Source organism: Flavobacterium endophyticum (genome assembly GCF_003634455.1).
In the GTDB taxonomy this organism is placed as follows: domain Bacteria; phylum Bacteroidota; class Bacteroidia; order Flavobacteriales; family Flavobacteriaceae; genus Flavobacterium; species Flavobacterium endophyticum.
The window spans coordinates 57,672-113,026 of sequence record NZ_RBLC01000003.1 but is presented as its reverse complement, the minus strand read 5'-3'; the positions used below and the strand labels follow the sequence as shown (position 1 = coordinate 113,026).

The 55,355-nt window shown below is 38.1% G+C and carries 66 protein-coding genes (2 of these 66 cut by a window edge); 21 read left to right on the top strand and 45 right to left on the bottom strand.

Features of this window, described 5'->3' with window-relative positions; genetic code table 11:
- From CLV94_RS11995 to CLV94_RS11985, 3 genes are all read right to left on the bottom strand, one after another.
- Positions 1-132, bottom strand: the beginning of a protein-coding gene (locus CLV94_RS11995) for a hypothetical protein (protein ID WP_121376742.1). 162 nt of this gene lie to the left of the window's left edge; the window shows 132 of its 294 coding nt (coding positions 1-132); it begins with the start codon at positions 130-132; its stop codon lies beyond the left edge, outside the window.
- 11 nt (positions 133-143) lie between these two features.
- Positions 144-353 carry a hypothetical protein gene (locus CLV94_RS11990; RefSeq protein WP_121376741.1) on the bottom strand — a complete coding sequence of 70 codons (210 nt, stop codon included), beginning with the start codon at positions 351-353 and terminating at the stop codon, positions 144-146.
- 472 nt (positions 354-825) lie between these two features.
- The gene (locus CLV94_RS11985; RefSeq protein WP_121376740.1) at positions 826-1,167 is read right to left on the bottom strand and encodes a winged helix-turn-helix transcriptional regulator; all 342 of its coding nucleotides are present in this window, start codon (positions 1,165-1,167) and stop codon (positions 826-828) included.
- A 78-nt stretch (positions 1,168-1,245) separates the two neighbouring features.
- Between CLV94_RS11985 and CLV94_RS11980 the strand changes: the two genes are divergently transcribed.
- The 8 genes from CLV94_RS11980 to CLV94_RS11945 all read left to right on the top strand — a co-directional run bounded on the left by CLV94_RS11980 (position 1,246) and on the right by CLV94_RS11945 (position 10,189).
- Positions 1,246-1,986, top strand: coding sequence for an SDR family NAD(P)-dependent oxidoreductase (locus CLV94_RS11980; RefSeq protein WP_121376940.1), 741 nt, complete (start codon positions 1,246-1,248; stop codon positions 1,984-1,986).
- 202 nt (positions 1,987-2,188) lie between these two features.
- Positions 2,189-3,184 (top strand): glycosyltransferase family 2 protein, encoded by a 996-nt coding sequence (locus tag CLV94_RS11975; protein WP_121376739.1) that lies wholly within the window; start codon positions 2,189-2,191, stop codon positions 3,182-3,184.
- Entirely contained in the window at positions 3,181-4,209 is a 1,029-nt protein-coding gene (locus tag CLV94_RS11970; RefSeq protein WP_121376738.1) for a glycosyltransferase, read from the top strand. Before CLV94_RS11975 ends, CLV94_RS11970 begins: the two co-directional genes overlap by 4 nt.
- Before the next feature lie 2 nt (positions 4,210-4,211).
- A complete protein-coding gene (locus CLV94_RS11965; RefSeq protein WP_121376737.1) occupies positions 4,212-5,333 on the top strand; it encodes a glycosyltransferase family 4 protein in 1,122 nt (373 codons plus the stop codon).
- Positions 5,330-6,415 (top strand): glycosyltransferase, encoded by a 1,086-nt coding sequence (locus CLV94_RS11960; RefSeq protein WP_121376736.1) that lies wholly within the window; start codon positions 5,330-5,332, stop codon positions 6,413-6,415. Before CLV94_RS11965 ends, CLV94_RS11960 begins: the two co-directional genes overlap by 4 nt.
- Positions 6,405-7,754, top strand: a complete 1,350-nt coding sequence (locus tag CLV94_RS11955) for an O-antigen ligase family protein (protein WP_121376735.1) — start codon at positions 6,405-6,407, stop codon at positions 7,752-7,754. The genes CLV94_RS11960 and CLV94_RS11955 overlap by 11 nt, the downstream gene beginning before the upstream one ends.
- Positions 7,726-8,742, top strand: a complete 1,017-nt coding sequence (locus CLV94_RS11950) for a glycosyltransferase family 4 protein (protein WP_170148795.1) — start codon at positions 7,726-7,728, stop codon at positions 8,740-8,742. The genes CLV94_RS11955 and CLV94_RS11950 overlap by 29 nt, the downstream gene beginning before the upstream one ends.
- Before the next feature lie 52 nt (positions 8,743-8,794).
- Complete coding sequence (locus CLV94_RS11945; RefSeq protein ID WP_121376733.1) at positions 8,795-10,189, top strand: sugar transferase; 1,395 nt, start codon at positions 8,795-8,797, stop codon at positions 10,187-10,189.
- On the opposite strand, the gene CLV94_RS11940 is transcribed toward CLV94_RS11945, so the two are convergent.
- Positions 10,190-11,323 carry a lipoprotein N-acyltransferase Lnb domain-containing protein gene (locus CLV94_RS11940; RefSeq protein WP_121376732.1) on the bottom strand — a complete coding sequence of 378 codons (1,134 nt, stop codon included), beginning with the start codon at positions 11,321-11,323 and terminating at the stop codon, positions 10,190-10,192.
- Between the two features lie 90 nt (positions 11,324-11,413).
- Positions 11,414-12,484: a putative type IX sorting system protein PorV2 gene (locus CLV94_RS11935; RefSeq protein ID WP_443135215.1), complete on the bottom strand. Its 1,071-nt coding sequence runs from the start codon at positions 12,482-12,484 to the stop codon at positions 11,414-11,416.
- Between the two features lie 200 nt (positions 12,485-12,684).
- Between CLV94_RS11935 and CLV94_RS11930 the strand changes: the two genes are divergently transcribed.
- Together CLV94_RS11930 and CLV94_RS11925 are read left to right on the top strand one after the other, a co-directional pair.
- Positions 12,685-13,401 carry a CDP-alcohol phosphatidyltransferase family protein gene (locus tag CLV94_RS11930; protein ID WP_121376730.1) on the top strand — a complete coding sequence of 239 codons (717 nt, stop codon included), beginning with the start codon at positions 12,685-12,687 and terminating at the stop codon, positions 13,399-13,401.
- A gap of 90 nt (positions 13,402-13,491) precedes the next feature.
- The gene (locus CLV94_RS11925; RefSeq protein ID WP_121376729.1) at positions 13,492-14,349 is read left to right on the top strand and encodes a glycoside hydrolase family 25 protein; all 858 of its coding nucleotides are present in this window, start codon (positions 13,492-13,494) and stop codon (positions 14,347-14,349) included.
- A gap of 77 nt (positions 14,350-14,426) precedes the next feature.
- Here CLV94_RS11925 and lptB read toward each other — a convergent pair whose 3' ends face one another.
- From lptB to CLV94_RS11905, 4 genes are all read right to left on the bottom strand, one after another.
- Positions 14,427-15,167, bottom strand: a complete 741-nt coding sequence (lptB, locus tag CLV94_RS11920) for an LPS export ABC transporter ATP-binding protein (protein WP_121376728.1) — start codon at positions 15,165-15,167, stop codon at positions 14,427-14,429.
- Positions 15,168-15,237: 70 nt separating this feature from the next.
- A complete protein-coding gene (locus tag CLV94_RS11915) occupies positions 15,238-15,585 on the bottom strand; it encodes a carboxymuconolactone decarboxylase family protein (RefSeq protein ID WP_121376727.1) in 348 nt (115 codons plus the stop codon).
- On the bottom strand, positions 15,569-16,396 hold the full coding sequence (gene tatC / locus CLV94_RS11910) for a twin-arginine translocase subunit TatC (RefSeq protein WP_121376726.1): 828 nt from the start codon (positions 16,394-16,396) through the stop codon (positions 15,569-15,571). Before tatC ends, CLV94_RS11915 begins: the two co-directional genes overlap by 17 nt.
- 1 nt (position 16,397) lies before the next feature.
- The gene (locus CLV94_RS11905) at positions 16,398-17,363 is read right to left on the bottom strand and encodes a KpsF/GutQ family sugar-phosphate isomerase (protein ID WP_170148794.1); all 966 of its coding nucleotides are present in this window, start codon (positions 17,361-17,363) and stop codon (positions 16,398-16,400) included.
- 86 nt (positions 17,364-17,449) lie between these two features.
- Here CLV94_RS11905 and recQ point away from each other — a divergent pair, with 86 nt between their 5' ends.
- Positions 17,450-19,645 (top strand): DNA helicase RecQ, encoded by a 2,196-nt coding sequence (gene recQ / locus CLV94_RS11900; protein ID WP_121376725.1) that lies wholly within the window; start codon positions 17,450-17,452, stop codon positions 19,643-19,645.
- Positions 19,646-19,820: 175 nt separating this feature from the next.
- On the opposite strand, the gene CLV94_RS11895 is transcribed toward recQ, so the two are convergent.
- A complete protein-coding gene (locus CLV94_RS11895) occupies positions 19,821-20,060 on the bottom strand; it encodes a hypothetical protein (RefSeq protein WP_121376724.1) in 240 nt (79 codons plus the stop codon).
- Between the two features lie 103 nt (positions 20,061-20,163).
- On the opposite strand from CLV94_RS11895, the gene CLV94_RS11890 reads away from it, so the two are divergent.
- Positions 20,164-21,216: a DUF2891 domain-containing protein gene (locus CLV94_RS11890; RefSeq protein WP_121376723.1), complete on the top strand. Its 1,053-nt coding sequence runs from the start codon at positions 20,164-20,166 to the stop codon at positions 21,214-21,216.
- A gap of 63 nt (positions 21,217-21,279) precedes the next feature.
- Positions 21,280-22,848 (top strand): NAD(P)/FAD-dependent oxidoreductase, encoded by a 1,569-nt coding sequence (locus CLV94_RS11885; RefSeq protein WP_121376722.1) that lies wholly within the window; start codon positions 21,280-21,282, stop codon positions 22,846-22,848.
- Here CLV94_RS11885 and CLV94_RS11880 read toward each other — a convergent pair.
- Both CLV94_RS11880 and CLV94_RS11875 read right to left on the bottom strand, forming a co-directional pair.
- Positions 22,845-23,144, bottom strand: coding sequence for a hypothetical protein (locus tag CLV94_RS11880; protein WP_121376721.1), 300 nt, complete (start codon positions 23,142-23,144; stop codon positions 22,845-22,847). The two genes, CLV94_RS11885 and CLV94_RS11880, sit on opposite strands and share 4 nt — an antisense overlap.
- Positions 23,145-23,264: 120 nt before the next feature.
- Positions 23,265-23,618 (bottom strand): hypothetical protein, encoded by a 354-nt coding sequence (locus tag CLV94_RS11875; protein ID WP_121376720.1) that lies wholly within the window; start codon positions 23,616-23,618, stop codon positions 23,265-23,267.
- A 437-nt stretch (positions 23,619-24,055) separates the two neighbouring features.
- Here CLV94_RS11875 and CLV94_RS11870 point away from each other — a divergent pair, with 437 nt between their 5' ends.
- The gene (locus CLV94_RS11870) at positions 24,056-24,328 is read left to right on the top strand and encodes a hypothetical protein (protein ID WP_121376719.1); all 273 of its coding nucleotides are present in this window, start codon (positions 24,056-24,058) and stop codon (positions 24,326-24,328) included.
- Between the two features lie 16 nt (positions 24,329-24,344).
- On the opposite strand, the gene CLV94_RS11865 is transcribed toward CLV94_RS11870, so the two are convergent.
- The 19 genes from CLV94_RS11865 to CLV94_RS11770 form a co-directional block, all read right to left on the bottom strand.
- Positions 24,345-25,148: an abortive infection family protein gene (locus CLV94_RS11865; protein WP_121376718.1), complete on the bottom strand. Its 804-nt coding sequence runs from the start codon at positions 25,146-25,148 to the stop codon at positions 24,345-24,347.
- Positions 25,149-25,161: 13 nt separating this feature from the next.
- Positions 25,162-25,515, bottom strand: a complete 354-nt coding sequence (locus CLV94_RS11860; protein WP_121376717.1) for a hypothetical protein — start codon at positions 25,513-25,515, stop codon at positions 25,162-25,164.
- Between the two features lie 4 nt (positions 25,516-25,519).
- Complete coding sequence (locus CLV94_RS11855) at positions 25,520-26,041, bottom strand: hypothetical protein (protein WP_121376716.1); 522 nt, start codon at positions 26,039-26,041, stop codon at positions 25,520-25,522.
- Between the two features lie 193 nt (positions 26,042-26,234).
- Positions 26,235-26,942 carry a hypothetical protein gene (locus CLV94_RS11850; RefSeq protein ID WP_121376715.1) on the bottom strand — a complete coding sequence of 236 codons (708 nt, stop codon included), beginning with the start codon at positions 26,940-26,942 and terminating at the stop codon, positions 26,235-26,237.
- Between the two features lie 12 nt (positions 26,943-26,954).
- Positions 26,955-27,800, bottom strand: coding sequence for a hypothetical protein (locus CLV94_RS11845; protein WP_121376714.1), 846 nt, complete (start codon positions 27,798-27,800; stop codon positions 26,955-26,957).
- Positions 27,793-29,322: an AAA family ATPase gene (locus CLV94_RS11840; RefSeq protein ID WP_121376713.1), complete on the bottom strand. Its 1,530-nt coding sequence runs from the start codon at positions 29,320-29,322 to the stop codon at positions 27,793-27,795. The genes CLV94_RS11845 and CLV94_RS11840 overlap by 8 nt, the downstream gene beginning before the upstream one ends.
- A 54-nt stretch (positions 29,323-29,376) precedes the next feature.
- Entirely contained in the window at positions 29,377-30,096 is a 720-nt protein-coding gene (locus CLV94_RS11835) for a class I SAM-dependent methyltransferase (protein WP_121376712.1), read from the bottom strand.
- A 119-nt stretch (positions 30,097-30,215) separates the two neighbouring features.
- Positions 30,216-30,962: a nuclease-related domain-containing protein gene (locus tag CLV94_RS11830; RefSeq protein ID WP_121376711.1), complete on the bottom strand. Its 747-nt coding sequence runs from the start codon at positions 30,960-30,962 to the stop codon at positions 30,216-30,218.
- Between the two features lie 296 nt (positions 30,963-31,258).
- On the bottom strand, positions 31,259-32,269 hold the full coding sequence (locus CLV94_RS11825) for a hypothetical protein (protein WP_170148793.1): 1,011 nt from the start codon (positions 32,267-32,269) through the stop codon (positions 31,259-31,261).
- A 73-nt stretch (positions 32,270-32,342) separates the two neighbouring features.
- Complete coding sequence (locus CLV94_RS11820; protein ID WP_121376709.1) at positions 32,343-33,917, bottom strand: DNA methyltransferase; 1,575 nt, start codon at positions 33,915-33,917, stop codon at positions 32,343-32,345.
- 75 nt (positions 33,918-33,992) lie between these two features.
- Positions 33,993-34,520: a hypothetical protein gene (locus CLV94_RS11815; protein WP_121376708.1), complete on the bottom strand. Its 528-nt coding sequence runs from the start codon at positions 34,518-34,520 to the stop codon at positions 33,993-33,995.
- 12 nt (positions 34,521-34,532) lie between these two features.
- On the bottom strand, positions 34,533-35,087 hold the full coding sequence (locus CLV94_RS11810) for a hypothetical protein (RefSeq protein WP_121376707.1): 555 nt from the start codon (positions 35,085-35,087) through the stop codon (positions 34,533-34,535).
- A gap of 196 nt (positions 35,088-35,283) precedes the next feature.
- Positions 35,284-35,670 carry a VOC family protein gene (locus tag CLV94_RS11805; RefSeq protein WP_121376706.1) on the bottom strand — a complete coding sequence of 129 codons (387 nt, stop codon included), beginning with the start codon at positions 35,668-35,670 and terminating at the stop codon, positions 35,284-35,286.
- A 67-nt stretch (positions 35,671-35,737) separates the two neighbouring features.
- A complete protein-coding gene (locus tag CLV94_RS11800) occupies positions 35,738-36,583 on the bottom strand; it encodes a tetratricopeptide repeat protein (protein WP_121376705.1) in 846 nt (281 codons plus the stop codon).
- A gap of 147 nt (positions 36,584-36,730) precedes the next feature.
- Positions 36,731-37,126 (bottom strand): NAD(+)--rifampin ADP-ribosyltransferase, encoded by a 396-nt coding sequence (gene arr / locus CLV94_RS11795; protein ID WP_317125121.1) that lies wholly within the window; start codon positions 37,124-37,126, stop codon positions 36,731-36,733.
- A 506-nt stretch (positions 37,127-37,632) separates the two neighbouring features.
- On the bottom strand, positions 37,633-38,346 hold the full coding sequence (locus tag CLV94_RS11785; RefSeq protein WP_121376702.1) for a DoxX family protein: 714 nt from the start codon (positions 38,344-38,346) through the stop codon (positions 37,633-37,635).
- A gap of 11 nt (positions 38,347-38,357) precedes the next feature.
- A complete protein-coding gene (locus tag CLV94_RS11780; RefSeq protein ID WP_121376701.1) occupies positions 38,358-38,687 on the bottom strand; it encodes a potassium transporter KefB in 330 nt (109 codons plus the stop codon).
- A 148-nt stretch (positions 38,688-38,835) separates the two neighbouring features.
- Positions 38,836-39,390, bottom strand: coding sequence for a YdeI/OmpD-associated family protein (locus CLV94_RS11775; protein WP_121376700.1), 555 nt, complete (start codon positions 39,388-39,390; stop codon positions 38,836-38,838).
- Between the two features lie 19 nt (positions 39,391-39,409).
- Positions 39,410-39,772, bottom strand: coding sequence for a winged helix-turn-helix transcriptional regulator (locus tag CLV94_RS11770; protein WP_121376699.1), 363 nt, complete (start codon positions 39,770-39,772; stop codon positions 39,410-39,412).
- 97 nt (positions 39,773-39,869) lie between these two features.
- Here CLV94_RS11770 and CLV94_RS11765 point away from each other — a divergent pair, with 97 nt between their 5' ends.
- Together CLV94_RS11765 and CLV94_RS11760 are read left to right on the top strand one after the other, a co-directional pair.
- On the top strand, positions 39,870-40,400 hold the full coding sequence (locus CLV94_RS11765) for an NAD(P)H-dependent oxidoreductase (protein WP_121376698.1): 531 nt from the start codon (positions 39,870-39,872) through the stop codon (positions 40,398-40,400).
- 165 nt (positions 40,401-40,565) lie between these two features.
- On the top strand, positions 40,566-41,585 hold the full coding sequence (locus tag CLV94_RS11760) for a T9SS type A sorting domain-containing protein (RefSeq protein ID WP_170148792.1): 1,020 nt from the start codon (positions 40,566-40,568) through the stop codon (positions 41,583-41,585).
- An 89-nt stretch (positions 41,586-41,674) separates the two neighbouring features.
- On the opposite strand, the gene CLV94_RS11755 is transcribed toward CLV94_RS11760, so the two are convergent.
- From CLV94_RS11755 to CLV94_RS11700, 10 genes are all read right to left on the bottom strand, one after another.
- Positions 41,675-42,238, bottom strand: coding sequence for a DUF4256 domain-containing protein (locus CLV94_RS11755; protein WP_121376696.1), 564 nt, complete (start codon positions 42,236-42,238; stop codon positions 41,675-41,677).
- A gap of 4 nt (positions 42,239-42,242) precedes the next feature.
- Positions 42,243-42,635 (bottom strand): DoxX family protein, encoded by a 393-nt coding sequence (locus tag CLV94_RS11750; RefSeq protein ID WP_121376695.1) that lies wholly within the window; start codon positions 42,633-42,635, stop codon positions 42,243-42,245.
- Positions 42,636-42,641: 6 nt separating this feature from the next.
- A complete protein-coding gene (locus tag CLV94_RS11745) occupies positions 42,642-43,109 on the bottom strand; it encodes an SRPBCC family protein (RefSeq protein WP_121376694.1) in 468 nt (155 codons plus the stop codon).
- 4 nt (positions 43,110-43,113) lie between these two features.
- The gene (locus CLV94_RS11740; RefSeq protein WP_121376693.1) at positions 43,114-43,437 is read right to left on the bottom strand and encodes an ArsR/SmtB family transcription factor; all 324 of its coding nucleotides are present in this window, start codon (positions 43,435-43,437) and stop codon (positions 43,114-43,116) included.
- A gap of 450 nt (positions 43,438-43,887) precedes the next feature.
- On the bottom strand, positions 43,888-44,325 hold the full coding sequence (locus tag CLV94_RS11730; protein ID WP_121376691.1) for a response regulator: 438 nt from the start codon (positions 44,323-44,325) through the stop codon (positions 43,888-43,890).
- 98 nt (positions 44,326-44,423) lie between these two features.
- On the bottom strand, positions 44,424-44,810 hold the full coding sequence (locus CLV94_RS11725) for a hypothetical protein (protein WP_121376690.1): 387 nt from the start codon (positions 44,808-44,810) through the stop codon (positions 44,424-44,426).
- A gap of 326 nt (positions 44,811-45,136) precedes the next feature.
- A complete protein-coding gene (locus CLV94_RS11720) occupies positions 45,137-45,505 on the bottom strand; it encodes a hypothetical protein (protein ID WP_245982552.1) in 369 nt (122 codons plus the stop codon).
- A gap of 31 nt (positions 45,506-45,536) precedes the next feature.
- A complete protein-coding gene (locus CLV94_RS11715) occupies positions 45,537-46,895 on the bottom strand; it encodes a S41 family peptidase (RefSeq protein WP_170148791.1) in 1,359 nt (452 codons plus the stop codon).
- Positions 46,896-46,999: 104 nt separating this feature from the next.
- Positions 47,000-47,350, bottom strand: coding sequence for a hypothetical protein (locus CLV94_RS11710; protein ID WP_121376688.1), 351 nt, complete (start codon positions 47,348-47,350; stop codon positions 47,000-47,002).
- A 348-nt stretch (positions 47,351-47,698) separates the two neighbouring features.
- Positions 47,699-48,427, bottom strand: a complete 729-nt coding sequence (locus CLV94_RS11700) for a hypothetical protein (RefSeq protein ID WP_121376686.1) — start codon at positions 48,425-48,427, stop codon at positions 47,699-47,701.
- A gap of 318 nt (positions 48,428-48,745) precedes the next feature.
- Between CLV94_RS11700 and CLV94_RS11695 the strand changes: the two genes are divergently transcribed.
- Entirely contained in the window at positions 48,746-49,486 is a 741-nt protein-coding gene (locus tag CLV94_RS11695; RefSeq protein WP_121376685.1) for an NAD(P)-dependent oxidoreductase, read from the top strand.
- 202 nt (positions 49,487-49,688) lie between these two features.
- On the opposite strand, the gene CLV94_RS11690 is transcribed toward CLV94_RS11695, so the two are convergent.
- From CLV94_RS11690 to CLV94_RS11675, 4 genes are all read right to left on the bottom strand, one after another.
- Entirely contained in the window at positions 49,689-50,330 is a 642-nt protein-coding gene (locus tag CLV94_RS11690) for a hypothetical protein (protein ID WP_147406623.1), read from the bottom strand.
- A gap of 90 nt (positions 50,331-50,420) precedes the next feature.
- Positions 50,421-51,224, bottom strand: coding sequence for a hypothetical protein (locus CLV94_RS11685; RefSeq protein WP_121376683.1), 804 nt, complete (start codon positions 51,222-51,224; stop codon positions 50,421-50,423).
- Between the two features lie 142 nt (positions 51,225-51,366).
- The gene (locus tag CLV94_RS11680) at positions 51,367-51,918 is read right to left on the bottom strand and encodes a TPM domain-containing protein (RefSeq protein WP_121376682.1); all 552 of its coding nucleotides are present in this window, start codon (positions 51,916-51,918) and stop codon (positions 51,367-51,369) included.
- A 55-nt stretch (positions 51,919-51,973) separates the two neighbouring features.
- Positions 51,974-53,008 carry a DUF2268 domain-containing putative Zn-dependent protease gene (locus tag CLV94_RS11675; RefSeq protein ID WP_170148790.1) on the bottom strand — a complete coding sequence of 345 codons (1,035 nt, stop codon included), beginning with the start codon at positions 53,006-53,008 and terminating at the stop codon, positions 51,974-51,976.
- A gap of 130 nt (positions 53,009-53,138) precedes the next feature.
- On the opposite strand from CLV94_RS11675, the gene idi reads away from it, so the two are divergent.
- The 4 genes from idi to CLV94_RS11655 all read left to right on the top strand — a co-directional run.
- Complete coding sequence (gene idi, locus CLV94_RS11670; protein ID WP_121376680.1) at positions 53,139-53,666, top strand: isopentenyl-diphosphate Delta-isomerase; 528 nt, start codon at positions 53,139-53,141, stop codon at positions 53,664-53,666.
- 66 nt (positions 53,667-53,732) lie between these two features.
- A complete protein-coding gene (locus tag CLV94_RS11665; protein ID WP_121376679.1) occupies positions 53,733-54,143 on the top strand; it encodes a 6-carboxytetrahydropterin synthase in 411 nt (136 codons plus the stop codon).
- Between the two features lie 111 nt (positions 54,144-54,254).
- A complete protein-coding gene (locus CLV94_RS11660) occupies positions 54,255-55,220 on the top strand; it encodes a type I phosphomannose isomerase catalytic subunit (protein WP_121376678.1) in 966 nt (321 codons plus the stop codon).
- A gap of 61 nt (positions 55,221-55,281) precedes the next feature.
- Positions 55,282-55,355: the 5' end (the start) of a hypothetical protein gene (locus tag CLV94_RS11655; RefSeq protein ID WP_121376677.1), read on the top strand. The gene runs 193 nt beyond the window's last position; only the first 74 of its 267 coding nucleotides appear in the window; the start codon lies at positions 55,282-55,284; its stop codon lies beyond the right edge, outside the window.

Genomic DNA, 55,355 nt, shown 5'->3' with positions numbered 1-55,355 from the left:
TATATTCTCAGAATATTCTTCATTAGAGATAAAAGGACAATCATTATAAATAGGTTTCATTTCTAATTCTTTAAGACTTAAAAACCGATAGAATTCATCACTGTAAACATAAGCTCTGCCTTCGTCTATCATTTTTTGAATATCTAAGTTTTTTTTATTTTAATATAGTTTTCATTTATTAAAAACATGCCATCGGTATTTTTAAATGAAATTATGACAGGGCTATCAAGTACTATGGTATCTCTCGTAATAAAAAAGTTTTTATTCTCTTGGGCATTCACATTATTAAAAAGTAGTAAGCCTAGTAATAGTATATATTTATTTAATTGCTCCATCTTAATATCTGTTGGCATTTGTGGTCATTGTAAATCTACATTATATGCTTTCTTTATTATAAATAGCGTGGATTTACTATCCGTGCTCTTAAAAGAAGATTACTGTAATTTAGTTTTGTTGACATGATTAATAGTATAAAAACAAATCTACAGTTTTTATGGTTGTACTTTTGTTTTTTTCTACCCTTGTGGCACACATTGCAAATCTGCGTTATTGGGGGCTGTCAACTCTGTTAGACAGGCTGTTTCAAGTTGAAAGAAGCCGTCAACTCTGTTAGACAGGCTGTTTCGAGTTGAAAGAAGCCGTCAACTCTGTTAGACAGGCTGTTTCGAGTTGAAAGAAGCTATCAACTCTGTTAGACGGGCTGTTTCAAGTTGAAAGAAGCTGTCTAACCAGTTAGACAGGTTAAAGCAAAGCTACTTTAAGCTGTTGAACGTGGTGGATGAGTTGTGTAAGTTGCAAATCTTGCTATCGAATATATTGGCTTACTTAAAAAGTATCCCCTTCAATTATTTTTTTTCTGTGTTCTCTGCCCCAGTCGATCATCGATAAGATAATGGTGCCAAAAGTCCTGCAATATTCCGTCGGCTCATATTCGATAAGGACAGGCGTATCGTCATAAACCGTCCTTTTGACCAGCTTGTTCATTTCCATGTCTTTTAATTCTTTAGACAGCATGCGGGTAGTAATGCCGGGAATGCTGCGCTCAATTTCGCGAAAACGCTTATTGCCGTTGCAAATGGAGTTGATAATAGGCAGGCGCCATTTTCCGCCTATGACATAGAGCGTGTCTTGCAGTGCTCGAAGTTCTTCTTGCTGGTTTCTTTCCATTCTTTATTGGTATACTCTGTGATACTGATTACAAATGTATATCAATATGAAATACCTTTGACAAAAAATACAAACAAAATGAATTTAAAAAACAAAGTAGCCATAGTAACAGGCGGGAACAGTGGAATTGGACTTGCCGCAGCAAAAGAACTTATAGCACAAGGCGCTACCGTAATTATTACAGGCAGAAGAAAAGAGGCGATTAACAAAGCGGCGAGCGAAATCGGAGCCATTCCATTTGTAGCAGACCAGTCTAACCTGCACGATATTGACCTGCTTGGAGAGACGGTTGAAAAACAATTTGGCAAAGCAGATATTCTGTTTATCAATGCAGGAATTACGGGTACACCTGATCTGATAGAGGAAGCAAACGAAGCAAATTTTGACAGTGTAATGAATATCAATTTCCGCGGAGCGTATTTTACGTTGAGCAGGTTTATTCCTTTGCTGAATGATGGCGCGTCGGTTGTTTTCCTGTCTTCCAACACGGCAACCCTGCACAGTCCGAAAAGCTCTATTTATCAAGCCAGCAAGGCGGCTATAAATTCTATAGCCAAAACAGCGGCAGCAGAACTGGCACCGAGAAAAATCAGGGTCAATACCATAAGTCCGGGCCCTACGAGGACGGATGTGCTGAACAAATCGTATGGCGAAGAAAGTGCAGCTTCTATCTGGGACCATCTTGCCGACGTAGTGCCGCTTAAAAAAGTAGGAGTGCCTGAAGATGTTGCCAAAATGGTCGCGTATTTATGTGGCGAAGCAGCTTCGTATATTACAGGTGCCGATTTTGTAATGGACGGCGGAATGACCTTGAATTGATAAGGGATTTTAAAAAAGACACTATTTGGTTTTTTAGTTACTGGCGCGAGCAAAAGCTCGCGCCTTTTTTTATTCTATTTTATTTATCATCGCTTTCCACCGTAGCTATTTACAGGAAAAGGCGGATGACGGTATTATAGAATCATGCGTTGCAAATTTTGGCTTCTAAATTTCTATATTTGTTCCATCTCAACGGAACCGCATGAAATTCTCACTTGTTATCTGTACATATAAAAGGGCGATGCCCTTACTGACTCTTTTGGATTCAGTACAAAGGCAGACCCGCTATCCGAATGAGATCTTGATCGTAGATGGAAGCCCAGATGATTATACCGAGCAAGCACTAGCAAAGAAAACCTATGAGTCGCTTTTTTATCATAAAGTAACTCCTGAGGACAGAGGCTTGACCCGCCAGCGCAATTATGGAATCGACAGGGTTGCCAGCGACACGGAGATAATCTGTTTCCTAGATGATGATACCGTGTTGGAACCCGATTATTTTGAAGCAATCCTTAACGTATATAAAGAGTATCCCGAAGCGCTTGGTGTTGGAGGCTATATTGTTAACGAGACGGCTTGGCTGCCTGTTGGCGAGGGTTATCAGCCTAAAACAAACGAATTTGTTTATGACGGATGGAAACGCAAGGATGGATCCCGTTTCGCAGCCAGAAAGAAACTAGGATTAGACAGCAATGTGCCGCCGGGTTTTGCGCCAGAGTACTCGCATGGACGGAGTATCGGCTTTTTACCTCCTTCGGGCAAGGTCTATGAAACTCAGCAGTTGATGGGCGGTGTTTCTTCCTTTCGCAGAGATGTCTTTGACCGACTGCGGTTTTCGACCTATTTTGAAGGGTATGGATTGTATGAGGATGCCGATTTTACACTAAGGCTCTCAAATACCGGCAAATTGTATGTCAATACCAATGCTACTTTGGCGCATTATCACGATGCTTCCGGAAGACCCAATGCCTATCGGTATGGCAGGATGGTCGTAAGGAACGGCTGGTATGTATGGCGGGCCAAATATCCGAAGCCTTCTTTTGAAGCCCGGCTGAAATGGCATAGCATAACGCTGCTGCTCACCTTGATTCGATTGAGCAATGTCTTTACTTCCAAAGACAAGAAACAAGCCTTTATGGAATCTCTGGGAAGAACTATGGGTTGGTGGAGCTTAATTTTTTATAAACCAAAAGCATGAGCCTCCTTTTAAAAAAAATACGAAAGAAAGTCAAAGAGTTTAAGGGATCTTATTCTGAGGTCCGTTATTATAGGGCGGAAGCACCTGTGCTTTATATTGACTTAAAGCCAAATACAAAGGTCAGGAGCTATCTGAACCTGATTTTTTTACTGAAACAATCGTACTCGCAGCCTATCGTAATCCGATTTTCGCTATTCCACCTTTTTATCCTTTCAAAATGGTTTGGCAAGATAGACAATCTCTATTTCTCAAAACCTTTTAAAAAGACCAAGGTTTTTAGAAAGTTCTCGCATAAAAAGAGTGCTGATTTTAGGATGGATTATGAGTACCAGCGGGTTTATGAAGCGACAGACTATATTCCTAATGTGATTCCGTATATCATGCATCCGCAGAATTACATCAGCGGGCTGGAGACTATCGACAGCAAGCATGTTGGTATCATGATCAGCGGTAATTTTGAACGAAAAATTTATGATAATCCTACATTGATGGAGAAGTTCGGTGTACTGAACCGTTCTGTTATCTGCGATAAACTAATTTCACTACCAGAATGCCGCATGATTACAGGCGACGAGCTGGTAAATAAGTATAAAACAAATGAATATTTAGACAAGCTGGTACTGATGAAATGGCAGTCTGGAGCTATTCCTTCGGCAAAATGGCGCTACTATCTGTCTACGGCAAAATTTATCTTTTGCGCTCCAGGTATGACGATGCCGTTGTGCCATAATGTTATCGAAGCCTTGTCGGTAGGAGTAGTTCCCATCCTGAATTATAAAGATTGGCTTAATCCCAGTTTGACAGACGGAGTTAACTGCTTTACGTACGATAATCTTGATTCTGTAGAAAGTATCGTCAGAAAAGCACTTGCGCTAGACAGCCAAGTCTATGAGGCTTTGAGAAAGTCGTGCATGGAGTATTATACGGCCTATTATTCTAAATTTGATTTCGAAAAGTTCCGAAACGGCCGACTGACTCTAGTAAACGAAGATAAAAGGAACCTGCCCAAATCTAAATCCGTCTAACCATGAAATTCGCGATAATCACGCACGTGCCACACTTGAAAGAAGACCATCGGCTGTATGCCTATGCTCCCTATGTACGTGAAATGAATCTATGGAACCGTTATGCTGATGAAGTGCTTTTGGTAGCTCCGCTAACACATATAAAACCAAATCCGATCCATTTGGCGTACGATCATACAGCCATTACGTTTTTAGAAGTACCTAGTTTTACAGCTATCGGATTAAAAGCAAAAGCGCTAGCGTTTGTAAAGATGCCTAAAATTTTATGGACTATATACAGCGCTATGAAGGAAGCCGATCACATCCATCTGCGCTGTCCAGGCAATATGGGGCTGTTAGGTTGTTTGGTGCAAATCTTTTTTCCGAAGACTCCCAAGACTGCAAAATATGCAGGAAACTGGGATCCGAAATCAAAGCAGCCGCTGAGCTACAGACTGCAAAAATGGATTTTGAGCAATACGTTTTTAACTAAAAACATGCAAGTATTGGTATATGGCGAATGGCCGCAACAGACTAAAAATATCAAGCCTTTCTTTACGGCAACCTATCAGGATAACGACAAAAAGCCTGTTGTTGAAAGAAGCTTGGACGGAAAAATAAGACTTTTATTCGCAGGAACATTGGCCAAAGGCAAACGGCCTTTGTATGCCGTGCAACTGGCAGAAAAGTTATTTCGCAACGGACAGGACGTGCAATTGGATTTTTTTGGAGATGGTGCAGAAAGAAGCTCCTTGCAGCAGTATATTATAGATAACCGATTGGAAGACATCATCTTCTTGCGTGGTAACCAGACAAGAGAACAGCTTCAAGAAGCTTATGAAAAGAGCCATTTTTTGATATTGCCTTCGCAAAGCGAAGGATGGCCGAAAGTTGTTGCGGAAGCCATGTTTTGGGGCTGTGTCCCGGTTTCTAGTGCTGTGTCTTGCGTGCCGAACATGCTTGATAAGGAAGCAAGAGGAGTGCTGTTAGAGATGGACACTGAAAGAGACAGCCAAAAGATAATCAACTTGATACAACAGCCAGAAGTATATCAGAGGAAAGCTGAAAAAGCCGTATTTTGGTCGAGAAAGTATACGTTGGACTATTTTGAAAACGAAATCAAGCAGCTGCTAAAAAGACCATGAAGATTCTTCAACTCATAGATTCGCTTGAAGCGGGCGGTGCAGAGCGCATGGCTGTAAATTATGCCAACAGCTTGGGCTCAAGAATTGAATTTTCGGCACTAGCAGTTACGCGAAAGGAGGGACCTTTAAGGGAGCGGCTGAATGAAAACGTTTCGTATTTGTTTTTAGAGCGCAAGCGTACCTTCGACCTCAAAGCAGTTTCCAAGCTAAAGAAATTTATCAAAGAACAGCAGATACAAATCATTCATGCGCATGGGACTTCTTTTTTCTTGGCGGTATTACTAAAATTGATCTATCCGAAGATCAAGATTGTTTGGCACGATCATCATGGAGGAAGGGCAGCGCAAAGCATCTATAAAAATAAAATGCTTAAAAGCTGTTCTCGATTCTTCGATGCAGTGGTTGTCGTCAATATGGAATTAAAAAGCTGGGCCATGGCGAATCTGATGGTCAAAAATATTCTGTATCTGCCTAATTTTGCCGTCAAAGACGCAAACGAAGAAAAACGTACAATTTTGAAAGGTGAGGATGGAAAGAGAATCGTCTGTCTTTCGAATCTTAGGAATCCGAAAAACCATATAGCACTTTTGGAAGCCTTTTTTAACCTAAGGCTTAAAAACAAAGGATGGAGCCTGCATTTTATCGGGAAAGAGTATAACGATGATTATTCTTTGCAGCTGAAGCAATTCATTAAGAACAATGATGTAGAAGAAGCCATTTTTATTTACGGTAGCGCTCCTGATGTCTACAATATTTTAGAGCAAGGGTCTATAGGCGTACTTGCATCATTGTATGAAGGATTTCCGGTAACTTTGCTAGAATATGGACTTTCCGATTTGGCAGTGGTATCTACAAATGTGGGCTATTGCTCAGAAATAATACAAGACGAAAAGACCGGACTTGTTTTTGACCCTACGAATAGAAAAAAACTAGAGATCCAATTGGACAGGATGGTTCGTGATAAAGAATTCAGGACGGAGATGGCTGCTGCTTTGAAGGAATCAATACAATTAAAATATTCTGAGGAAATAGTAATGAATGCTTTAATATTGCAATATCAAAGAATTGTAGATGCAGAGTAGCGGAAAACAGATAACGTATATAGGGCTGATCGGATTGCATATTGCGATTGGTTTTGCCATATACCTATTTCCGTTTTTGTCTAAAGTTTATGGTCTGCTAGCCGTATTGACGGGTTTTTTGATTGTTTTAAAAACATCCAATAAACATAACGAAGTACTTTATATTTCCGGATACTTGGTTGGAATAGAGGTATTGCTCCGAATGACGGGCGGTAATTTCCTGAGCGAGTTTTCGAAGTATTCCATTACCTTTTTCATGACTTTGGGAATACTTTACAGCAGTTTCTCTAGAAGTTCTATCCCTTATTGGATCTATCTCTTAATTCTGATTCCCGGGGTCGTAGTTTCTACAACAACTCTGGATATAGGAACAGATGTCCGAAAAGCCATCGCTTTTAATATCACAGGGCCTGTGTGTTTGGGGGTCAGTGCAATTTATGCCTACAGGCGAAGAATTTCTTTGGAAGAATTGTCTAATGTGCTTCTTGCCGTAGTCTTGCCTATTCTCTCTACTGTCTGCTATTTGTTTTTTTATACACCCGATGTAAAAGATGTGGTTACAGGAACTTCTTCCAATTTTGAAACTTCGGGAGGCTTTGGGCCCAATCAGGTTTCGACTATTCTAGGGTTGGGATTTTTTATCTTTTTTGCCAGAATGCTCCTAAATTCATCGAACAAAAGATACTTGTTTATCAATCTGTTTTTTGCATTGGTAATTACCTTTAGAGCGATTGTTACTTTCTCACGCGGAGGCGTGATTACCGGAATAGCAATGATTGTAATGCTTTTAGGGACACTCTATTTGCTGGCGAATGTACAGACCAAATTAAAACTGAATATTGTGATTATCCTGACAGTCTTGGCCGGAATGGGAGTCTGGGCGTACAGCTCCTTACAAACCAGCGGTCTGATTGATAAACGATATGCCAACCAAGATGCGGCCGGAAGAGAAAAAACAGACCGGCTCGGAGGAAGAGAGCAGATCGCATCGACCGAACTCCAGATGTTTTTAGATAATCCTATTTTAGGAATCGGAGTCGGGAAAAACAAAGAATATCGCGAAGAAACGACCGGAATAAAGGCAGCCTCGCATAACGAACTGACCCGTATGCTAGCAGAACACGGTTCCTTGGGTATTTTTGCAATCTTGATTCTTTTCTTTACGCCGCTTGTGCTGTATGTCGACAACCGTCAGCACTTCTATCTCCTGTCCCTTTTTATCTTTTGGCTACTGACCATCAACCATGCGGCCATGCGGCTCGCAGCCCCAGCTTTTATCTATTCGCTAACCCTATTAAAAGTATATTCTGTTGAAAAACCTGCTGTACATAGGGAATAAGCTATCAGGTCATGGTTTTTCGGTAACCTCTATCGAAACGTTGGGACCGCTTTTGGAAAGCGAAGGCTATGATCTGGTGTATGCTTCTTCAAAAAAGAACAAGATGGCAAGGCTGCTCGATATGCTGTCGGCAACAGTCCGATTGCGAAACATGGCCAACTTTGTGCTTATCGATACCTACAGCACCTCAAACTTTTGGTATGCCTTCTTGGTCAGCCAGCTGGCGAGGATTTTGGGTGTAAAGTATATAACGATGCTTCGAGGAGGCGACCTGCCGAAAAGACTAGCAAATCACCCAAGATTGTGCGCCCTGATTTTTAATCCTGCGTATAAAAACGTAGCGCCTTCTGGTTATCTTCTGGACCACTTTCAGAAGCAAGGTTTTAGGAACATGGCTTACATTCCGAATACGATAGAAATTGATAACTATCCTTTTAAGAAAAGAGTGATCGAGCAGCCAAAGCTTTTATGGGTCAGGGCTTTTGCGGCAATTTACAATCCTTTTATGGCTGTTGAGGTGTTTAAGGTTATAAAAGAACAGTTTTCGGAAGCAACATTGTGCATGGTCGGTCCGGACAAAGATGGTTCTCTGGAGAAAACAAAAAAGTTGGCTTCGGCATACGGACTCGATATTAAATTTACAGGAAAGCTATCAAAAGCCGACTGGATACGCCTTTCGGAAGACTATGATCTTTTTTTGAATACGACCCATTTTGACAACACGCCTATCAGCGTTATCGAGGCGATGGCTTTGGGGCTTCCTGTTGTCAGCACGAATGTCGGAGGCATTCCCTTTCTGCTCGAAAACAACAAGACAGCACTCTTAATCGAGGATGGAAATACAGAAGCCATGGCTGAGGCAATCAAAGCCATCGTAAAAGACAAAAATACTGCAGACTCTCTAGCCCAGAATGCTCGCCTGAAAGCGGAAAGTTTTGATTGGCAGCAAGTAAAGTTATTTTGGAATGAAATTTTGCGTGAGCAATAGATTTATATTTCTAAAATAATGTTAAATTGCATGCTTTCCCAAACCTATAATAATGCCTCCTTTAAAGAAAATACACTTTGAGATTTCTGAAAGAAAGCTCCTGCTACGGTTATTTGATGTTTTGACAGTTGTTGGAGCGCTTTATGTTGTTGGGCTGCTGTTTAAGTTTGACTATTTTAGTATTTCTAAGGCTAATTTTTATTGGACAATTGTTTTAGGGTTATACCTGAATATCTTGGGGACGGTTTTTGAAATGTACAATCTCCAAACGGCCAGTAACCAATACCAAGTCATCAAGAGCATACTGCTCACGTCTTCTACAACGGTTTTGTTCTTTCTGCTGACGCCTATATTTACGCCTGTACTTCCTTCAAACAGGCTCCAAATCATTTATTTTTTCTTGGCTATTACCCTAGCTTTATTTGGATGGAGGATTTTTTATCAGTCCTTTCTGGCTTCTCATAGGTTTCTAAAAAGAGTAGTCATGGTCTGCGACAAGAACCAGCTGGAAGAACTCGTGATGTCATTGGTAAAAGTAGATCCGCATTACAAAATACTCGGATTTGTCAATACCGATTCTAAAGGCGAAATCGTATCTGACTTGCCAGACATTGAAAATATAGAAATTCCAAAACTGAATGACTTTATAAAGAAGAATGCTATCTCTGAAATCGTCATAGCTTCGCAAAAGACAGATGGGATAACGGTTGATTTGTATAATGACCTTTTGATGCTTCTTGAAAAAGGGTTTGTCATCAGAGAATATACGCAAGTATACGAGATGATAACACAAAGGATTCCCGTGCAATATGTTGACAGGGATTTTTACCGTTATTTTCCATTCAGTCGCAGCAACCATAACAAGCTGTATCTGCTGCTGGTCAGGCTGCTGGAGATTATAGTATCGTTGTTTGGAATTGCAATCGGACTGTATCTGTTGCCTTTTATTTATGTGGCCAATTTTATAGGAAACAAAGGCGCGCTGATTTATATTCAGGAACGAGTTGGCAAGAACGGCAAAGTGTTCAAGATTTATAAATTTAGGACGATGGTAAAGAATGCAGAAACAGATAAGGCTGTTTTTGCAACCCAAAATGATAGAAGGATTACAGCTTTCGGGAAGTTTCTAAGAAAGTCAAGAATCGACGAATTTCCTCAATTTATAAACGTCCTGAAAGGCGACATGGCTGTCATCGGACCGAGACCCGAAAGACCTTTTTTTGTGGAACAGATTGCCAGCCAGATGCCGTTTTATCAAACAAGACACGTTATAAAACCAGGACTGACGGGTTGGGCTCAAGTCAATTATTCGTATGGAGATTCGATTAAGGATAGCCTAATCAAGCTGCAATATGACTTGTACTATATCAAGCATCGAAGCGTCTTTCTGGACATCAATATCACGATCAAGACCATCAGTACGATTCTCTTCTATCGCGGGCAATAGCTAGCCGTTTACCGGTTTTATCTTTCTGTTTTTTCTTGCAAATCGAGCCAAGCCAATGGTTGAGGTAATCAATAGTGCCATGAATAATAGCAATTGTGCCTTATTGATAATAATGACGAGGTAGATGGCGATGCAAGCCAAGTTAAATAAAGACAGGTTGGAAATCCACTTACGATTTTTCTTTTTGTAGAAATACAGCAATACGAGCAATGTAGGGTTAAATAGCAGCACATTGTAGTTCCAACGCACTTCTTCATGCAGGGAATAAAAACCGACTAGCGATAGGAAAACGCCCAGCAATCCTAAAATTGCAAAATAAAAAGCATACACCTTGTTGTTTTTCAGTACGACAACCAAAAGAATCAAGGCAGAAAAGAAATAAATGTTGTTCCAGAAAGAAAAAGCCTTTTCGGGCTTGGCTTCAAAAATCGTCTTCGTTTCAGAAACTAACGGCTTGCCTTCATAAGTAGTAGTCTTTAAGACATTCATCAATTCTAGAGGCAAGAAAAGAACCTCTGCTTTTTTGTCGGTTTTCGGTCCAAAAATAATATTGATGCCTAGTTTTTGAAAAAAGCTGTTTTCTAAATAAGGATTAAGAATTTCTCTGTAGGTTATCGTGACAGGCTTTTTCGTGGTAATGACTTTGCTTCCCAAGACATCATTTACCTTGTCGATAACCATAGTAGTACAATTCTTGTCGATAAATTTGTAGGTATAGAAGCGTTCGTCAGAATACAAAGTCTTGTTCAGCTCATCCAACAATTTCTGCTTTTGGACAGTAGTCAGGTTAAGTACCTGCTCATAAATAGAGCGATTTTCCTGTCTGTAATTGTATTCAAAGCCCGGATAAGCATCTGTCGCTACAAAATATTGAAGGTCGCCTTTTACGAATTTTGCCAAGAAATACGGCGTATCAAAATCAAAGTAGCCAAAATTATAGATATTGTCCAATCCGCGCTGAGCGTCAAAAATGCGTATGGCGGTATGTCCGTATAAAGTATGCGATTCGTTTGCCGTGCCGATAGTCAGTATGCTTACTTTAGAAGAATCCGATAAGATAGCGCTTTGAGAAAAACCTTTGAATAGGGGACAGGCTAAGGATAAGAAGAGGATAACAAGTCTAATTCTTGACATAGGATAAAAATTAAAACACAAATATCCGCAAAACAAACCAATAATTTAGGCTGGCAGGCAAGCTTTTATAAATTCTTAAAGACAAAGAAATTATCTTCTGAAGATGCCCAAATCTACTTTTACAGAAAAGATGTTCGAATATAAAGCCACACTCTGGTCGCCGATATCCGTCAGCGCATAATCAACTTGGATGCCTTTGTATTTGAATCCGAGGCCTATGTTAGGCTGAAAGCCTACTTTTTCGCTTCCATCCAGTTGTTTTACATTCTGGAAGTTTCCGACACCGCCTCTCAAAAAGACCAAGTCGGTATAGCCAAATTCAAATCCGACAGCAGGATCGATACTTACGACGTCGGTAGAAATTATATCGTTTGTTCTGGCAAAGCTCATGTTCAAGTTTGCCGCGGCCATAATGCTATAATCGTACCGGATGATGAATTTCTTAGACAATCCGAGCTGTGCTTTTGGCAGGGTAATTTCGGAGTCTTCTGGTAATTCTTGGTTTTCGCCAGGAATAGCATCCTTGATTTTATTGTAGGCTTCTTCGTCGATATTCCAGATGTTATAAGTAGTCGTGATGTCTCGCACCATAAGTCCGAATTTCCAGTCGTTTCTTTCAAACTGAAGCCCTACGTCAAACCCAAATCCCCAAGAATTGGCAAAATCACCGATGACCCTTCTGATAACCTTAGCATTTACACCATATTGAAACCCGGGAATTTTTAATTTTCGGGCATATGAAAAAGTTACGCCATAATCTGCAGTAGAAAACAAGCTGATTCGGTTGTAGTCGATATTTCCTTCGCTGTCGATCAATTCGGTCGTGTTCAAGATATCATCTACTCCAAAACGAATTACAGACAATCCCCAAGCGCTGTCATCATCAATCGGCATGGCAAATCCGGCATAATCGTACTGTGCAATGTTGGCAAAATAGCTGGCATGCATCAGAGAAGCCTGTTTGTCCTCCAAATGAATCAATCCGGCCGGATTCCAATATCCAGAATTTACATCGCCTGTGCTGGCAGTCACGGCATTCGACATACCTAAAGCGGCTGCATCGACACCGATATTCATAAATTCATTGGAGTATTTTCTAACCGCTTGGCTGTAAGCGAAAGAGCATACTAAAAGGAAAGAGGCTATAAGGGGTTTTTTCAAAGCAAATTGTTTTTACAAACCGAAATCTGTATTCTTAAATTATCGTCCAAAAATATAAATTTTTATTGAGCTTCCTTCTTCGGCATCAACAATAAATCCGAGCAAAGCAATATCAAGTAAAAATCTGTAATAAGAAACGCACTGCACTATAAACTTATTGTGCTAAATTTGCAGTCTTGCCAACTAAAAAACAACAAGACATGCGAATTAAGGCTCAAGTTCCGAACATCATCACATTGCTCAATCTTTTTTCAGGATGCATTGCATTGATTTTTGCTTTCCATCAAGATTTTAAACTTGCCTTTTTCTTTGTCTGCCTTGGTATCTTTTTAGACTTCTTCGATGGCTTTTTTGCTAGGCTATTTAAAGTTTCAAGTCCGCTAGGTTTGCAATTGGATTCGTTGGCCGATATGGTAACCAGCGGTGTTGTTCCCGGACTCGTGATGTATCAGCTGATGAACCAGGCTTTGGGCTTTCCTTCTTCCGATTTGCCTATGATGTTCTTTCCGTTTTTAGGCTTTATCATTACACTCGGTTCTTGCTATCGTTTGGCGAATTTCAATATCGATACGCGCCAGACGGATTCTTTTATCGGACTTCCAACACCTGCCAATGCATTATTTATCCTAAGCCTTCCGATTATCTTGCTTGATAATCAATATGAATTTGTGTCACAGGCTTTGGGCAATGAGTGGGTTTTACTCGTGATTTCTTTGTTGAGCGCTTTTATGCTGAATGCCGAAATTCCGTTATTTTCATTAAAAGTAAAAAGTGCCAGTTTTGCCAAAAACAAGCTTCAGATTATTTTTCTAGCCGTATCGCTTCTGCTTTTGCTGTTTTTTAAAGCACTAGGAATTCCGTTGCTGATTATTTTCTATATCCTATTGTCGATTGTGACAAATAAGAAAAAGGCTTAAAATTCGTTTTCTTCTTTTTTAATGATGGAAGGACTGTTTTAATTTTCAGTCCGAAGTCTGACAATTCCCAAAAACGTTTATTTTTACTGAATGAAGAAACCAGCTCCAAGAAGAAAACCTTCGACAGTACGCAAATCCAAAAAGAAAAAAAGTTTCTTTTCGGGTAACGTAGTAAAGTTTTCTATTTGGGCTTTTTTTATTCTTCTGATTGCTGGAACTGCCTATCATTATCGTGAAGGACTGGCGTATTATTTCAGTTTTAAGACCGACAAAAAGCTTTCTGACGAAGAAAAGCGAATTGCAGATGTCAGGATTTACCAAGTCCTCAGCAAGCACGAAAATAAAGTATATGGCTTTGACGTGTCAGAATATCAAGGCAAGGTCGATTGGGAAAAAACAACGGCTATCGAAGAAACTTTTCCGTTGGGATTTGTCTTTATACGGGCGACTGCCGGAAAAAATAGGGTGGATGCCACCTTTAAAGAAAATTGGAAAGAAGCCAAAAAGCACAAGCTTATTCGAGGCGCCTATCATTATTACCGTCCGAATGAAAATTCTATAGCACAGGCCGAAAATTTTATCAAGAATGTAAAGCTACGTAAAGGCGACTTGCCGCCTGTTTTGGATATCGAGAAATTACCAAAAGAACAGTCGATTGATAGTTTAAAAATAGGGTTGAAAAGATGGCTGAAAAAGGTAGAAAAGCATTACAACGTAAGGCCGATTATCTATTCTGGCGAAAGCTATTACAATGATTTCCTGAAAGAAGAATTTGAAGGTTATACGTTTTGGATTGCCAACTACAATTTTTTTGAAGAAACCATCAAAGACGAATGGACGTTCTGGCAGTTTACCGAAAAAGCAACCGTTCCCGGCATTGACGGAACTGTAGATGTCAATATCTACAACGGAACTCCCAAGCAGCTACAGTATTTTACCATCAACTAAAAATAGAAAAACCCCAAAAGTGATTTTAAACTTCTGGGTTTTCTATTATCTGCAATCTAAAATCTAAAATCTGCGATTTAAAACTCCAATTTCTTTTTACGAAGCTCAAAATTCTGTCCAAGATATACTCTTCTAACCATTTCATCTTGAACCAGTTCTTCTGGAATACCTGCTTTTAGGATTCCACCTTCAAACATTAGGTAGGTTTTGTCGGTAATAGCAAGCGTTTCCTGAACGTTGTGGTCGGTAATCAGGATACCGATATTTTTGTTTTTTAGCTGTGCTACAATTCTTTGGATGTCTTCTACCGCAACCGGATCGACACCTGCGAAAGGCTCATCCAATAAGATGAATTTCGGATCGGTTGCTAAGGCACGTGCGATTTCAGTACGTCGTCTTTCACCACCCGAAAGCAAGTCGCCGCGATTGGTACGGATATGTCCCAAGCTAAATTCAGCTATAAGACTTTCCATTTTAGCTTCTTGTTCTTGTTTGGAAAGATTGGTCAGTTGTAGTACGCTTAAGATGTTGTCCTCAATGCTCAATTTTCTAAAAACCGAAGCTTCTTGAGCCAAATATCCGATACCATTTTGCGCTCTTTTATACATCGGATAATCTGTAATTTCAGTATTGTCCAAATAGATTTTACCGCTATTTGGCTTGACCAAGCCTACGATCATGTAAAAAGAAGTTGTCTTTCCTGCACCATTCGGACCCAAAAGACCAACGATTTCGCCTTGATTTACTTCTACTGAAATGCCTTTTACGACACTTCTTCCTTTGTATGTTTTGACCAGATTATCAGCTCTTAAGATCATATTCCAATGTATTGTAAATTACCCGAACAAATAAACAACTATTCGGAGTAACGTTCCTACTAATTAACAATTATTTATTTTCTTCTAGGGCTTCCCAAAACTCGTAAGCTCTTCTCAAATGCGGGATTACGATGGTACCGCCGACCAAAGTCGCGATACTCATGGCTTCCATCATTTCTTCTTTGGAGATGCCTTCTTTGTAGCAGGTTTCTAAATGGTATTTGACGCAGTCGTCGCAACGCAATACGGCAGAAGCTACAAGTCCTAGTAATTCTTTGGTCTTGACATTCAATGCTCCTTCCATATAAGCGTTGGTGTCAAGATTGAAGATTCTTTTGATGACTTTATTGTTATCGTTAAGCAATTTTTCGTTCATCACTTGACGGTAATCGTTGAATTCTTTAACTAGATTGCTCATCTTTTAATTTGTTTTTTTGTACCCAGCTCGAAATAAAGATGCTGAGCTCGTATAATATTAATAATGGAATCGTAACAATAATCTGGCTTACGACATCTGGAGGCGTCACGATGGCCGCGATAATCAGGATAATAACGATGGCGTATTTTCTGTATTTTCTCAAGAAGACAGGAGTTACCAAGCCTAATTTAGAAAGGAAGAACATGACGATCGGCAATTCAAAAACCAATCCGCAAGACAGCGTCGTGCTTCGTATTAATGAAATGTATGAATCAAGGTCGATGTCATTATGAATCTGCGTACTCACCTGATAGCCCGCCAAAAAGTTGATGGAAAGCGGCGTGATGATAAAATAGCCGAACAATACGCCCAAGAAAAACAAGAAAGAAGCAATTGCCAGAAATAACTTGGCGTTCTTTTTCTCTTTGTCATACAGCGCAGGGCTTATAAATTTCCAACATTCCCAAAGAATAAAAGGGAAAGCAATAATAAAACCAGCAGTAACGGATGTCCACAAATGCGCATTAAACTGCCCGGACATTACACGGCTTTGTACGTCGAAATTGATTTTGTAATCACAAAAACCATCGCCGTCGCTACCAAAAAACTTACTGACTTCGCAGAACCAACGGTAGGTAATGAAATTAGGATTTTTTGGTCCGAATATAATCTCATCAAAGATAAAATCACTGAAAAAGAATGCGACGGTCGCAGCGATTATTATAGCCAATGTGCTTCTGATCAATAACCATCGGAGTTCTTCCAGATGGTCGAGAAACGACATCTCATTTACGTTTTTCTTTCTTGCCATGTTATACGATTCCCTCTTTTAAAATATCGTGAAGGTGAATTACTCCTAAATAATTGCCGTCGTCAACAACGACAAGCTGTGTTATTGAAAAATCTTCCAAGATGTTTAAGGCATCAACAACCATGTCGTTGGATTTAATCACCTTAGGATTTTTGGTCATGATGTCTTTTGCCGTCAGGTCGCTGAAGGTATCTCGGTCGTTTAGCATTCTTCGGATGTCTCCGTCAGTAATAATACCGATTACCTTTTCGTTTTCTACAACCGCTGTAACGCCCAGTCTTTTTTCAGAAATCTCAACAATCACTTTCTTGATGCTGGAATCGGGAGAAACGACCGGTTTGTGCGTCGTATCTAGCATATCTTTTACGCGAAGCAAAAGCTTTTTGCCCAATGCGCCGCCAGGATGGTACTTAGCAAAATCCTCGCTTTTGAAATCGCGAAGCTCCATCAATGCAACAGCCAAAGCATCGCCAATGACAAGCTGTGCCGTGGTGCTGTTTGTTGGGGCAAGATTTATAGGATCGCACTCTGATTCAACATACGCATTTAAGACGTAATCGGATTCTTTTCCGAGGAAAGAAGTTAAATTTCCAGTTATCGCAATTAAAATGTTTCCGAAACGTTTTAGCAAAGGAACCAAGACTTTGATTTCGGGACTGTTACCGCTTTTTGAAATGCAGATAACCACGTCGTCTTTTTGTACCATTCCTAAATCGCCATGAATGGCTTCAGAGGCATGCAAGAACATTGACGGAGTTCCAGTAGAATTGAGTGTTGCCACGATTTTTTGGGCGATGATGGCGCTTTTTCCGATTCCGGTGACAATCAATCGTCCTTTTGACTTGAAAATGATTTCTACGGCTTCGGCAAAATCGTTGGTGAGGAGCTCTGAAAGATTTGCAATTGCTTTACTTTCAGCTAATATTGTTTTTTTGGCAGAGGCCAATATTGCTTCTTTTTCTATCAAAACAGATTTTTTATAAAATTTGTGGTTATAAAAGAAAGTTGTATCTTTATGTTGTGCAAATTTATGTAAAATACCATTAAAAAAGAATGAATTCAAACGAAATTGACATCCACAAAGAATTAAAAAAATATTTTGGCTTTGGCCAATTTAAAGGATTGCAAGAACAAGTTGTCAAGAGTATCATAACCCAAAATAATACATTCGTTATTATGCCCACGGGTGGCGGAAAATCCCTCTGCTACCAGCTGCCTGCCCTGATCAAGGATGGAACAGCAATCGTAGTTTCCCCGCTAATCGCACTTATGAAAAATCAGGTCGATGCTATCAGAAGCCTTTCTTCTGAAAACGGAATCGCCCACGTTTTGAATTCATCACTTACCAAGACCGAAATTGCCCAAGTCAAAAAGGATATCGTTTCGGGAATCACCAAATTATTATACGTAGCGCCTGAGTCGCTTACTAAAGAAGAATACATACAGTTCTTGAGAAGCGTGCCGCTTTCGTTTGTGGCTATAGATGAAGCACACTGTATCTCGGAATGGGGACATGATTTCCGTCCGGAATATAGAAACCTGCGAACCATCATAAAGCAGCTGGGCGATATTCCTGTCATAGGATTGACCGCTACGGCTACGCCAAAAGTGCAAGAAGACATCTTGAAGAATTTGGATATGGTGAACGCCAATACGTTCAAAGCATCATTTAACAGGCCGAATCTGTTTTATGAAGTACGTACAAAAACTAAAAATATTGAATCGGATATCATCCGTTTTATCAAACAGCATAAAGGAAAATCGGGAATTATTTATTGTCTGAGCCGTAAAAAGGTAGAAGAAATTGCACAGGTATTGCAAGTAAACGGTATCAGTGCCGTTCCGTATCACGCGGGATTGGACGCTAAAACACGAGCCAAACACCAAGATATGTTCTTGATGGAAGATGTGGATGTCGTGGTAGCAACAATTGCCTTTGGTATGGGAATCGACAAGCCAGATGTTCGTTTTGTGATCCACCATGATATTCCAAAATCATTAGAGAGTTATTACCAAGAAACGGGCAGGGCAGGACGTGACGGTGGCGAAGGTCATTGTTTGGCCTACTATTCGTATAAAGATGTAGAAAAATTAGAAAAGTTCATGTCTGGAAAACCTGTGGCGGAACAAGAAATTGGTTTTGCGTTGTTGCAGGAAGTCGTTGCTTATGCTGAAACTTCGATGTCGAGACGTAAATTCTTGCTGCACTATTTTGGTGAAGAATTCGACAGCGAGACTGGCGAAGGAGCCGATATGGACGACAATGTTAGAAATCCGAAGAAGAAAGTGGAGGCGAAAGACCAAGTGGTCAAATTGCTGAAAGTAGTTCGCGATACCAAACATTTATACAAATCAAAAGAGATTATTTTTACGCTGATAGGCAAGATAAACGCTACGATAAAAGCGCATAAGACCGATACGCAGAAGTTCTTTGGTAGCGGTTCTGATTTTGAGGAACGTTATTGGATGGCTTTAATCCGTCAGGTTTTGGTAGATGGCTATCTGTCAAAAGATATTGAGACGTATGGCATATTAAAACTTACCGAAAAAGGCGCTGCCTTTATCCAGAATCCGACTTCATTTATGATGTCGGAAGATCATGAATATAACGAGACGGAAGACGAGGCTATCGTTACGGCTGCAAAATCGTCGGGCACTGCTGATGAGGCTTTGATGGGCATGTTGCGTGACTTGCGTAAAAAAGTAGCTAAAAAGCTAGGTGTTCCTCCTTTCGTGGTTTTTCAAGATCCGTCTTTAGAAGATATGGCTTTGAAATATCCTATTTCTATTGAAGAATTGGGAAGCGTTCATGGCGTTGGGGAAGGAAAGGCTAAAAAATATGGAAAAGACTTTGTCGAGCTGATTGCCCGTTATGTGGAAGACAACGATATTATCCGTCCGGATGATTTGGTAGTGAAATCTACGGGAGCGAATTCGGCGTTGAAATTGTATATTATCCAGAACGTTGATCGAAAACTTTCTTTAAACGATATTGCCAAAGCCAAAGGATTGGATATGGATGTCTTGCTGAAAGAAATGGAGCAGATCGTGTATTCTGGAACGAAATTGAATATCAAATATTGGATTGACGACATTTTGGATGAAGACCAGCAGGAAGAAATCCATGAGTATTTTATGGAGTCGCATTCGGACAATATAAAAGATGCATTGAAAGAGTTTGATGGCGATTATGATATTGAAGAACTTCGATTGATGCGCATTAAGTTTATTAGCGAAGTAGCGAATTAACTTGGGATTTTTGATATAAGATTTTAGATTTATGGCTTAAGATATGAGATTTCAGGAGGTAGTGCTTTCTGGAATCTTTTTTTGGTTCAATTCGAAATCAAAAGTCATAGAATATGAAATACCCTATCAAAAAGTACAAGCCCGAAATCAAAAATCAAAAATCATAAATCCAAAATTATTCCTCCCAAACTTCTCCACGGTGCGGTTTTAAAGCATCACGAACGGCAATCATATTTTCTTCGGCAACGACCATATAGGCAATGGCGTGCATTTCGTTCAGGGCTTCGAATCCGGTGATGTTTAGCGGTAGCTTTTCGGCTTGGATGAATTCTTTAAGATGGATTTCGTGGTGTTCTGCTGTTTTAGCGCCCGCAGGTCCTCTGAAATCCCAGATAAGTTTTATTTTTCTTGACATGGGTGTGTTCTGTTTAGGAATGCAAATCTACAAACTTAAAATGGCTTGTTCTTTTTTTGCGGCAAATTAGCCGTAAAAGTTTATTTTTGGGAAAAGATGCACCATGAAATTATCTCACTACTTTTTTCTTCTTTGTTTCCAGTTTGGGTTTTCGCAGGAACTGACGCTAGAAAAGGCGAATCATCTGGCTACACTGCCTATCAAGTGTTTGCAACAGGAATATCCGAACAAATTAGGTCAGTTGTTGCAAGACAGTACCGAATTGCAATCGCCTAAAGCATTGCATCCGGCATTTTATGGTTGTTTTGACTGGCATTCGTCTGTGCATGGGCATTGGAGCTTGGTGTATTTGTTGAAGAAGTTTCCGAATCTGGCAAAGAAAGAGGAAATCATCAGCAAGCTGCGGACTAATCTTTCTAAAGAGAATATCCAAAAGGAAATCGACTATGTTTCTAAGGCGCATGAAAAGTCGTTTGAGCGTACGTATGGCTGGACATGGCTGTTGAAACTGCAGTTGGAGCTAGAAACTTCTTCGGAACCGTTTGCCAAAGAATTGGCAGGCAACTTAAAGCCTTTGTCTGACCTTATTATTCAAAGATATATCGAATTCTTGCCTAAACTATTGTATCCGGTGAGGGCGGGAACGCATTCGAACACGGCTTTCGGGCTTAATTTTGCTTGGGATTATGCGGTGTATTCTAAGAATGTAGCTTTGCAAAAAAGCATCAAGGAGAATGCCATCAGGTTATTCCAAAAGGATAGGGAGTGTCCGTTGAATTGGGAACCTAGCGGGACGGATTTTCTTTCGCCTTGCTTGGAAGAGATTGGAACCATGCAGCGTATTCTGCCTAAAGCGGAATTTTTAAAATGGTTAAAGGATTTTTCGAAGCCACTTTTCGACAAAAAGTTTACTTGGGACGTAGCACGAGTTTCGGATAGAACCGACGGACATTTGGTACACTTGGACGGCTTAAACTTTAGCCGTGCTTGGAATTTGTATTACTTAATCAACCAATATCCTAAGGAGTTTTCGCATTTGAAAGCGCTGGCAGACCATCATCTTGATTTTTCGCTTCCTTCTGTCGTAGATGGCAATTATGAGGGCGAGCATTGGCTGGCTTCGTTTGCGTTGAGGGCTTATGAGGAAAAGCGATAGTCTGAAGATAGCACTGCTTTTTGGACTGTTACAAACATCTTTAAATTTTTCTACCTTTGCGCCATGCCAAGAGAATTTCAAATACAGGTGACGCCAGAGGTGGCTGCCAATCCGCAATTATTGACCGAACATGTTGCCAAGCTGATGCAGGTAAAACCTGCAGAGATCAGGCATGTTGCTATCATCAAGCGCTCTATTGACGCGCGCCAAAAGGCAATTAAAATCAATCTTAAGATTCAGGCGTACTGGAACGAAGCGTATGAGGAAACCAAAATTGGATTGCCTGATTATAAAGACGTGTCTGGAAAGCAGGAAGTGATTGTGATCGGCGCGGGGCCTGCGGGCTTGTTTGCGGCGTTGCAATTGATTGAGCTGGGACTAAGGCCTATCGTGCTGGAACGTGGCAAGGACGTGCAGGAACGCCGTCGTGATTTGAAGGCAATTAATAGGGACCATGTCGTAAATGAGGACTCTAACTATTGTTATGGTGAGGGGGGCGCTGGAACGTATTCTGACGGCAAATTATATACGCGTTCTAAGAAGCGAGGCGATGTGGACCGTATTTTGGAATTGTTTGTAGGCTTTGGAGCTTCGGAAGAGATATTGATAGAGGCGCATCCGCATATCGGGACGAATAAATTGCCGAAGATTATCAAGGCGATGCGCGAAAAGATTATTGAGTTTGGCGGCGTGGTTTTGTTTGATACGCGCGTGACCGATATTTTAGTGAAAGGGGATGCTGTTGAAGGCGTGCAGACGCAAAAGGGCGACGTTATCAAAGCGGAGAAGATGATCTTGGCAACGGGACATTCGGCACGCGACATTTTTGAACTGCTGGATCGAAAGAAAATATATATAGAGGCCAAGCCTTTTGCCTTGGGCGTTCGTGCGGAACATCCGCAGACGCTTATTGACAGCATACAGTATAGTTGCGATTATAGGGGAGACTATCTTCCGCCGGCGCCTTATTCGATTGTGAAGCAGGTGAATGGTAGGGGAATGTATTCTTTTTGTATGTGTCCGGGTGGGGTGATTGCGCCTTGTGCTACAAGCCCTGGGGAAGTGGTGACGAATGGCTGGTCTCCGTCTAAACGGGATCAGGAAACGGCCAACTCGGGTATTGTGGTGGAGTTAAAACTGGAAGATTTTAAACCTTTTGCTAAGTTTGGCGCTTTGGCAGGAATGGAATTCCAAAAAAGTATTGAACAAAGGGCTTGGCATCTGGCGGGAGAGACGCAACGGGTTCCGGCACAGCGTATGGTAGATTTTACGCAGGGCAAGGTTTCGGCAGATATCCCGAAGACTTCGTATGTTCCGGGGACGACTCCTGTGGAACTGGGACAGGTTTTTCCGGGCTTCTTGACGCAGATTTTGCGCGAGGGGTTTGTTCAGTTTGGGAAGTCGATGCGAGGGTATATGACGAATGAGGCTATTTTGCATGCGCCAGAATCGAGAACTTCATCACCGGTGCGGATTCCGAGGGATGCTTATTCTTTGGAGCATGTGCAATTGAAAGGCTTGTATCCGTGCGGCGAGGGTGCGGGTTATGCGGGCGGTATTATTTCGGCCGCTATAGATGGGGAGAAATGTGCGTTAAAGATTGCGGAAAGCTTGGGGATTGCTACGGCCTAGGCCCATTGGGCTTCGGAAGGCGTGAAAGAAGCTTCTAAAGACGTGAAAGGAGTTTCTAAAGACGTGAAAAGAGTTTCTAAAGACGTGAAATGAGTTTCTAAAGACGTGAAATGAATTTCTAAAGGCGTGAAAAGAGTTTCTAAAGACGTGAAAAGAGTTTCTAAAGGCGTGAAAGAAGTTTCTAAAGGCATGAAATGAATTTCTAAAGACGTGAAAAGAGTTTCTAAAGACGTGAAAAGAGTTTCTAAAGACATGAAATGAATTTCTAAATGCGTGAAAGGAGTTTCTAAAGCCATGAAATGAATTTCTACTCACTATAAACTACTAGCAGGGCGCATATTTCTTTTTTCGGCAGCCCTACACTAAAAAAGCCTCTATTGGATAGAGGCTTTTTTGTTTATCACGTATTGTACTTATTATGGGCAAGGAGGGGCGGCACATTGCGCATTTAATGTTGATATGTTATCTCCTGCGATCAAAACTCCGGGGCTGCCAACTGTAACCGTTACGACTGTAGCCGTTTTTGGGACATTAAAGATACGGCTTCCGGTAGCGGCAAGAACTCCGTCAAGATACCAATTGATGGTTCCTGGAGGCAGCGGGTCTCCTGCAATCTTTACCCTGATATGCGTTGTTGTACAGGATGCAACGCACAAGGAGTTGGCAAGCATCTTTTTGTGAGTAGCGGCTTCTTCTTTTTTAGAGTTGCTGCTGGGTGATGTAAATCCGAACAGTAGTAAGGGGATTGCTAATAAAAGTAGTTTTTTCATAAATGGTAGTGTGTAAAGGTTAATATAAAGTTCAAAACAATCAAATATAACGGATTGATTTTTAGAATGCTTACGGGTTTCCGTAGGTGCAAGAAAATAATTGTATTTACACTAAAATTTATTGCTACTACGCATAAAAGCATTGCGCTTAGAAAGAAAATAGTTTTGAAATTAGGCAAGTACTTTTAGATTGAAATAGTTTTTGTTTATTTTGTAAAGTATTGTAAATTAATTGGTTGGTTTTGTTATATTTTTAAATAAATATGTATGTTTGTGATGCAAACTTTAAAGATTATTATGTTTTATTTATCACAGACTCATTTTAAAATTACTACTCGGAGAGGCAAACGGGTGAAAGTCCCGAGACTGATAAATGTAATAATTTATAAAGTTTGCGGTGACCTCTCTTTTTTTATTAACTATAATCCATACAGAAAATGCAAACTTTCAAAGGTCAAGGTGGCGGCAAATCTACAGCCGACACAGCGGGTGATACACGAAACGTATCGAAAGTAAAGGTGTGGTTAACACCGTCTCAATGTGAATTTATTGATTTTGTGCTGTTCTACGGGGCTTCGGAATTGTCGAAGTCTTTGCGGATCGTGCATGATTTGGCTTTATATCATTCTGATGTGCCTATTGGTGTGGAGGAAAAACGGGCACTCTTTGGAGTGAGGTGTTTGGGGAAGAAATTGAAAAAACCGCTGTGAGGCGGTTTTTTGTATTTTAGAAAGGTAAATCATCGTATTCTTCTTCGACAGACTTACTTATATCATCATTTTTTAAATTTATTTTTGGGAATTTGGTTTGGTAATAAGAATTTAAAAAAAGCCCAACTGTGGTAACGGTATTTACAATGAAGTGTGTATAAATGGCATCAGTTATTAAATAGTCGCCATCTGTTTTTCCATGAAAATTAGTTTTTTCACTTCTCAATTTTTCTACACTTTGATTAATTGCTAATAATGAACTTCCGATTGTCTTAATTTCTTTTGGATGCTCATCATTGGTTAAGTTGAATTCTTTTAAGATTATTGAAGTGAGTTTATAAAGAGTTTCTCCTCCACTAATTTTATGATTTATTCTTTCGTCTTTTAGAATTTCCTTTATAATACTTTCAAGAGCTGAATTAGCTAAACCGACAGCTAAACTAGGGTCTGATTCAATTTGTTTATATGCCTTGGTAAAAGTATCATAAGCTGTTTTATACTCGGATTTTAATATGTTTTTAAAAGTAGGAATAGAAGGTATAAAGTCTGGAGTGTCAACCCCTAAATCTATAGCAATTCTAAGGAGATCCATAGGTTTCATGCTATGTAAAGTTGATGTCAAATCAATTTCCTTATTTTGCTTTTCAAATATTGTGAAATTTTCTTCGAAATGGTTAAAGCCATTTGGTTCATAGTTGTTTTGATACCATTTGTTAATATATAAACGAACTAGTTTATAAGATTTAAACTCTTCCCAAATTGTTTGCTCAACAGAGTTCACAAGTTGCATTTGATATTTAGGAGAAATTAAGTCGTTCATTTTTTCGATTAAATTATAAGGTCTGATTAGTTATTTTAACTTTATCTCCAATTTTGATACTTTTGAGTAAATCTCTTTCTATATCAATATCACTATACATATTTAAGCCAGCAAACATTTTATTTGGACGCTTAGTTTTTGATAACAAAATTGATACATTTTCTTGGATGTGCATTACTTTGAAGATTCCTTTCGGATTCTCTAAAAGACCTAAGCTTTTCCCCGAAACGGGATCAATAATCTCTTCTCCTTCGTCATAAATTAAAAATTCCATATGTTCATCAATATTATCAGCTTTCCCTTTATTGATAACTATTCTATCAAGTTCTAAAATTTTAGCAACTCTTATATCAATTTTTTCTGTCATAATATTAGTTTGTATATATTATATAACTCTTTACAATTATTTTTTGTAAAGCAATTATATTATTCGAATTTATTTTTTCTAAAATCTCCGAGTGATTTAAAGTAAAACTCTCAGAGATTTCTAAGAGTTTTACTTGAATGAAATTATCTTGAATATTTTTTACGTATCCTTTACCAAGCTCTATTTCAAAAGAATCATCGATATAAAAAATACTTACCATTGCTAAATGCCCAAGAAAATCATTTTTATGAACTAAAAAAGTTTGATTTTCTGGAACATACCTAAAAATCATTGTTGTATTTGGAGATTTGATTTTTAATTCGGCATTTAAATCGACTATTAGCTTAATAAGAATTAAGATAATAGTAAACGAAATATATATTGTAAAAATTAACCATTTCAAACTTAGTGAATAATTCCAATCAGTAATAAGAATTGTAGAATATGCTGTCAGACTCCCAACAATTCCTATAATAAGAGAAATTCCCTCAAATGAGAATATGTTTTTTATTTTTTCTTTAATCATAAATTGTTATCTATATGATGGTATACAATATTAAAAATGCCACTAAGTTTCTATTTTAAGCATGTTCGAAATCAAATGTATATAATTGTTTTAAGGGAGGCATAAAAATCTTATTAAAGGTTTATGTGTAGATAAACGGAAGATTCGGACTCATGACACAAATTTGGATTTGCTAAACTATTATTGACGGATTTTATGTTGATTTTAGTTGTATGTATTTTTTGTCAATTTCTTTAAGAAGGGATTCGAAAAATCGCATAATATTTTTCAATAAAAATTCTACATAAATATTTTCTTCAATTTCTAAAACATATAAGCTTCCAGACTTTTTAAAACATATTCCATGCGTATTTGGAATTTCCTTTAGATGTTTTTCACTAATAATTCCGTCTTGATGAACTATAATATTTCTAATTTTTTTTTGACGAATTAACGGGTCAAATAATTCTTGTAAGCTTTCTGTAGGCATCTCATACACTTTACTTAAATATGTCCAATATTTTAATAAATCTCCTTTATAGCTATTTAAATCATTAATTTTAATTTTAAAATTGAATTCTACTTCAATCATTTCACAAAGTGATTTTAGTCGAGCCTCATAAAATGAAAAAATTGTAACCACTAACGAGTAACGTTGTAGTCTTTTAATTTCTTCAATCATGATTTCATCATCATAGGTGATATGATGGATATAAGATTCTATAAATTCTTGTTCGCCACCTTTGTTGTATTCTCTAATTGAATTAATTTTTGCTTCAAGATCACTTTTAGATTCCGATAGCAACTTTTCCTGATTGACATTTAATTTTCTAAGGGCCGAAAAAGAGTTGCTAATGCTAAAATCTAGATATGATATTTCTGTCCAATTAAAGCCATGCATTTCATTTAAGTTTATTTTCATGTGATTATATTGTTATCCAATTTGTCGAAAGCCTTCTTCGCAAAACCAAGCATCATTTGCTAAGCCGAGATATAATGCTGTTGTCCATAAGTTCCTATTATTTTCTAATCTAGATCCGGCATTTTCCATTAGTCTTTTTCGGACCTCTTCGCTACCGCCATTTGTGTAATCGTTGATCAGCATTCGTTTAATTGCCGATAATTCGCGGGCTGCTTGTACGCTATAAAGAGACTTAAGCCCATAAGTTTCTATATGATGTTTTACTCTTTCAAACAATAAATCTGTCCAGTCTGATTGTCGCTCAGCATAAAAGTTAATGCATATAGGACTAGTTCTATTTACAGTTGCCTTTAGCCACTGGATATTTTCAATGTTGTCATAATATGGATGCAGGGTTTCTGTCTCTGGCGAAGTTGGATAGAAAGAAAGCTTTCCAGTATTACAATCTTTACAAGATGGAATAAGATTAATTGGCACAACTGATAATCGGGGATACTCCGCTTTTGGAAGATAATGGTCAAGGGTCGTAACATTTCGATGTGCGCACAATGGACATAATTCTTGTGGAGCGGAAAGGAACAATTCATCATAATGAATTCGCCCAGCAGGATTTCCTACCATTCTTAGAGTATACACATCCTTTAGTTCTTTTGCTGTGACATTCCTATTTACTGTTTCTTCCCTATTGATAGTATGCATCAATCCTTTTGTGATTTTATTTTCGAATTCCTGCTCGGCTTGTTGTATTAAATCTTCACATGCCGTAAGTCTATTTCGTAGATCTCTATTTCTGACTATCCTAATACAATCTGAGTAGACTCGTACAGAAGATAATGTAGGTTTTGTTACTCTAAGCATCTTTATTATTTTTATTTGCTATTATGGACATTAAAATTGACCGTGCTTCCATTCCAAGCTGAAATTCGAATTCTCTTAAAACAGAATCGTAATTGTATTTTTTTTGCTCAGCAACGCTAGATAATAGGTTATAAAAACCAGATTCCATAACTTCCAATCCAAATATATCGTTTGTTAAAATTCCTATATTTTCTCCAAAAGATTCATTCGGTAATCTTTCGGCAATAGAAAGGGAACCGCTACGACGTATTTTCCAAGCACAGCTTTTAGGTACTTCTTGCAATATAACAGGAGAATGAGTAGCTATTATTGCAACTCCATTAGTGTCTATTAATAAATCTGACATAGTCCTAATAAATGCAGAGAGAAGCGGTGGATGTAGATGTGCCTCAGGTTCATCCATAATTATCAAACTTTTCTCGTGTAATTCTTCAATTAACTTTGTTATAGTGAGTAAAATTATTTTATGTCCAGAGCTAAGTGCTCTAAATGTGTGTTTAATCTTAATGGTAGATGTTCTTGATTTATCCAACTCAATCAACTCAATAATTCCAGCTTCACGAAAATTAGGGTCAGATTGCAAACTAGTAACGGCTTTTATCCATCTATTTTTAAGCCCTCTTGATTTACAAAAGCATAAGCTATCATAAAATTCTTTAGGAAGTGTTTTTGGGCTTTTTATAGTTATTTTTCCATCATTATAATGCCATAGACCTATATATGAATATCTTAAATTTTTGGTAGTAACTTTTGTCTTTGTACGAAGATTTATTTCGTCAAAAGCACTAAAAGATACATGTACTAGATTAACAAAAGTTGTATCATGTACACTATATTCAATATCCTCTTCAAATTTAAAAGTACCCTTTGCTATTTCTTTTTTATCGGATAATAATGAATCAATCATATTATTTATTAAATAAGTCTTACCAACTCCATTTCGACCTATAAGTACGTGTATGTTGGTTGGCGGAAGCGAATCAGGTTCAACATCAAATGTTAGTTTTAGAAATGAAGAATTATTAGCACTAGGCTGATTAAAAAGAAAACGGTAGGGAGTTAACTTTGCTCCTCCTAATGCCATTCTTCTATATTGACCAGTAATAGTTGATTCACTCAAGGATCGTAGAAAAGAGCTTCGAAATACACGTTCATGCTTAATTCCTTCAAGCAACTCTATATTTCTTGCCAAATCATTTAAGTTTATAAGAATTTCTTCCCTTATTTTCGAAGGAAGCATGTTCAGACGTTCGTAATACTCTTCTGAAGTGCCTAAAGAAAAGTGAGTATCACCGATATAATCGAAAGAATAACCTACCTGAAATACTCTATCCAGCTGTTTTTGGCCTTTAAATCCCAACATTACGCCGCCTAATCGATGTTTTTCAGAATTTTCATCTACAAAAAAAATCCCAAATGTTGTATAATAACTATAATCATTCCAATTGTCCCAAGTCAAATAAACTTTGTTTTTACTTTGAGGAGGATAGTTTCCCGGTTTGTCTAATATTTCAAATTCCATATGAATTTTATTAATGAGTTTTATAATAAAAATGCAGAGGGTCTTTTAAATTTCTTAGTGCTTTTTTACTAAAAAATCTATACTGTTTATCCGACAAGTTTTTAAATAATTTTGTTGAATTTTTCTGATTTGATTAGGGGTGTATTTTTCTTTATAAACTTCATTTATCCAATGTTTAATGAATTTTATTTTATAATTGTTTGGAAGTTTTTCTTTTTCAATATAACCTATATATTCGAAATCAGAAGAAGGAAACATTTCGTATAAATCTGATTTTGAGTAAAAAGATTTGAAATAGCTTTTGTCAGTGATTTCCTTTTTATTTGATAAGTGTGATGAAGAATGAACAGTAACTAATATAAGAGTGCCAGATTCACTATATTGATTTAATTGTGAAACAAAATTATATGCGTCATTTTTTTTAAAAAAATGTAATAAGTTGGAAATAATAATTGCTGTAAAATAATTTCCTTTAAAATTATCTGATGGAAACTCAGTAGAAGAGTAATTGATTCTTTCTGCCTTGTTTCCGGATTTAATTACTCTATCTTTTAAAAGTTGTAATTGCATTTCATTTGTGTCAACTGCAAATAACTCATAGTTTGAGTCTAATAAATCTAGTAGATAGGTACTTTGGCCGCAACCAATATCGATAACTTTTCCAGAATTTTTAATAGAATAATCTCTTATTGGATTATTAAATTTAGATAAAATCCTTTCATTAGGGAACCACTCTGAATAAAGTTTCCAATATAATTTCATGTCGTCTGTCATACTATCTTTTTAAGATTCTAATCATTTGAAATCAAATGTATTGATTTTTTTGTACAAAGTAAATTCTTACGAAAGTATTAGGTTAAGAGCACGCTTTTTGGGGTGAAGCGGCTGGTATATTAATTAAAGATTCTATCCTCGCCTAACATATCTTTAATGTTTTCGACATGCTGCCTTTGAACTTCATAGCTTTCGCCATTTTGTACGGCTTGTTTTAATACTCGAACAACATCGTTTTTATTGGTATAGGGTGCGGGCGTATTGGTTTCTGTAATGATTTGCATGACTTCGATAACTCTTTCTGCTTTTACGATATAGGTTCCTTCGGGCACGAAGGTGATGTCTTTTAGAGTACAGTCGCCATCGAACACGATAATGGAATAGAAAGGAATGTTTTGGAATTGCTGGAGCTGCTTTTTTAGGTCTGCGATATGCTTGTTGTTTTGCAGTATTGGGTTGTAGAAAGAGTATTTCTGCTGGCCAAAGGCCAACACTTGTGTCCATCGTGTTTGATGTCCGTTTCCGAAAATCCAACCGCTGTAGTCTTTTATTTCGAAGACGAGTATGCCTACTTTGGTGGCAACGACGAGATCGATTTGGGAATATTTGTCTTTGTATTTTTTTAGGTATAGGTCGTGGAAAATGGTTTGTGCCGGGATTCCTGATTTTAGGAGTTTTGCTACCAAACGGCGTTCTGCTCTTGTGCCTCTATGGGATTGGGTTACGGGTTCTATTGTTTCCTTTTCTTGTATAGGAATATAGTAGCTGCGTTGCGGAACGTTGTTTTTTGCTTCAATATAATCTCTCATCTTATTAAAGATAATAACGAGGCCAACTATGATGAATAGGATAAAAACAATGTCCATATGAGTTGCTTTTATTTCTTGTTATTCGTAATTGTTTGAAATCAAATATATTGAAATGTTTTAGATAATGTAAATTCTTACTAAAACATTTGATGATGGGTTTGTTTTTATCGGTGAAATGTTTTCAGGAAATAATGATGATAGCGCTAAAGAAGTTATAAATGATAGAATCGTTGGTTGGATGGGAGATATGACAACTTATCTAGGATAATGTAAATAGATTTTATGAAAACAAAAAAGCTCTTCAATTGAAGAGCTTTTTTGTTTTATTATTCTGATTCAAATTTATTTTTAACTTATATGTTTTCTGTTTGTTTAATAAAAAGTATATCGGACTTGCAATTATATGTTCGTTGGTTTTTTGCCCAATAAAATTCAGTATTTAACCTTTCAATGTCCAGTATAATATTATTTAGATGCTCATTAATTTTTTCTCTCAAAAAAACGATATTTCTTTTTAGTTTCCAGCTATTCGTTAGGTCAGCTTCATCAGTTAATACTAGAAAAAATCTATTTGAAGCATCAAATCTGGCTTCGCCTTGATTTTCATAAAACCAAACTTTTAGTTCTTCTGGATTTTCTTCAGCTTCGGATATGATTTCACGTTTGTGGTGTTTTAGATCTGTAATAAATAGCCTTGCCTCATCTCTTGGATCTTCGGACACTTTGTTATATAAATGCAACTTTAGCTGTTTGTCCTTTAAATCATTAGGTATGAATATATTTAATTGCCTGCAAACTCTTTTCAATCTCGTTAATTCATTACCATACCCTCTTGCTTGAAGTTTTTGGGCAAGTAATTGCTCAGGGAAGTAGGTAACTTTTAAATCAAAAGGAATGTTGTTTATAAAAAAATCAATTTTCTTTACAAGCCCAACAGTAGGAAGAACATTAGTATGATCTTTAAATAAGTCTTCAATCAAAATTGATGTCCAATGGTTATACCAAGAGTTTAATGTATAGCCTCTAAGACTTGATAAGAGACTACCTTCTATTTCTTCATTAATCCTATCAAAAGATTGAATTCGCTTTACATAGTTATTAACAATGTTTTTTTCAAGACTATTTCCAAAAGAGCCTCCCCAATCAAAATGTTGAAGCCTACTAAGTTGATCAACTAAAGACTCCTCGTTTAGCCTCCTTATTTCTCTTTCTTGATTATATTTTTGAATGATAAAATTATTAATTTGCTCATCTGTGATGTACTCGAAATTAAATAGATGTGAAAAATATTGCCTTACTTGTAAATGATTGATATCTATATTATGTAAATGGCAAAATTCTCTCATTGTCTCGTTCCGAGACATACTTCGGAGTTTTAGGAAGCGGATGCCTCTAGTATCATTTTCAATACTAGGAAAATCATCATTCCTAAATAAATTATCTAATTGCGAAAAGTTCAATGTTGTCATTTAATATCCATTCATTATTTGTATTAAAAGTAAAGTTTTGGGTTAAAATATCAACTAAGTCAATATTTCCAATGATTATTCTTTGTGTAAAAATGATCATCATCATTCTTAAAAATATTTCATTGGTATCTAATGGGGTTTCTTGTAGCCATTCTTGAAGATGGTTAATAAAAAGTAGTTTTATTTCTTGGTCTGAAGGAGTTGTATATCTTATTTCTTGAACTTTTTGAAGAGTTATTAGTACGTCTCCTTTTATGCTTTTGGATCTATTTATTTGGCGGGGCGTAAAACTCTTTTGAACAAGCCATGTAAAATCTATTATTTCAAAGCCATTTTTTATACAAGCATTTGTTATGACCTTCCACTCTAAACCAGACAGAGAATGGTATGTTAGGGAAAAATATCCTTCCATACGCAGTACTCGCTTAATTTCTGAAAAGGCTTTTTCAATTTCTAATTCAAAATTATCAATACTTTTTTTTCGAAATTTGCTATCAGAAATAACTATTTCTTTTTCATAATCCGGATTGAATTTAAGCCATGAGTTCCAGATTATACTCTGCTCAAAATAAGGTACTGCATCTCCATAAGGTGGATCAGTAAAAATATAATCAATAGAATTGTCAGGAATATTTAGTTGTTTAGCATCATATTGGGTGACTCGATATTCATTAGTGTATTTTTGCAAATTTTCTCCTTTAAAGAAGTCCAAATAATCTTTTTTTCCTTTTATTATTTTATGAAGTCTATTTTGAAAGTAATGTAGCACATTGTTTTCCAAATAAGTGTCTCCGACATAAAAACCTGTCATCCATGCTCCTTGTGACATATCGCTCCTGCTTTTAATTGGCGGGACTAATTTTGAGCAATTAGCAAGATTTGCTGTAAAAGCTAACTTTAAAAGCTCTTTTTCACCTCCTGTTGAACAGGTTTCTATTAAGGAAAGTAATTTAGCATGGCAAGCCAAGGCGCGTCTTGTAAATAAATCCGCTACCGTCATTCCTTTTTTAGCGGATATTCTTGAATTTTCAATTAATTTATTTGTAGGATACCAGTCATTGATTATTTGTTGTTTTTCATGTTGTAAAAAAAGTTGAGATTGCTCTTTAGAAAAGGATATTTCTCTTGTTTTTTTATCTGTTTTTGATCTGGCTTTTGCTTTTATTACTCGATTATTTTTATCACGAAGAATATTGACGAGATGGAGAGTTTCTCCATCAGTATTAAACTCATACCAACTATCGATGTAAGGAGTAAATTCTTCTTTTATGATATCCCATTCTTTTTCAAGCTTTTGTATATCTACGTCTTTGGTTAATAATTGTTTATTAATAAAATTGGCAATTGGATTAAGGTCATTAGATATAACATTCCTATTTAATAAAAAAGCTTCACAACAAAATACGCCATAACCTGAAAACGGGTCTAATATAGTATCTCCAATACTTGTATAGGTTTCAATAAGAGTCTTTAGATCTTTTGACGGTTTTTTGCCCCAATATTTGTGCATTTCATATCTATCTCTTTTTTGTTTTTCTGCCATTTTTAGATGAATTTATGCAAATCTAATTAATAAATTTTAGTAAAGGTTAATCCTTTATGAGACATTTACTATATATTAGCGATTACGCCAATTAGCCTTTTTCTTTTGATAGATTTGATAGGCCAAACCAATCGCGGCTCCTATTTCGCCCCCGAGATATCCATAATTATGAATGGAGCCGACAATAAAAAAACTTCTGCAATCTTGTACGTCATAAGGAAAACAGCTCGGGTCGGTTTCTCCGCTTAAGGCTTCAATAATTCCTCCGAATATTCCAAATATCATAGCTATACCTAATGTAATGAGTATGGCATTGAAGACGTATTTAAACATCAGCCTTGGGCTTTTGTGTATTAATCCGACCAGGCCTTGAACAATGCCAATGTAGAGGCCGACCCACCATGTTGCTAAAAAGCCGATGAGGGCGGTGGTTAAACGGGGATTGTTATTTCCCCAATCTTGGAAGCCAAATTGCTCAAATTTGAATACTGTAAAGTATTCTGATGAAATGGTATAGGTTATCTGGTCGTGCAACGCTCCGTAGGTTCCGGCTAGTAGGGTAGCTATTAGGATAGTGAGTAGTAGGATGCCTAGTTTTTTCATTAAAGCGGGAGCTTATTTGTTACGTACGATTTTCTCTAGTTTATTTAATTCACTACGCAAACCAAATTCACCGGTATCGACGTTTGAGCCTAAGAATGTTGAAATGCCGCAATCAAAGCAAATTTTTGCAATTCCGACGATAGAGTCGTTCTTTTTAAAAATAAAGATGTCGCGATAGTAGGGCACACAAGAAAGAAATTCTGCTGGTGTAGAATCTTGCTGGCTGAATATTTTTTCTACTTCTTTTTTCTTTAGCTCACTTAGTTCTGTTTTGGTAAATTTATATTTAACTAAGTCGGTTTCAAAATTGGGCTCTGAAACAGAATCTGGATAATCGCTGACTAATAATTGCCTTAATTTTTTTTGGTCTTTGTTTTCATTCTTCAGCTTTAAAAGATTAAGGATGCTGTCTTCTGAAATGTTGAGATAGAAATGCTCGATCTTATCGGAATCATAAAATTTTTTTAATTCTTTTTTTGAAGCTGGTTTTGCAGCTTGTATATTGTCTTTTTGGGTTGCTTTATTACAGCTTATGATTATTAGAAATAAAAATAAATAGTTCTTCATGTTTTTGATTTAGAATTTTATAGTATCGCTTAGTCTTTATACACTGCTACGTTAATTTCGTTGAAGCTATTCTGTCTGCCTCCGAATCTAAACATATAGACTTTTATCTCGGAATTTTGCCATTTGATGTCATCTCTAAAAGTAGCTGTACTACTTCCTTAAAATTAGTTTCTAAAGCATATGTGCTTGCGATGTCTTACATATAAAAGACATTAAACTTATGTCCGTCTGGGTCTGCAAAAACAAAACCGTAATATCCTTCTCCGAATTCTTTGGGTTCGGAAATGATGGTTCCGCCTGCGCTTTCTACTTCTTTTGCCCAATTATCTACCTGTTCTTTGCTTTCGGCAGAAAGGGTGAATATGATTTCGTTGGAACGGTGCGAGTCGGCAATTTCGATGTTTGTATTGGTCTTGAGGATGTCTGGCAGGAAGAAGTGCATTATAAAATTGTCTTCACCGAAAAAAAAGCTTGTCAGGTCGTTAGAGCTTCCGTTGTGCTTAAATCCTAATTGGGTATAGAATTTAGTGGTTCGTTCTAGATTGCTTACGGCTACATTGGCCCACATTTTTTTTGGATTCATAATTTTTATGTTTTGATGGTTAGCAAACAAAATGCATGTCAGTGTATAGTGTATATTTCAGGTATTTCTATATTTTTAATTCAGTTTTCATTTTTTCTACTAAATTCTTAAATCTTTCTTCACTTAATAGATAAGAACTTGATTCGGCAAGCCAATTCTTGAATTTTTCTACTTCTTTTTTTAGATAATATGCCTGCAAAATATTGTATGCATTTTCGGCATTGTATGTTTTATCAGGACAATCTCGAACTACTTTCTTGCAGGTGTTTTCAGCTTCTTTGAGTTTTCCAATTTTGACTTGCGCATAAATTAATTCTTTATTGACGTAGGCATCTAATGGCTCACTTTTTATAGCATCTTCTAGAATATTGATTGCGTCTTGGTATCTTTTTAAGCAATTATATGAGAAAGCAAGTTCAACCCTAAGACCTTTATGGTTGGGATTGATTTTTTTAGCTTTTTCTAGAAATTCTAATGCTTTTTCGCATTCGTTCCAACCGTTGTACCTATATCCCCAATTGTATAATCTTTCTATTGAATTTTCACCTTCTTTATAAGGCTTGAGCCAGTCGGGAGTTTTTTTAATATTTAGCTCTGAGAATTTAGATTCTGGAATGAAAGCCACCAAGGTATTATTTGCTTCTAAACGGTATTTGATGGATGTTTCAGCATCTCTTTTTTTGAGAATAAATTTTCCATTATTATCTATTGTAAAGCTGCCTTCATAATTAAGTGTAAGTCCCGCTTGAGAATCGATATAAATAAATCCGAAATGATAGGAGTTAAGGCTGTCTGGTTCAAAAGCTATCCATTTGTCTTCACTTTGGACAAACCTTTTATCGAAACTAAGTTTCTCCTGTGCGAAAATATTGAATGTTGAAACTAGTATAAGAAGTGTAAAAATGTGTTTCATTGTTTATTCTGTTGATAGGGTTTGTAGACGATTGAAACCAAATATATTAAATTGTTTTGAGGCGGTGAAATGATTCTTTCGGAAAGGTTTATCTGCTATTATGGATGTTAAAATAGCATCTATCTAGTACCTAAGAACAACAAGCTGTTAGTCTTCTATGGCTTCGATGCCTTGCTGTTTTAGTTTTTCTAAATGGTCTTTCATGGTCTTGAGCTGTTCGGCAGTGTGCGGCTGCCATTCTTTTAGTTCTCCGATAACGCGAAGCGGCTGCTGGGAACGGTATGACTTTGTAGGATTGCCTGGGAATTTTTTGTCGGTCAGGTTAGGGTCGTCTTCAAAAGCGCCTGTCGGTTCTATGATGTAGATTCTTTCTGAGCCTTCGCCAAGGGCAAGCTCGGCACCCCAAGTAGCCGCTTCGAGGGTTGCCGTAAAATAGATGTATTTTGCCTTGTACTGTTTCCCGTAGTTGGAATTAAAGCCGGGCTGGATGAGGTCTCCTTGTTTTAGGTCTGCTTTTGTGCCGTGGTAGTATTCTGTTGCCATGTTAACGATTGGATTGTATTTGCTGTTTTGCTTATTTTTGAAACTCATTGTTTATGCGAATCGAAAGCCGCTTGTGATAAGCTTCGTTATAGAAGAAGCTAACTTACAAAAAAAGCAGGATTCGTCGAGAATCAATTTTCGTTCATTTAAAAGATAGTATGTATTTCAATTCTCTGATAAAATTATCAGCAATCCCCAAGAACACGGTCGTGAACAATAACAAATGTCATCCATAACGCGATCAGGATTAACAGCACATTAATAATTGTGAATATTGTATAATAGTTTCGCTGAAAATCATTAGATCGGGTGCTTATTCTTGTAGTGTACAACCTAGAGGAAATTGTAATCAAAGCCATAACTATCAAGACGGCAAGCCCGGGATAAAAACTGGACATTGCCGCACCAATAAGTCCGAGAAGCAAGGCAACAAAAGTTACTGCTATGGATAAGGCTGTGACCCTAGTAAATAGTTTCGTTTTCATTTTGATTGTGATTTAAGATTATTATTTCTTTTTTGCTTTTTCGTATGCTTCCAGACATTTTTCTATCGGCCTGCCTTGCACATGAATGCAATTGCAGAAGTCGATGCAGGCTTGGGGATTGCCATTGTCTTTGCATTGTATTTCGCAATCGGGAATGGTATTGTGAGGCTGGATTTCGAACAGGTTTGTAATGATAAGCACTAGGATGAAAACAGCCGCCGCCGATCTGGCAAAGAAAGCCATAGGAAATTTAGTGCTCCGGGTTTGCTGCCGTAGAAAGGCATCATGGGGCGAACGATTAAAAGGGAGTATAAATTTGAGCTTGTCATAATCCCAAAAAAGGAGATAGGTGTTGGCCAGCACCATTAACGGAGAGGAGAGGAGCGAGCCTTCAAAACGTACGGCCAACGAAAGGATACAGATGTTTAGGATGATTGGAAAATAAAGTACAGCTCCAAGCGTAGCCGTACGGGGAATGAGCAGCAGTATAGCGGCTGTAACCTGCACGATGCCTATAAAAGTGTAATAATAGCTGGTTTCATGCAGGGCTTCTAGATAATGTCCCATGGGATGGTTGACAGACAGGGAAGTAAAGCGTTCTCCTGCAATCTTGACAAAGCCCGAAGGCAAAAAGCCTGCCGCCAAGGCAATGCGACAAAAGACGGTGAAATAACGCAACCATCTATTGCTTTTTGCCTGCAGATGTGCCTGTTCGAATCGGGAAAGCAAGTTCATGGTTTGAGGTATTAATCCCAATGAGTACCGTTAAGTCCTAAAACGGTGCCGATCCATAAGGTAACAATAAAGGCAATCGCGCCGATTAAGAAAGCGGCTATTCTTGTCCAAGTTTTCTGGCCGCCGATGAATTGCTGGATGTAATGGAATAATCCACCGCCAAAAGCACCTGCCAGAGGCACCATTATAAGAGGCTTGATTCTCCAGTATTTTCCCCATTCTGGTTTCGATTCGCCAGCGTTTAACAGAAAGAAAACAATCAAGGCCGTTGCAATTCCTGCGCCAATCAATAGTCTTCTTCGTAAGGCTGTAGGGTCTGAATGTGATGTTGCATTGTTCATAATAATAATGATTTTAAGATTAATGATTTAAAGTACTTTGTAATTCAAAGTAAATACATATTTTAGAACTGTGCAATAAATAATTAAAAAAAATTAGAGGGAATGCTAAAAGCAGCTACTAAAGCTCGATAAATAGAGGGAGTTATTATTATATTCTTTTTTGCTGTTCGCTTTGATGTATTGTTTTTTCCAGCCGCGACTGTCTGGTTTTTTCCTGCTTGGCATCCATGATCCAATGGATTGTTAGCTTTTTATAGGAGGGAGCTTGTCTATTAAAAAAATCCCAGGCTGCTGTGTTTTTTCTAAATTGATTTTCATATTCGGCATCAAGAAGCACAGGCTCGTTTTCATAGGAGTAGATCTTGGATCGGCTTTCTATTCTTTGGGTGAAAGCGCTTTGCCCTGCTTCGGTCATCAGTCCGGCTTTGGTCAATGCTTCCATCTTTTTTATGTTGATGGCGCTCCAGTTGCTTGTCTTTTTTCGTGGCGTAAAGCGGATGGAATAGCTGTCTTTGTCGATGGACCTGCGTACGCCGTCAATCCACCCAAAGCAAAGCGCTTGGTCTACAGATTCTGACCAGGTCATGGAGGGCTTGCCGCTGCCTAGCTTATAGAAACCGACAAGGAGTTCTGTTTCTTTGGTATGGTTTTTTTCGAGCCATTTTCTAAATTCGGCTTGTGTTGCAAAAAAGGTCGCTGCCATTGGATTTGTTTGATTAGTGTTAGGATTTCATCAGCTGCTTGTGCTTTCTTCCCCAATCTTCAAGATTCTTGATGATGGTACTAAGCTGATAGCCGACAGGGGTTAGCTCGTATTCGACTCGTGGCGGAACTTCTGCAAAAACGGTGCGCGTTACAATCTTATTCTCTTCTAATTTGCGTAATTGCAGCGTCAGCATTCGTTCTGTAATAGCGGGCAGGCATTTTTTTAGCTCTCCAAACCGCAGCTTGCCGTTAATCAGGTAGCAGCATATTGCCAATGTCCATTGTCCGCCGATGATACCTGAAGCGTATACCTCAAGGCATTCTTCTGCCAATAGCTTTTTGTTTTCGAAATTAGTCGATGTTTCCTTGATTTTAGTCATTACTTCCCTTTTTGATAGTATCCTACAATGGGTTGCTAATATACAAAATTGACCGTGGCGGCGTACTTTTGCTTACGTTTTGTAAATAAATAATAGCATGAAAACACTGGTCATTATCATACACCCGAACCTGCAAGAATCCGTTATCAATAAAAGATGGATAGAAGAATTAGAAAAATACCCAGATCGTTATTTTGTCCATCGTCTGCATGAGGCTTATCCGGATGAAAAGATTGATGTGGCGAAAGAACAGCAGCTGCTGGAATCGTATGACAAGATCGTATTCCAGTTTCCTTTTTATTGGTTCAACTGTCCGCCCTTGTTTAAAAAATGGCTCGATGAGGTACTCACTTATGGCTGGGCCTACGGAAGCCAAAGCGGCTATAAGTTGGGCGGAAAGAAAATAGCACTAGCACTCTCAGTAGGAATTGACGAAGAAGAATACAGAGCCGACGGCAAATACAAATATACCTTGCGCGAGCTGACGGCTCCTTTTGAACTGACTTTCGATTATATCAGGGCAGACTACCGTTACTTTTTTGCGTATTATGGCATCGAACTGAATGCTTCACCCGAATGGATTGAAAAGAGTATTCCTGAATATATGGGCTTTTTAGAAGCGCTGTAAAATTTACTGCGGTATCTGTTCTGCAAACACTTGTAATTAATCTTTGCTGCTTTTTGATGTATTCTTTTAGTAAGAAACTTAGTTCTTTTTGTCTTTTTTCTAAAGCATTAATGTTAACTTCGTAAAAGAAATTTAATTGATGTACTAAAAACTACTATGTATAGAATGCCGCTAAAGAACTATTTATATGTGCTCATGTTGTTGCAATTATTTGTATCATCAAGAGTACAAGCCCAGACCATATATGGAGTTTCTAATGAAAAGAAGATTTATCGAATCAACGAGGATTATACGTCAACTTATCTTTCAACAGCAGGACCAACGCCTTTTTTAATCGGAGATATTGCTATTTCGCCAGCAGGCGTGATGTACGGAGTTGCCCAAAATAGCATTTATCAGATCAATCCTCAGACGGGACAGACTACTTTTATCGTCGAATTGCCGCCATGTTGTTATGTATCGTTGGTTTGCAGTAATGATTTTGAATTGTATATGATCAATTCTTCCCAAAAAAGCCTTTACAAATACAACTTGCTTACCAATACAATTACGAATGTTGCCTATCTGGGCTTTTATACTTCGGGCGACCTTACTTTTTATAAGGGCAATCTCATTTTCCAGACATGGTCTGACGATGGGTCTGTTTATATCGTTAAGGCCTATAATTTAGCATCTGGCAATTTAGTTGATATTCTGTGCCATCCGGGTTATTTACAGTTGTGGGGACTTACTACTAAATACAATAGCTGTGATAGTGGGACTATTTTAGCAATAAATCCCAATAACGAATTGCTTGACATGAATTTTGAAGACCAGACCTTTACTGAATTACCTTTTGTTTTTCCTTCTACTGAAGTTCTATACGGGCTTGCGAGTACAAACGAATATTTAGGGTCGCTCTGCACTTCACAAGAACTTGAAAATTTGGCTTGTATGCTTTCTATTGATGACTTTAAGAAAAATAGGGTAACACTATATCCTGTGCCAACTGATGACCAATTATATTTGGGAAATATTGATGCTGTTTCGAATATTTGGATTTATGATATGACCGGAAAAATGGTGAAAAAGCAAAGCGGGCAGTCTATTAAAGAAATTGCCGTAAGTGATCTGGTAAAAGGAATTTATCTGCTTAAGATAGAAAATGATGAAGGCACTTTTATCAAAAAATTTGTCAAGAAATAAGAAGATATGACACGCCAACCACTCTATTAATTTTAGCGAATTACTTTATGGGAAATTGAACTTCCCTGATTATTTCTTGTTTAAGATTTCTAGACTCTCAACGACCCTCTAAATCCCCTAGCCGCATAATAGGACTCTGCGCCATTGTGATAGAGGAATACAGTACCGTAGCGGTAATCGCAAAAGAGCGCACCGCCCAGCTTTCGGATAGGAGCAGGAGTTGCTATCCAGCTTGAAGTCTTGGTATCGAGCGGACCAAACTGCTGCAGTTCGCGGTATTGTTCTTCCGTCAGGATATCGATACCCATAGCATCGGCCATTGCAACAGCGCTGTCTTTTGGCTTGTGCTCTTTTCTTGAAGCCAGGGCTTCCGGATCAAAGCAGACGCTTCTGCGGCCTTTAGGACTTTCTGGCGCGCAGTCGTAAAAGATATATTCGCCTGTTTTTGCGTCATGGCCTACAACATCGGGCTCGCCGCCGGTCTCTTCCATTTCGTCGAGCGACCATAGCTTTTCGGGATGTGCTTCTAGCCTTGCCTGTATATCGTCCCATTTGAGGCCTTTATGGCGGTGGCTGTTTTTTTCAAAGCGGGCTTTCAGTATGCCGAGCAATGTCTGGCTGTGTTCTGCCGAGAGTTTCTTTTTGCTGTCCATATCATTATTGGTTGTTAGGTTTGGCAAAATTTACTTTTCTATTGGCCGGCCTAAAATACCACGATACCATGGTCAAGACTAGCAATAATAGGGGAGGGAATAGTTCTTTCACGGCATCGCCCGAAGCAATGTGCGAATAGATGGCTCCCGTCATGGCAAAGAAAAAGCCTGCATAGGCCCATTCTTTTAGCAACGTAAATTTAGGAATAAGTATCGTGATAACGCCTAAAAATTTCCATACTGCCAGCAAAGTCAGAAAATATAAGGGATAGCCCAGATGGGCCATCATGTCGGCTTCTTCTTTTACGTGCAGCATCTGTACGATTCCGGTAGATACCATTCCCAGCGCCAGCCAGAGTGTCGAAATCCAATAAACAATTTTGTTTCTTTTTTCCATAGTGTGTTATTTTAAGCGGTCTGCAATTTCTTGAAGTCGGTTATGCGCCATATTGATGCCCTGCGCAAAAGGCAGCTGCAGTACTTGGTTCCTAAAGGCGACTGATTTGTATACGATGTGCATGGTGAGCTTGCTGGTAGTGTCCGTCAGCTTTTCAAACTCCAAGTACTCCAGCTGTACCGGAAAAGGCGTGTTTTCCATCTCAAAAGTACGGGTAATCCTTTGGTTCGGAAGGAATTCATGGATGGTGCCATTGGCGCTAAACAGTACATTGCCTTCCTTGTCTGAGGTTTCAAATTGATAGCCTCCGTGCTTTTTGTTTTCGAGCTTTATTACTTTCGTGCCCATCCATTGTGCTACAATCTCGGGATCTTCGTACGCCTTGAAAAGCAATTCCAAAGGCAGGTCAAATTCTCTGGTAATCAGCAGTTCCTGCTTGTCCTCTTCTGCGTTGATTTTTGTCTTTCGTTCCATAAACTTATTTTTTTGATTGGTACTTTTTCATGATGGTTTCGAGCGTGTTGAACCTGTCGTCCCACATTTTTTGGAACGGCTCGATAAAGTCGGCTATTTCTTTCAGCTTGTTCGGATTTAGGTGGTAATACATTTCTCTGCCGTTCTGTTCCTGCTTGAGCAGTTCGCACTCGGTAAGTATCTGCAAATGCTTTGAAACCGTAGGCCTTGCGGTATCAAAGTTAGAAGCTATGGCGCCAGCGGTCATCGATTGCGATGATACCAATAGAAGGATGGCTCTTCTTGTAGGGTCGGCTATGGCTTGGAAAACGTCTCGTCTTAAATTCATTATGAAGTTATTTGACTACAAATATATATGAAGTTATTTAACTACATAATATTTTATGCAAAAAAATATCCAATAAGAAGACAGCCGAAGGCCCTAATGAGCTCTCAGCTGTTTTTAAAGGCTTTTACTAAATTAAGAAAGCAGTTTTATGTAAATTTCAGATTCGGTAGATTGGCTTCCGTTTTGTTGTTACGAAAAACCGTAATAGCTGTAAACTATAGTTGGAATCTTATAACTATAGGGCATGAAATAGGATTACCTTTCCGAAAAAAGTAACCAGAAGTATTTATGATACCTAATGATGACCCGATAGAAGAAAAGAAGGAAAAGCCCAATTATAAGATTTTTTACTTTGTCTTTGCAATAATCATAGTGACAGCTTGCTGTATATATTATATTGAGCAGGAAAGAGAAAAAGCACTAAAAGAGGCCGTGTCTAACTAAAAGAAATCAGATAGCAAATACAAAAGTATCCTTATCTAATTCAGATGTATGGTACTGCCAGTTCATCTTCATTACTTTTGTAAGCATATCTTTTAAGACTCGGTAATTGGTCGGCTTTGTAATATAGATATTGGCTCCTGCAACGAGCGTTTCTTCGATATCTTTTTCAGAAGACGAAGTAGAATAAATCACTACAGAAAGCAATTTGTAGCGTTCATTTTTTCGTATCTCCCTTAATGTTTCAAGACCGCCCATAATCGGCATATTTAAGTCAAGAAAAATAATATCAGGAACATCTTCTATGGCATTCAGATAATCGATGGCTTCTAAACCGTTCTTGAATGTCATCAAGACGTTATCTGAATTTAGTTCATTAAATGCATCTTGGAAAGTTTCCCTGTCGTCCTTGTCGTCATCGACTAGACAAATCCTTAGATTTTTCATAGGCAGTTGTTTTTAAGTCGCCTATGAAATAGAAAGAGAAATGTTGAAAAAACTTCAACTAAAGCAAAGGTGAATAGCAAATATACGAAAAAAAAGTGTCACTTTTTCATGATGTCCTCAGAATCGGAAAACTGGAGCTTGAGGCTTTCGAGCTTTTCATCGATATGTGCAACGTCAGTCCCTATTTTCTGGGCATAGAACAGCTTCTGTGCAGGATTAACAAACTTCTCTTTCATCTCGCACTGGACCATGATTATGTATTTCAGGGCCTGGCTCTTGACATACAGCCAAAGCAACAAAACCCTTTGTTTTGTAAAAACCTCTTTTTCGCAGTTGCTGTGCGCGTCGCATACGGTCTTTTCGGCAATATCCTTGAAGAAAGCTTCCTCGGGATAGGGGTACTTATAATAGCGTTTGGCAAATATTTTTATCTTGTACATAATTCTTCCGACTATGGTAGCCGGCTTTTTGGTAGTATCTGACATTTGCTCTGTAGGTTTAGGGGCGAGATGGAGGCTAAATATAGTTCTTTCCTACGGTCATCCAATACTTTTGGCTCGTAATCCGGAATGTTTTTTGATTTTAGCTGAATTGCACAATCACAAAATAAGCCTTGTTTGCACGGAAGGGCGGATTGTTGCCTAATAAATGGGTGGTTTTTATGTTATTTTGATTGCCAAATTAACTGATTTCAAGTGTTACTGTGTTTGGATTTGAAAAATAAAGCAACTCCAATCAATAGCGGTGAAGCCAATAGATGATGCTTATTATGTATTCAAAAATTTTTGACATTCCATTTTAATAATATCTACTATCCTTGTTGAACATTAATTCCCGTTACAATTCCTTTGTTGTTTAATTTTAGACTTAAAAATCCTGTATTAATACCTTTATGACTATATCCTAGACTGTATATATAAGTCTTTTCTTTTGGAAAACTCTCGTCTGGCTTTCCAAGCAGATTAATAATTTCCTTTTCAGACATCCCAATTAGATCATGATTATTTCGCAAGCTATTCATCATGTCCCAACGTAAACTCCAATTTTCTTCTGAATTAAGATTTGAGTTTTTCCATTTATCAGAATCAAATTTTTCATGACTAATCTTTCCTCTTATGAAAAAACTGCAAATAAATAGAACTACGATTATACTAATTGCTGTCTTAAGGCTATTCTTCATTGCTTCTTTAAATTTATTTCAAAATAATGGCTTATTCTTTTCTATTTTCAGTCACATGACCATCTTTCCATAGCATCTTTAAACTAGAATAGATATTCTTTTCATCTTTTACGAATTGAATTTGAACATTCTCATCAAGCACATAGGTATCATCAAAAATAGGAATTAGTTTGAACACATTGCTGCCACCCCGTCCTGAATTTTCACATACGAATTGGTCGTTTTCAATATAGAATTTTAATCCGCCAACATAGGTACCTACATATTTGTTATAGGAAGCAGCGCTTAAATTTGGCGGATTTTGTTCGGCTATCAGCATATTCATAGCCCATTGGATCTTCATTTTGTCTTTCTCGCTTTTTGCCTGCGACAACAAATCTTGATAAATGACTTCTTGTGCCTTTTCTAAAGCCTTTGACGCTTCAACGGGTATATCTGGTGTTACGCCAGTCCCTTCCCAGTCCTTAAAAGCTGCCGTTGAGATTGGCCGAGCAAAAGGTATTCTTGCAATAAAGCCGCCACCCAGATCAAAAGTACCCGTCATGTGCGAACCTCCACCCGTATTCTCCCCAACAATGACTGCCCTTTTTAAGCTTTGCATGGAAGCAGAAAAAGCTTCTGCAGCAGAGAAAGTATTCTTGCTTGTCAGTATATAAACAGGCATCAGCAAGGTCAGCCCATTTGTGGCTGATGGGTCTGAAAATACGGAAATCGTATTTTTTTCAAAAGTATTTACGTTATCATATAAATGGGTTCTTTCTTTAAAAAAGTAGCTTTCCAGTCGATTAGCTGTATTCCCGCCGCCATTGTAGCGCAAGTCAATTATTAATGTTTTTGTGCCTGATAAAAAAGTCAGTGCCGCGTTTAGGATAGGCTTTGCCTCATCCACACTGCCTGTAAACCCATTAAAAAGAAAATATCCGATGTTGCCAGGAAGAACCTCCACTTTCTGCAAATTGAAATTGTTATCTCTTTCAGTAGCTAAAAATTCTTCCATAGCCTTTGTTCTCTCTTCAGGACTCATCTTATTTGGAGCCAACATGCCGGGTTCAAAACTTATATGAAGGTGTGAATCATAATGAATGCTCCTGATATCGTTTTCAAACTGACTCGCCAATTTTGCAGGATCTGTATTATTCTTATAAACTCCTTTTGCTAGTTGACTGCTTAAGTGGTTGCTTATTAAAAGGGCTTTGTCAGGGAATATGTAATAGCTGTTTAAAGATTTCTTAAGAGAATCTACCAAGCTGACAATTTGATGACGGGTTACTCCCTTATTTGATTTTTTTTGAGCATGTCCAAAATGGATAGAGCATAACATAAAAAGAGGCAGTACCAGGAGGCGAAATCGTTTCATAGGAGTTAGTGGTTGAAGGTGGAATTTTACCAAAGATAGTAAAACAGCTACGCTATTTGGTTCTCCTAATTGTATATTACTATTGTATAAGATGTTCTGTTTTAAGTTTTTAAACTCTGCTTTTAAAGTTTGTTCAATTATGTCAAAATTTTCTCGATTTCTTTTTCATCAAGTAATTCTAATTCATAAAAAAAGCAAGCTCCATTTCCGCCTTGTGGACTTCTATAGCCAATAACAATTCCTCGACTTGTTGATTCAGCTTGAATCAAGACAATTAATTCCTTATCTCCATTTTCTGAATCTATTAAATAGGCTAATCTAGGAAGTTCAATCTCAAAAGGAATATGCTCGAAATCTACATCTTTAATGCAAAATACCGCTGTCCCGTTCTTTGTGTCAGATTCATTTGCAATTTTACCAGAAAAGCTAGGAATGTTTTTCCAAGATCTTATATCAAAAGCGGGCCAGTTATCTTTTTCGGCAGTCATAAATTAGTACTATTTATTTGTTTTTCAGAAATTCGATTTCATTGCAATTATTGCACCAATAAAAAATGGTTTCAGTATCCATTAAGTAACTAGAAGTGTTTTTTAAACAATTAAGACAATCTCTGATCTTTTGTTCATCTTCATAAGCAACATATCTGCAATTAAAACAATGCCATATCGTTAAACCTGAAGCCTCGTCATCATCCATGTACCATGTAAAAGAATCTTGCTTGCATTTTGGACAAATCTGAGTTGCCATAATTATAATATTTTCGAAGCTAAATTAATTCAAAAATATAAATTTATTTCTTCGTTAAGATGGGATTTACTAAGAGTTTGATTATTCCCTTAAATCCCGCAAAACAAAATACTGCACGGATTCAATACGTCGCTATTGCTATACTTCTTCCCCATAAATTGATTCTCTTCATAATACAGCAGCTTTGCCGCGACTACTACAAAATAACCTTCGGGCAGTGCGGGACTGGTCCAAACCGTTTCGGATTGGACAGCACCATCAAGAGGTATAGGCAACGTGAAAAAAGCATCCGCGATAGGAGAGCTTGCTTCAAATTTTGTAGCGCAGGCATATACGACCAGTTCCGCATGCGGCACCCCTTCTGTAAACCGTATCTGGCTTTTGGGCTCCAGTTCGGGAATAGTGACTTGCACCTGCCGCTGAGAATCCATAACGACTGTAATTTCTGGCAGGAAATACTTCTTAAAAGGCGAATGAATATTAAACTCAAATCCCTCCAAAGCCTTCATGTCGGCAGTAAAGGGAGTGCGCTGTCCTTTGGACAGGTGGGTGTTTTCGAGCAGGGCATTATAAAAAGCACCTGTCAGCCGACGGTACATATAGCTGTCGGTATGTCCGGCCAAAAAAGAATGCAATCCGATGCGAAGGTGTTTAGCCCAACGGCTGCAATGGCTAAATTCTGAAGCGCTCGCCACAGTCGCTCGGGTCTGGCGTATTTCGCCTGGATGGGACTGAATGATTTGTTTTCCGTTGAGATTTCTAAAAACCAGATTGCCGGTAGCGCCGCTGATGAAGTTTTTATTGCGTATATGTGCCATGGCGTAAAGTGTTTAACATTAGTAGTATAAACGTAATATTGCTCGACTTATTTTGTAGTTTTCTTCGGGATATGTTTATAATCATAGTATAGTAAATCTATAATGATTCTATAAGAAAGCAGTTTTTTATGGAGTCACTATGGACTCATTATGGACTTACTATGGACTCACCCTAAACAAAACTACACTTTAAGCACCTCGAAACTGTCTTTCTGTTTTTAGAATATCTTTTTTACGGTTTTCCGTTTTGAGAAATGATTCGGTGCAGTTATTTTAGCGAGGGTAAAAAGCCATAACAAGAATATAACTTTTCAAAATATGATAACAGCAGTAGTCGGAGCAAGTGGTGCAACAGGAAAGTTATTGGTAGCGCAATTACTGGAAGCAGGGCAAAAGGTAAAAGTAATTGTCCGCTCTTCAAGTCTTATTCCAGAGCAATGGGAAAGCCATGAACGTATTACGGTTATCAGGGTAAATGCTATTACTGCTATCAGCGTTGATGAGATGGCAGCATACCTTAAAGACTGCCAATCGGTAGCTTCTTATCTAGGACATAATCCGAACCTTAAGGGAATATATGGAAAGCCAAGACGGCTGGTTGAGGAAACAATCCGATTGTTTTGCGAGGCCGCTATTAGGAACGCGCCAGAAAAACCGATTCGACTGGTGTTGATGAATACGGCAGGAAATAGCAACAGGGATTTGGACGAGCGTGTTTCTTTTAGGCAGAAAATCGTGATAGGCTTGTTTCGACTGTTACTGCCTCCGCATCGTGATAATGAAAGAGCAGCTGATTACTTGAGAAAGAAAATAGGCCCAAACCATCCCTTTGTCGAATGGACGGTTGTACGTCCTGATAGCTTGATTGACGAGAAGTCTGTAACAACCTATTCGCTACATCCTTCGCCCACAAGAAGCGCCCTGTTTGATCCGGGTTATACCAGCCGCAGCAACGTAGCACACTTTATGTGTAGATTGTTGCGAAATGATGCGGTTTGGAATAAATGGAAAGGGAAGATGCCCGTGCTTTATAACGACAATACGACTGAAGCAAGGTAAATAGCATTCTCTCTAAAACAGCAGGTAAAAGATTTACTTTGACTAGACTGTAGGGACTGTAGGCTGTTTTTCGGATGGAGGTGGGCCGAAGGCAAGAGTATTTCGTCAAGCGAGATCAATCTGGCTTTTAGAAAGACTATTTTAGTAAATGATTCTTCGTCAATTTAAACTATTTTTATGTAGCTATTGTGGTTGTAGCAGGCTAATTCTTGTTTCGATTTTTTTCCAGTTTTATCAGCCTTGATAGCAAGAAAAGAAAAAGTATACTGCCTACTATCTTTAATAAGGCGCTGGAGTAGCTAAAAGGTTTGCTGATTTGTTGTAGTTCTGATGAAGTGTTGATTCTTATGGATTTGAAAAACTTCTCTTTTTTATCTATACTATAGGAGCCTACCTTTGAATAAATGAAAACATAAGTAATACCTTCTATATATAAAATTAAACTTTCTCCTACTTCTTGTTCTGAGTCTTTCCCCTTAAATCTTAGTTTGTAAGCGATATGCTTATCGACACTTATCTGTGTAGAATCTTTTAAAAATAAGCCTTTTTTGGCCATGCTTTTAAGCTGTTCAGCGATTACCTGTTGGTATATATTTTTTAATTCGGCAATATCTTTTGGAAGCTTACGATCTGGCACCCCATTCGATAATGCTCCAACACGCATGGCGACATATGAATCTTCTTTAGAGTTAAAAAAATACGCCTTAGCTATAGCGTTTTTCTCTTTATGCTCATAAGTCTCTGTTTTTCCAGAAAAGCTAACTGATACATTTTCGTCAAGTTTTGTTTGACTGAAAATCAATGTTGGGAATAAATAAGCACAGAGAATTAAAATTTTATTCATATAGGTTTTTTACTTTGGTAGTTTCATTGCTTTTTATGACAGTCAATTAATATTCCTTCATAAGATAATTCTAATGGGCTCTTTAGCTCTTTAATCGTAAAACTCTTTGAGGATAAAATCTTGCTTGTTTAATTTCTTTAATTCCTTGATCAGGTAATAGCGGTGCAAGAAGCCTGTGAGCACGACTATTTTTTTGCCAGGATGCTGTTGGGCAATAGTATAGATGTTTTGGGCCATCGTTTTGTTTCTGAGGTCCCAAAAACCAGACATCTTCTTAAAGCCGTCTTTATAGCTTATCTTTTCGCCGTTGGGTTTGGTGACAAAACGTTTTGAAAATTCGGGCCTGCTGTCGGTTATCTTCAAGAGCTCGTGGTATTGAGATTCTTGTCTTTTTTCGGCAATACGATCTGTCGACGGGTTGTTGAATTTTTCGGGCGCTCCTTCGGCAATCTTCATGAGTTCTTGTGTGAGCGCATTAAAGTCTTCGTATATTTTTGCCTCTTTTGGAGTTAATTGCTTTGCCTTATAAAGACTGTCGATTAATTTGACTGTCAAATTATCTGTCGGTACCATGCCTTGGTCTTTGCGGTATTGGTTTCTTCCTTCAAATTCAAAAGGGAGCCTCATGGTGTTGGGACGTTTTTTTGAATAGAGATTGCTGGCTATGACCTCGTTTTCATTAAGATTTTTGCCTTGAGCATAGTCTTCCATTCCTTTTTTGTCGACTTCGTGCAGGATGATGTCGGGTCCTATTTTGTCTAGCATGCCCAATAGTATTTTAGGATGGTAGTTGGGAACGCTGTCGTGTATGTTGCCGATGACATAGATTTCGGTCTTTTGGGCAAAGCAGATTGTTGTTAAGGCAATAAGGAGAATGGAGAAAAATCGTTTCATAGTATTTTAAAAAAGGGGTAGTCGAAATTAAGAAGGAATAAGCTTTAGCGCAGGATTCGTTTGGGTTTATTGTTAGGACAAAGATACAAGAAGTCTTACCTGCTGATATATGTCCTTTACTAATTAACTTTTTTTGTTGACGTTACATTTTGCTTTTTAGAACTCGTATTATTTCTTTTAACCCTACTAAAGTTCCTTTAAAATAGCTGCCCTTTTTGAATTCGGGTATGAAATAATTATCGACAATCAATTGCGTTTCCTCATCTGTTAAGATTCTTTCGATTCCATTTCCGTTTTGAATCCTCATTTTTCTATAGCCGTCAGAAATTGCGATTAAGATTCCATTATCTTTATAGCGTTTTCCAACACCCCAAGTTTTGGCAATATGGAGAGACAAATCTTCAAATTTCTCGCGAGAAACTTTTAGAGTATCAATAGTGACGATTGCAATCTCGAAAGAGGTTTCTTTTTCAAAATTGTCGATTATAGTATTAAGTTCGGCTTTTTGATCGTCAGTATATAGTTTTTCATAATCAGTCACCCACTTTTTATCATTAACAGGGTTGTTCCAAAATATTTCCCTGTAGAGTTCAACGTTCTTTGTCTTTTGTGAGTCATTGTCTGCAGTCTCAACTTGTGACCAAGTAGTTGTAAAAACAAGGAAAAGGGTAATAATAAGCGTTTTATGTATCATGTATTTTATATAAAATTACTTTGGAGATGTCTGCTATGCAATCGACTGTCCACTATTAGTTCCCTCTCTTACTTCTTAAAAATTCTTTATAGCCACTTTTTTCAAAAAAATCTTTTAAAGGAATCGTGTAGATGTCTTTCCAGGAATCCTTTCCGTTTTGCGCTACATAGTGCTGTATGATTCGGAATCCTAAGAAATAGCATAACTCGTTTTCGGCTTCTTTAGGCAGTCCTTCTACAACCGGCTTGCAGTCGCTGTTTCTGCCGCAGTGCCTAAAGATAGGACAGCCTTCTTCGTTGGTTTTATAGAAATAGGGCTCCAGCTTTTCGAAGATTTCCTTTTCCCTATCCAGCAATATCTGGGTGTTTTTGCCATATAGGGCTTCTTCTTGGGATTGGTTCAAGTAGAGCGACGTAAAATAGACGGCCAGTCCCTCGTCTAGCGTAATGCCCAATCCGGTCCGGCCGTTAGGATCTTTTTCAAGTATCGGATTAAAAATCAGGTGCTCCAATTCATGTGCAAAAACCTTGTCGATAGATTGCGTTGTCCAATCAGAACCGAACATGTCTAAAATCATGGCGTTGTTATCGCAGCCTCCAAAAATCTGTAAACCTTTAGGGCCAAAATACACAAGCCATTTGCCTTCTCCCTGCTGGCCGGTTATCTTTTGCAGTGCGTTGAGGTGCTTTGTGAAGAGCTGGTCGACATTAACAGAGTCGAGTACGGCTAGTTTTTGCCGAATCAGAAATTCGTTTTCGGCTAATAGTTTTCTGTTCCACATATATAAGCCCTCAGGCTTGAATTTCTTTCCGTTTTCTTCACCAAAAATCTGCGACAGGCAGCTGTCAAATACATGCTTGTTGGGCTGATAGACTTTTTTTAGTATCATCGTGCTGTCGAACCTTCCGTTGTGATGCGCTAGCAGCTGGCTCTTATAAGCATTATGTATGGTCATCTTGCCTACGCTGATACTGTCTTTGATATTGTTGACTTTGTCGATTAGGTCAGAATAGGATGCTATTTTTGTATTTTTAGGAGCAGCACAGCTGCAGAAGAGCAAGGTTAGAAATGCTAAAGCGAAGGGTTTCATGTTGGGAATGTCGGTTTTGTAACTATTAAAATCAAATATATGCATTTTTAGTACAGGTAAAATTTCTACGGCCGACATTGATTTCTGCAAGCCATTTCTTTTTTGTATTTTTGACAAGCTATAAAAAGTTATGACAGAAGAGAAAGTAATATTAGTCAACGAACAAGACGAACCAATCGGATTGATGCCGAAACTGGAGGCGCACGAGAAAGCGCAGCTCCACAGAGCCTTTTCAATATTCATACTGAATTCAAAAAACGAAGTGATGCTGCAGCAGCGCGCTTCGCAGAAATACCATTCGCCGCTGTTATGGACGAACACCTGTTGCAGCCACCAGCGCGAAGGCGAGACGAATATACAGGCAGGCAATCGCCGCCTTTTTGAAGAGATGGGGTTTTCGACCGAGTTGAAAGAGCTGTTTCATTTTATCTACAAGGCTCCGTTTGACAATGGACTGACGGAACACGAGCTGGATCACGTCATGATCGGCTACTTTGACGGGGAGCCTGAGATAAATCCAGAAGAAGTAGAAAGCTGGAAATGGATGGACATCGATGCCATCAAGGAAGACATGCAGCAGCATCCGGATAGCTATACCGTCTGGTTCAAGATTATTTTTGACGAATTCTATCATTTTCTTGAAGACCATAAGCTATAAATTTCCGATTTAGATTTTAGATTATGCAATACACATCTTAAATCTCAAATCATAAATCATAATTAAATGAGAGTAACTGTCAGCAGAAAAGCCCATTTTAACGCTGCGCACCGCCTGTATCGAAAAGACTGGTCGGACGAGAAGAACAATTCGGTTTTCGGAAAATGCAACAACCCGAATTTCCACGGGCACAATTATGAATTGGTAGCCAGCGTGACGGGAAGCATCAATCCGGATACGGGCTATGTGATTGATATTAAGGATTTGGCGGATATCATCCTTGAAGAGGTAGAAAAGCCTTTCGACCATAAGAACCTAAACCTAGATGTTCCTGAGTTTTTTGAGCTGAATCCTACAGCCGAAAATATTGCGGTCGTAATTTGGAATAAGATACGCAAGAGGCTTGGTGCCGACATGGATCTTGAGATCGTGTTGTATGAGACGCCTCGAAATTTCGTCAGCTATAAAGGCGAATAGCCTGTTTTATAGCGAGAAAGAACTGCGCACATTGAAAATCATATAAGCTATTAGCAAAATAGTATTACAATCAGGAGTGAAAATTTCTGTAATTTGTTTCCAAAAAATAGTATGAGTCTACAACTATATCCACTGGTATTCGAGCCGATATTGAAAGAGCGTATCTGGGGAGGTACCAAGCTGAAAACCATCTTCAACAAGCCCATAACATCTGAGATAACCGGCGAGAGCTGGGAATTGTCTACGGTGCAGGGTGATGTGAGCCGAATTTCTGAAGGTGAGTATCAAGGAAAATTACTTTCGGAGTTGCTTTCTCAATTTCCAGCAGAAATATTGGGAACTAAAATACACGAGAAATTCGGTACAGAGTTTCCTTTGCTGTTTAAGTTTATTGATGCCAAAGAAGACCTGTCGATTCAAGTACATCCGAATGACGAATTGGCAAAAAAACGCCATAATTCTTTCGGAAAGACAGAGATGTGGTATGTTATGCAGGCTGACGAAGGAGCAAGAATTGTAGTAGGCTTTAAAGAAAAGTCAAGCCGAGAAGATTATTTAAAAAATCTAGAAAACAAGACATTGTTATCGATATTGAAGGAGATTCCCGTGAAAAAAGGAGACGTCTTTTTCTTGGAAACGGGCACGATTCATGCCATAGGCGCAGGAATTGTTATTGCCGAAATCCAGCAGACGTCGGATATCACCTATAGGGTATATGACTGGGACAGGGTAGATGCAGAAGGTAAATCGAGAGAACTGCATATTGACTTGGCGCTGGATGCGATTCATTATGATACGGCCGATGCCAAAAGAGAGTATGCGCAGGAAGCGAACAAGAGCAATCCCGCGGTGAGCTGTCCTTATTTTACTACGAACTACTTGCCTTTAAGCGGGAAGATAAGCGTAAGCAATTCTGAGGATTCCTTTAGAGTATATATGTGCATGGAAGGAGAATTCCAGCTAGATTATGAAGGAAAGGCATGGAATTATAAAAAGGGAGATACTATCTTGATTCCGGCAGGCCTAAAAGATTTTACATTGGAAGGAACGGCCGTGCTTTTAGAAATTTATATTTAATTGCCTCAAATAGAAAGATTATGCTTAATTTTGCAATCGCAAATTAAAATTTAAAATAAAAATGGCAAACGTTAAGAATTTAAAGAAAGACATCAACTACGTTTTAGGAGATATTATTGAAGCAGTATACATTTG

Excerpts from the sequence above, each read along its gene's own strand:
- CLV94_RS11675 (WP_170148790.1), bottom strand. The coding sequence starts at position 53,008 with ATGAAACCCTTCGCTTTAGCATTTCTAACCTTGCTCTTCTGCAGCTGT.
- CLV94_RS11980 (WP_121376940.1), top strand. The coding sequence starts at position 1,246 with ATGAATTTAAAAAACAAAGTAGCCATAGTAACAGGCGGGAACAGTGGA.
- CLV94_RS11985 (WP_121376740.1), bottom strand. The coding sequence starts at position 1,167 with ATGGAAAGAAACCAGCAAGAAGAACTTCGAGCACTGCAAGACACGCTC.
- tatC (WP_121376726.1), bottom strand. The coding sequence starts at position 16,396 with ATGGCAAGAAAGAAAAACGTAAATGAGATGTCGTTTCTCGACCATCTG.
- arr (WP_317125121.1), bottom strand. The coding sequence starts at position 37,126 with ATGGCAACAGAATACTACCACGGCACAAAAGCAGACCTAAAACAAGGA.
- recQ (WP_121376725.1), top strand. The coding sequence starts at position 17,450 with ATGAATTCAAACGAAATTGACATCCACAAAGAATTAAAAAAATATTTT.
- CLV94_RS11725 (WP_121376690.1), bottom strand. The coding sequence starts at position 44,810 with ATGTCAGATACTACCAAAAAGCCGGCTACCATAGTCGGAAGAATTATG.
- CLV94_RS11940 (WP_121376732.1), bottom strand. The coding sequence starts at position 11,323 with ATGTCAAGAATTAGACTTGTTATCCTCTTCTTATCCTTAGCCTGTCCC.
- CLV94_RS11755 (WP_121376696.1), bottom strand. The coding sequence starts at position 42,238 with ATGGACAGCAAAAAGAAACTCTCGGCAGAACACAGCCAGACATTGCTC.
- CLV94_RS11845 (WP_121376714.1), bottom strand. The coding sequence starts at position 27,800 with ATGCTTAGAGTAACAAAACCTACATTATCTTCTGTACGAGTCTACTCA.
- CLV94_RS11925 (WP_121376729.1), top strand. The coding sequence starts at position 13,492 with ATGAAGAAACCAGCTCCAAGAAGAAAACCTTCGACAGTACGCAAATCC.
- CLV94_RS11860 (WP_121376717.1), bottom strand. The coding sequence starts at position 25,515 with ATGACAGAAAAAATTGATATAAGAGTTGCTAAAATTTTAGAACTTGAT.
- CLV94_RS11955 (WP_121376735.1), top strand. The coding sequence starts at position 6,405 with ATGCAGAGTAGCGGAAAACAGATAACGTATATAGGGCTGATCGGATTG.
- CLV94_RS11990 (WP_121376741.1), bottom strand. The coding sequence starts at position 353 with ATGCCAACAGATATTAAGATGGAGCAATTAAATAAATATATACTATTA.
- CLV94_RS11740 (WP_121376693.1), bottom strand. The coding sequence starts at position 43,437 with ATGAATTTAAGACGAGACGTTTTCCAAGCCATAGCCGACCCTACAAGA.
- CLV94_RS11915 (WP_121376727.1), bottom strand. The coding sequence starts at position 15,585 with ATGAGCAATCTAGTTAAAGAATTCAACGATTACCGTCAAGTGATGAAC.
- CLV94_RS11745 (WP_121376694.1), bottom strand. The coding sequence starts at position 43,109 with ATGGAACGAAAGACAAAAATCAACGCAGAAGAGGACAAGCAGGAACTG.
- CLV94_RS11875 (WP_121376720.1), bottom strand. The coding sequence starts at position 23,618 with ATGAAAAAACTACTTTTATTAGCAATCCCCTTACTACTGTTCGGATTT.
- CLV94_RS11660 (WP_121376678.1), top strand. The coding sequence starts at position 54,255 with ATGAGTCTACAACTATATCCACTGGTATTCGAGCCGATATTGAAAGAG.
- CLV94_RS11865 (WP_121376718.1), bottom strand. The coding sequence starts at position 25,148 with ATGAACGACTTAATTTCTCCTAAATATCAAATGCAACTTGTGAACTCT.
- idi (WP_121376680.1), top strand. The coding sequence starts at position 53,139 with ATGACAGAAGAGAAAGTAATATTAGTCAACGAACAAGACGAACCAATC.
- CLV94_RS11855 (WP_121376716.1), bottom strand. The coding sequence starts at position 26,041 with ATGATTAAAGAAAAAATAAAAAACATATTCTCATTTGAGGGAATTTCT.
- CLV94_RS11765 (WP_121376698.1), top strand. The coding sequence starts at position 39,870 with ATGAAAACACTGGTCATTATCATACACCCGAACCTGCAAGAATCCGTT.
- CLV94_RS11770 (WP_121376699.1), bottom strand. The coding sequence starts at position 39,772 with ATGACTAAAATCAAGGAAACATCGACTAATTTCGAAAACAAAAAGCTA.
- CLV94_RS11885 (WP_121376722.1), top strand. The coding sequence starts at position 21,280 with ATGCCAAGAGAATTTCAAATACAGGTGACGCCAGAGGTGGCTGCCAAT.
- CLV94_RS11825 (WP_170148793.1), bottom strand. The coding sequence starts at position 32,269 with ATGTCTCGGAACGAGACAATGAGAGAATTTTGCCATTTACATAATATA.
- CLV94_RS11780 (WP_121376701.1), bottom strand. The coding sequence starts at position 38,687 with ATGAACAATGCAACATCACATTCAGACCCTACAGCCTTACGAAGAAGA.
- CLV94_RS11970 (WP_121376738.1), top strand. The coding sequence starts at position 3,181 with ATGAGCCTCCTTTTAAAAAAAATACGAAAGAAAGTCAAAGAGTTTAAG.
- CLV94_RS11975 (WP_121376739.1), top strand. The coding sequence starts at position 2,189 with ATGAAATTCTCACTTGTTATCTGTACATATAAAAGGGCGATGCCCTTA.
- CLV94_RS11850 (WP_121376715.1), bottom strand. The coding sequence starts at position 26,942 with ATGAAAATAAACTTAAATGAAATGCATGGCTTTAATTGGACAGAAATA.
- CLV94_RS11830 (WP_121376711.1), bottom strand. The coding sequence starts at position 30,962 with ATGGACATTGTTTTTATCCTATTCATCATAGTTGGCCTCGTTATTATC.
- CLV94_RS11840 (WP_121376713.1), bottom strand. The coding sequence starts at position 29,322 with ATGGAATTTGAAATATTAGACAAACCGGGAAACTATCCTCCTCAAAGT.
- CLV94_RS11685 (WP_121376683.1), bottom strand. The coding sequence starts at position 51,224 with ATGAAACGATTTTTCTCCATTCTCCTTATTGCCTTAACAACAATCTGC.
- CLV94_RS11965 (WP_121376737.1), top strand. The coding sequence starts at position 4,212 with ATGAAATTCGCGATAATCACGCACGTGCCACACTTGAAAGAAGACCAT.
- CLV94_RS11680 (WP_121376682.1), bottom strand. The coding sequence starts at position 51,918 with ATGATACATAAAACGCTTATTATTACCCTTTTCCTTGTTTTTACAACT.
- CLV94_RS11810 (WP_121376707.1), bottom strand. The coding sequence starts at position 35,087 with ATGAAGAACTATTTATTTTTATTTCTAATAATCATAAGCTGTAATAAA.
- CLV94_RS11930 (WP_121376730.1), top strand. The coding sequence starts at position 12,685 with ATGCGAATTAAGGCTCAAGTTCCGAACATCATCACATTGCTCAATCTT.
- CLV94_RS11800 (WP_121376705.1), bottom strand. The coding sequence starts at position 36,583 with ATGAAACACATTTTTACACTTCTTATACTAGTTTCAACATTCAATATT.
- CLV94_RS11895 (WP_121376724.1), bottom strand. The coding sequence starts at position 20,060 with ATGTCAAGAAAAATAAAACTTATCTGGGATTTCAGAGGACCTGCGGGC.
- CLV94_RS11785 (WP_121376702.1), bottom strand. The coding sequence starts at position 38,346 with ATGAACTTGCTTTCCCGATTCGAACAGGCACATCTGCAGGCAAAAAGC.
- CLV94_RS11805 (WP_121376706.1), bottom strand. The coding sequence starts at position 35,670 with ATGAATCCAAAAAAAATGTGGGCCAATGTAGCCGTAAGCAATCTAGAA.
- CLV94_RS11870 (WP_121376719.1), top strand. The coding sequence starts at position 24,056 with ATGCAAACTTTCAAAGGTCAAGGTGGCGGCAAATCTACAGCCGACACA.
- lptB (WP_121376728.1), bottom strand. The coding sequence starts at position 15,167 with ATGATCTTAAGAGCTGATAATCTGGTCAAAACATACAAAGGAAGAAGT.
- CLV94_RS11730 (WP_121376691.1), bottom strand. The coding sequence starts at position 44,325 with ATGAAAAATCTAAGGATTTGTCTAGTCGATGACGACAAGGACGACAGG.
- CLV94_RS11835 (WP_121376712.1), bottom strand. The coding sequence starts at position 30,096 with ATGACAGACGACATGAAATTATATTGGAAACTTTATTCAGAGTGGTTC.
- CLV94_RS11820 (WP_121376709.1), bottom strand. The coding sequence starts at position 33,917 with ATGGCAGAAAAACAAAAAAGAGATAGATATGAAATGCACAAATATTGG.
- CLV94_RS11695 (WP_121376685.1), top strand. The coding sequence starts at position 48,746 with ATGATAACAGCAGTAGTCGGAGCAAGTGGTGCAACAGGAAAGTTATTG.
- CLV94_RS11945 (WP_121376733.1), top strand. The coding sequence starts at position 8,795 with ATGCCTCCTTTAAAGAAAATACACTTTGAGATTTCTGAAAGAAAGCTC.
- CLV94_RS11775 (WP_121376700.1), bottom strand. The coding sequence starts at position 39,390 with ATGGCAGCGACCTTTTTTGCAACACAAGCCGAATTTAGAAAATGGCTC.
- CLV94_RS11760 (WP_170148792.1), top strand. The coding sequence starts at position 40,566 with ATGCCGCTAAAGAACTATTTATATGTGCTCATGTTGTTGCAATTATTT.
- CLV94_RS11710 (WP_121376688.1), bottom strand. The coding sequence starts at position 47,350 with ATGACTGCCGAAAAAGATAACTGGCCCGCTTTTGATATAAGATCTTGG.
- CLV94_RS11960 (WP_121376736.1), top strand. The coding sequence starts at position 5,330 with ATGAAGATTCTTCAACTCATAGATTCGCTTGAAGCGGGCGGTGCAGAG.
- CLV94_RS11750 (WP_121376695.1), bottom strand. The coding sequence starts at position 42,635 with ATGGAAAAAAGAAACAAAATTGTTTATTGGATTTCGACACTCTGGCTG.
- CLV94_RS11690 (WP_147406623.1), bottom strand. The coding sequence starts at position 50,330 with ATGAATAAAATTTTAATTCTCTGTGCTTATTTATTCCCAACATTGATT.
- CLV94_RS11890 (WP_121376723.1), top strand. The coding sequence starts at position 20,164 with ATGAAATTATCTCACTACTTTTTTCTTCTTTGTTTCCAGTTTGGGTTT.
- CLV94_RS11720 (WP_245982552.1), bottom strand. The coding sequence starts at position 45,505 with ATGAAGAATAGCCTTAAGACAGCAATTAGTATAATCGTAGTTCTATTT.
- CLV94_RS11700 (WP_121376686.1), bottom strand. The coding sequence starts at position 48,427 with ATGGCACATATACGCAATAAAAACTTCATCAGCGGCGCTACCGGCAAT.
- CLV94_RS11815 (WP_121376708.1), bottom strand. The coding sequence starts at position 34,520 with ATGAAAAAACTAGGCATCCTACTACTCACTATCCTAATAGCTACCCTA.
- CLV94_RS11880 (WP_121376721.1), bottom strand. The coding sequence starts at position 23,144 with ATGGCTTTAGAAACTCCTTTCACGCATTTAGAAATTCATTTCATGTCT.
- CLV94_RS11665 (WP_121376679.1), top strand. The coding sequence starts at position 53,733 with ATGAGAGTAACTGTCAGCAGAAAAGCCCATTTTAACGCTGCGCACCGC.